The organism is Nocardia ninae NBRC 108245, from assembly GCF_007990755.1.
Lineage (GTDB): Bacteria > Actinomycetota > Actinomycetes > Mycobacteriales > Mycobacteriaceae > Nocardia > Nocardia ninae.
Genome location: NZ_BJXA01000067.1, coordinates 1 through 52,559 on the forward strand (window position 1 = coordinate 1; position 52,559 = coordinate 52,559).

Genomic DNA, 52,559 nt, shown 5'->3' on the forward strand with positions numbered 1-52,559 from the left:
GGCCATGCGCCCGCCGCGGGCCGCGCCGCGCCGGGCCGCCGCGACACCCGAGCCGGAGCCGAAGGGCAAGGCGCGCAAACTGCGCTGGTTCGTTCTCGCGTTCGCGCTGGTGCTGGCCGTCGGTGTCGGACTGCTGGTCGGCTACAAGATGATTCGCAGCAACTACTACGTCGGGGCCGACAACGGCTCCGTGGTGATCCTGCGCGGGTTACCCGGCTCGGTGCTCGGATACTCGATCCACGACGTGAATCTCGTCGGCTGCGTCACCAAGACCGGGGAACTGTCCCTGGTCGACCCCGGCGGCGATCTGCCGTCGTCGTGCAAGCAGCTGAAGGTCACCGATCTCAAGCAGACCGGCCGCGAACAGGTCGGTAAGGGCCTGCCGCCCGGCTCGCTGGACCGGGCCAAGGACCAGATGCGCTCCATCGCGCAGGGCGAGCTGCTGCCGCCGTGCCCGGCGAAGACGTCGGTGCCCCAGCCCGGCGTGCTGCCGACCACCGAGCCACCGCCGCCCGGACCGGCCGCTCCGAGTACCGCGGCCGCCCCGACCTCCGAGCCCGCACCGCCGGCTCCGCCCGTCCCCGGCAACGGTGACGCGGGCACCGATCTCAAGACACCGACGAAGTCGGAAGCACCGGTTCCGCCGAACCCCCAGATCGCGGGGGAGAACTGCCGGGTGACGGACTGATGTCCGCGCCGGCACCGCCGTCCGCTGGGGCCTTTCCCAGTCCTCCCGGCGGCTTCGCTCCCGCGCCACCGCCGAGCACCAGACGCAATGCCGAGCTGTTGCTGCTGGCCGGCGCGGCGGTGATCACCACGGCCTCACTGTTTTTGGTGGAGGCCAGCCAAGAGCAGTCGGTCACCTGGGATATCGCCAAGTACGGCCTGGCTTTTCTGGCGTTGTTCGGCGTCGCCCACCTCGCGGTGCGCCGGTTCGCGCCCTTCGCCGACCCGCTGCTGCTGCCGATCGTCGCGCTGCTCAACGGACTCGGACTGGTGCTGATCCACCGGCTCGACCTGGCCGATGAGCAGAACGCGGTCTACAACTCCTGGCCGATGCCGTCTCCCGACGCCAACCAGCAGATCCTGTGGACCACCCTCGGCATGATCGTGTTCATCGGGCTGCTGATCGCGCTGCGCGACTACCGCACGCTGGCCCGCTACGGCTACACCCTCGGCTTGATCGGATTGATCGCGCTGGCGCTGCCCGCCGTGCTGCCCAGCCGCTTCTCCGAGATCAACGGCTCCAAGAACTGGATCAAGATCACCGGATTCAGCATCCAGCCCGCGGAGTTCTCGAAGATCCTGCTGATCATCTTCTTCGCCTCGGTGCTGGTGGCCAAGCGCGATCTGTTCACCGCCGCCGGCAAGCACCTGCTCGGCATGGAGTTTCCGCGCGGGCGCGACCTCGGCCCGATCGTGGTGGTCTGGATCGTCTGCGTCGGCGTGCTCGTCTTCGAGAAGGATCTCGGCACCTCGCTGCTGATCTTCAGCACGGTGCTGGTGATGCTCTACATCGCCACCGAGCGGGTCGGCTGGCTGGTGATCGGCGGCGCGCTGCTCACCCTCGGATTCTTCTTCGCCTACCAGACTTTCGGGCACGTGAAGATCCGCACGCAGACCTGGCTGCATCCGTTCGACGACTACAACAACACCGGCTACCAGATCTCCCAATCGCTGTTCGGGCTGGCCACCGGCGGGCTCGCGGGGACCGGCCTCGGCAGCGGACGCCCGAACCAGGTGCCCTTCGCCAAGACCGACTTCATCATCACCACGATCGGTGAGGAGCTCGGCCTGATCGGGCTCACCGCGGTGCTGGTGCTGTTCCTGGTGTTCATCGTGCGCGGCCTGCGCACCGCCCTGGCCGTGCGCGACAGTTTCGGCAAGCTGCTGGCCGCCGGCCTGGCCTTCACGGTCGCGATCCAGCTGTTCGTCGTGGTCGGCGGTGTCACCAAACTGATTCCGCTGACCGGTCTCACCACACCCTTCATGTCCTACGGCGGCTCGTCGCTGCTGGCCAACTACGCGCTGCTCGCGCTGCTGATCAAGGTCTCGGACGCGGCACGCGCGCCGGCACCGGCCCGCAAGAGCGTGCCCGCGGCCCCGATCGCGGAGGCGACCACCGAGCTGCTGCGCAAGCCCGACGCGGGCCGACCGGAAGCGGGGCCCGCCACGTGAACACACCACTACGCCGGGTCGCCATCGCGGTGATGCTGATGATCGTCGCGTTGCTGGTCAACGCGACCTACGTCCAGGTGATCAAGGCCGACGACTACCGCACCGACCCGCGCAACTCCCGGGTGCTGCTCGACGAGTACTCGCGCCAGCGCGGGCAGATCTCCGCGGGCGGCACGGTGCTCGCCAACTCGGTGGCCACCGAGGACCGCTACAAGTACCTGCGCACCTACCCCAGCTCCCCCGAGGCGTTCGCACCCGTCACCGGCTTCTACTCGATGCAGTACGGCAGCAACGGGCTGGAGCGGGCCGAGGATTCGGTGCTCAACGGTTCCGACAGCCACCTGTTCGGCTCGCGACTGGTCGACATGGTGTCCGGACGCGATCCGCGCGGCGGCAACGTGATCACCACCCTCGACCCGGCCATGCAGCAGGTGGCCTACGACCAGCTGACCAGCAAGGGTTACACCGGTTCGGTGGTGGCGATCGAGCCGAGCACCGGCCGGATCCTCACCATGGTGTCCACCCCGAGCTACGACCCGAACCAGCTGTCCGGCCACGACGGCGCCCGCGGCACCCAGACCTGGGAGGCGCTCAGCGCCGACGAGAAGCAGCCGATGCTGAATCGGGCTGTCTCGCAGACCTATCCGCCCGGCTCCACCTTCAAGGTGGTGGTCACCGCGGCCGCGCTGGCGAACAACGTCGCGACGCCGGAGGATCAGTTCACCGCGGCGCCGAACATCACGCTGCCCGGCACAAGCACCACGCTGGAGAACTACAACGGCTCCAACTGTGGTGGCGGCCAGAGCGCCTCGCTCTACGAAGCGTTCCGGCTCTCCTGCAACACCGCGTTCGCCGAACTCGGCGTCAAGGTGGGCGCCGCGAAACTCAAGGACCAGGCCGCCGCCTTCGGCATCGGCGAGAACCGGGGCATCCCGATCCCGGTCGCCGAGAGCACGGTCGGCACCATGCCGGACAACGCCGCGCTGGCCCAGAGCAGCATCGGACAGCGCGACGTGGCGCTGACCCCGCTGGACAACGCGGTGATCGCGGCGACGGTCGCCAACGGCGGCGTCCGGATGGAGCCGCACCTGGTCGACCAACTGCAGGGGCCCGACCTCAGTGAGTTGTCCAAGACCAAGCCGGTCTCGCTGGGCCAAGCGTTCAATGCCCAGGTAGCGTCATCGCTGACGAATCTGATGATCGCGTCGGAGGAGAACACCGGCGGTAGCAGGTCTTCCCGCTATCAGATCGCGTCCAAGACCGGCACCGCCGAGCACGGCAGCAATCCCCGCAATACCCCACCGCACGCCTGGTACATCGCCTTCGCGCCCGCGCAGAACCCGAAGATCGCCATCGCGGTGATCGTGGAGAACGGCGGCGACCGGGCTCTCGGCGCGACGGGTGGCAAGGTGGCCGCGCCGATCGCACGCGCGGTCTTGGACGCCGGTCTGCGAGGGGGCTGAACGATATGGATGTGCGAGTGAAGGTACGGGGATGCTGAACAACGGTGCGATGATCGCCGACCGGTACCGGCTGCAGCGCCTGATCGCGACCGGCGGCATGGGCCAGGTCTGGGAGGCGTTGGACACCCGGCTGGACCGCCGGGTGGCGGTCAAGGTGCTCAAATCGGAGTTCTCCGCCGACCCGACGTTCCGGCAACGGTTCCGCACCGAGGCAAGGACCACCGCCCAGCTGAACCACCCCGGCATCGCCGGGATCTACGACTACGGCGAGACCACCGACCCGCAGGGCAGTGAAACCGCCTATCTGGTCATGGAATTGGTGCAGGGCGAGCCGCTGAACACGGTGCTGAACCGGCTCGGCAGGCTCTCGGTGGGCCAGGGTCTCGACATGCTCGAGCAGACCGGTCGCGCGCTGGACGTGGCGCACCGGGCCGGCGTCGTGCACCGCGACGTGAAGCCGGGCAACATCCTGGTGACGCCGACCGGTCAGGTGAAGATCACCGACTTCGGCATCGCCAAGGCGGTCGACGCCTCGCCGGTGACCAAGACCGGCATGGTGATGGGCACCGCCCAGTACATCGCGCCGGAGCAGGCGGTCGGCGAGGACGCCACCGCCGCCAGCGATGTGTACTCCCTCGGCGTGGTCGGCTACGAGGCGCTCGCCGGGACCAGGCCGTTCAGCGGCGACGGCGCGATCACCGTAGCGATGAAGCACGTGCGCGAAACGCCGCCGCCGATGCCGGGCGACCTGCCTGCCAACGTGCGTGAGCTCATCGAGATCACCATGGGCAAGGATCCGAAGGGCCGCTACTCGCGCGGCGGCGAATTCGCCGACGCGGTCGCCGCGGTGCGCGCGGGCCGCAGGCCGCCGACCCCGACCGGGGCCAACCCGTCGATGTCGATGACCGGCGCCACCCGGGTGCTGCCGCCCGGGCCCACCGTCGCATTGCCTTCCACGCCATCGGAGTTCGACGGCGCGACCGTGCACTACTCCACGCCCGCAGGCGCGGCCCTCAACAATGCCGGCTACGCCAACGGCACCGGTGCGCCCGCGACGATGCTCAACAGCGGTACCGGAGGCAATCAGCTGCCGCCGGAGCACGGCAAGAAGTACACCACCACGCAGAAGTGGATGGCCGCGCTCGGCGCGGGCGCGGTGCTGCTGCTCGCCATCGTGCTCTACCTGATGTTCGGTGGCGATACGAACCCGGATTCGAAGGTCCCGCCTGCCACCACGACCACGCAGGCGCCGAAGCCACCACCGCCGCCGGTGACCAGCACGACGACGCCCAAACCCGTTCCGCCGCCGGTGGTGACCACGGAGCCGACCACCACAGAACCGACCACCACCACGCCGGAACCGACGACGACCACGCCGTCGCCGACCACCACGCCGCCGAGCAGTACCAAGACGACGACAACAACACCGCCGACGACCCTGCCCCGAATCCCCACTATCGACATACCATTTCCGGGGAACAGTGCTCGAAGCTCCGCCACCCCCAGCGCGCCCAAAACCTCTTCGCAAGGACAACAATGACGACCCCGAAGAATCTCTCCTCCCGCTATGAGCTGGGCGAGATCATCGGGTTCGGCGGCATGTCCGAGGTGCACAAGGCGCGCGATCTGCGGCTCAGCCGGGACGTGGCGATCAAGGTGCTGCGGGCAGATCTGGCCCGCGACCCCACCTTCTATCTGCGGTTCAAGCGCGAAGCCCAGAACGCCGCCGCGCTGAATCATCCGGCCATCGTCGCGGTGTACGACACCGGCGAGGCCAAGGTCGACGACGGCCCGCTGCCCTACATCGTGATGGAGTACGTCGACGGCGACACGCTGCGCGACATCGTGCGCGGCCAGGGGCCGCTGCCGCCGCGCCGCGCCATGGAAGTCGTCGCGGACGTGTGTGCCGCATTGGATTTCAGCCACAAGGCCGGCATCGTGCACCGCGACATGAAGCCGGCCAACATCATGATCAACCGGGCCGGCGCGGTGAAGGTGATGGACTTCGGCATCGCCAGGGCGCTCGCCGACAGCTCCAACCCGATGACCCAGACGGCCGCGGTGATCGGTACCGCACAGTATCTTTCGCCCGAGCAGGCGCGCGGCGAGACGGTGGACGCCCGTTCGGACGTCTACTCCGTCGGTTGCGTGCTGTTCGAAATCCTCACCGGTGAGCCGCCTTTCACCGGTGACTCGCCGGTCGCGGTCGCCTACCAGCACGTCCGGGAGGACCCGCGGCTGCCGTCGCACGTGCATCCCGGGGTGCCGCGCGAGCTGGACTCGGTGATCCTCAAGGCGATGAGCAAGAACCCGGCCAACCGCTACCAGAGCGCGGCCGAGATGCGGGCCGACCTGATCCGAGTGCTCGGCGGGCAGAAGCCCATCGCGCCGATGGTGATGACCGACGAGGACCGCACCACCGTCTTCGGCTCGAACGAGCCCGCGCCGCGCAGCTACCGCACCGTCGAGCGCAACGACGACACCGCCGAGCAGGGGCCGCCCGAATCCGGCGGACCGCGTCGCTCCATCTATGTCGCCGTCGCCGCGGCCGCCGGTGTCGCCGTGCTGCTCGCCTTGTTCTGGGTGTGGGTCGGACCGGGCAGCAAGCCGGAACAGGTTGCGGTGCCGGACCTTTCGGGCAAGTCCGCGCAACAGGCGGCCGACACGCTCCAGCAGGCCGGTTTCGCCGTCTCCATCCAGCAGAAACCGGACAGCACGGTGGACACCGGCAACGTCATCTCCACCGCACCGCTCGGCGGTGCGCGGGCGGACAAGGGCAGTAACGTCACCATTCAGGTGTCCACCGGCCCGGCCCAGGTGCAGGTGCCGAAGCTCGACGGGATGAGCCAGCAGGAGGCCGAGGTCGCATTGCGCAACGGCAATCTGCAAATGGATCGGAATGTGGTGCGTAAGCCGTCCAGCACGCAGGACACCGACAAGGTCATCGGGCAGGATCCGTCGGCGGGTTCGCGGGTGGATGTGGACCGGGCCATCGTCGTCACCATCGGCTCCGGCCCGGAATCCGTCCGGGTGCCGAACGTGATCGGTCAGGACATCGACGTTGCCCGGCCGAACCTGGTGGACAGCGCCGGATTCAAGATCTCGATCCAGGAGGTGCCGTCGTCGCGGCCCAAGGGCGAGGTGCTCTCGACCAGTCCCGCGGGCGGCACGACGGCGGAGAAGGGCTCAACGGTCACCGTGCAGGTGTCCAGTGATCAGATCAAGATGCCGTCGCTGGTGGGTCTCACGGTCGCGCAGGCGGTGGACAAGCTGCGCGCGGAAGGCTGGACCGGCACGCAGAGCCAGATCAGTCAGTCCCCGCAGGGCACCTTCGACACCAGCAGCGTGGGCCGGATCCTCAGCCAGCAGCCGTCCGCCAGTGGTTCCATCCCGAAGAACGGGACCGTGTCGGTCGGCGTGGGCGTCCTCGGCCCGCCGTGAGATAGCGGTATCGGCGAAACACCGACCGGTCGGTGTGATCAGCGGCAGAATTGGGTGTGCTCCATCCGGATCAGCAGTGCTGAGCAACGAGGAGGACGCCTTATGACTACCGCCAGGGACATCATGAAACCCGGTGCGCAGTGGATCTCCAAGGAGGAGACCGTCGGGAAGGCCGCTCGGGTGATGGCCGAACTCGGCGTCGGATCACTGGTCATCGCCGACGACAACGATCGCATGTGCGGCATCATCACCGACCGCGACATAGTCGTGAAATGCGTTGCGCAGGGCCGTTCGCCGGCCACCACACGGGCCGAGGAACTCTGCGAGTCCACGCCACGCTGGGTCGCCGCCGACGCCGACGTCGAGGAGGTGCTCGACCAGATGGAGAGTCATCGGGTCAAGCGGATGCCGGTGATCGACAACAAGCGGCTGGTCGGCATGATCAGCGAGGCCGACCTGGCCAGGCACCTCGACGACAACCAGCTCGGTGAGTTCGTGACGGCGGTCTACGGGCGGCCCTAGGCCCCGGACCGCAACTTCGCCACCGGGCCTGGGCTCCACCTGCACTCGGGTGGGTGTGCTGAGCACGAGGCCTCCGGTGTGCGAATTCTGCTCGGCCGCAAAACTCGATGCCGGAGGCCGCGCCCGCGGCGGCGTATCGGCGCGGCAGCGTGGCCGCAATCGGCGCGGCAGCGTGGCCGCACTCGCACCGTCGCGATGTTTCGGTATCAAAGAGCCGCAGATGTCAGGTGATTTAGGTTCCACCTAACGCATTGCGGCGCCGGTTGTTTCACCGAAACAGCTGAATGCTGCTCAGTAGTGCTGGTAATCGGACCCGGGACCGGCCATGCAGGTTACTTCCCCGATCGGCACCCAGCCTGTTACGTGCGCAAGGTGCACGATGTAGTAGAAGGTGTTTCCATCCTTTTTGTACAACTGGTACCCGTAGGGATAGCCATCTTCTTTGATTTCGGTGAACTGCCCGTCCTGCCCGCAGTGCAAAGGGGGCTTGAGCAGGCTTTGCGCCGAAGCAGTGCCGGCAGCCATGCTGCTCAACATCATTGCGGCGACGGACGCGCCGGCGACACTCGCGGCGAGCCTCCGAAGGTTTATCATGGAAGTGTTCCAATCTGTGTTGTGAACTGTGAATTGCTGCATGCGTGCAGCTCCGGGTGTTGGGGAGTGGCAGCTCCCCAACACCAGGTTCTATAAGATCTTGTGTTCTATAGGATCTGACGCGTCGAGCCCGAAATCGGTTCCATCGAACTCGGAAGTTTTCTCGGCAGCCCAGAGTTGGCAGTCATCGACGTTCGATCACGAATCTCCAGCCGCCGCAACGACGTAGGACAGTGCGTGCTGAACCTTGGTTCGTCTCAGGACAGCTCGAGGTGACCGTTCATCGACATCGCCTCCGCCGCGAGCTCGGTCAACTCGATCACCTCGACGCCCTGCTCGCGCAGCTTCTCCACGCCAACGCAGTTCGTCACGAAGGTCGCGGGTTCCCGCCAGGCCAGCACGACCCGGGGAATTCCCGCCCGCAGGATCCGGTCGGTACACGGCGGCCGGGTCGCGGTGGCCCGCTGCGAACACGGTTCCAGCGTGGTGTAGATCGTCGCCCTGGCCAGCCGCGGATCGTCCGCGTCGAGCTTGTCCAGCGCCGACTCCTCGGCATGCACCTTCGCGTCGGTCTCGCGCGAGTAGCCGGTGGCGATCTCCACATCGTCGGCCACGATCACCGCGCCGACGGAGAACGCCGTCTCGCTCGGCGGGCAGCGCCACGCGAGTTCGATGGCGCGCCGCATGTACCGAGTGTCGCGCTCCGCCATGGGCTCGGACTTCGGGCGGTAGCGCAAGACCGCGACGTCGCCGAACAAGGCGATGTCGACCAGCCGCATGCGGCGGTGCGGGGCGCCCGGATAGCTTGCGGCATCGAGGAATCGCGGGGCTGCGGGGTCACCCACCAACAGAGGTGCGACCGCCAGATGCAGTTCGTCGGCGAGGTCGGCGGCAAGAAAGGTGGTGTGGATGCGGGTGCCGCCCTCCACCATGAGGCGGCCGATGCCGCGGCGACCGAGGTCGTCCAGGAGAGCACCGAAGTCGAGTTCGGCGCCGAGCGAGACGATTTCGGCGAGGCCGAACAGGCGATCGGCGAGCCGCGCTGCGCCCGCCTCGGTGGTGTACACGAGCTTGTCGCCGCCGTGATGCCAGAACCTCAGGTCCGGATCCAGGTCACCGCTCGCCGTGACGGTGATCTTCAGCGGGTACGCCGGTTTGCCCGCCTCGACCCGTGCGGTCCTGCGCTCGGCGCTGTCGACAAGCAGTCGAGGGTTGTCGCGGCGCAGTGTTTCGGCACCGATCAGGATCGCGTCGGAGTCCGCGCGCACCTGATCTACCCGGTCGAAATCCGCCGGGTCCGACAGCCGAAGACGCTCAGGGCTCGCATCGTCGATGTATCCGTCGACGCTCACCGCGACCGACAGCAGCACATAGGGACGGGTCACTGCCGCACCTCCGGTCGCTGACTGCGTCCCTGATGTCCCGGTCGCTCACTGCGTCCGTTCACTGCACGCCTCCCGGTCGCTGACCACGTCCCCGCACCGCCTCCCGGTCGCACACACTGCGTCCGATTTACTGCAGCACCAGCGCGGCGACCTCTGCCTCGAGCATCTCCACCAGGCCCTCGGCCGGGCGCTCGCCACAGACGCCGAGCCAGTTGGCCAGCATCCGGTGCCCGCCCTGGGTCAGCACCGATTCGGGGTGGAACTGCACACCGTGGATCGGCAGGGTGCGATGCCGCATGGCCATCACGATGCCGGATTCGGTGCGCCCGAGTACCTCGAGCTCGTCGGGCAGCGTGTCTTCGGGGACGGTCAGCGAGTGGTAGCGCGTCGCGGTGAACGGGTCGGGCAGGCCGGCCAGCACACCGGCGCCGATGTGGAAGACCGAGCTGGTCTTGCCGTGCAGCAACTCGGGCGCGCGGGTCACCGTCGCGCCGAAGGCTTCGCCGATGGCCTGATGGCCCAGGCACACGCCGAGCAGCGGCACGGTATGCCGGGCGCAGGCCCGCACCAGGTCGATGCTGGCGCCCGCGCGATCGGGGGAACCGGGCCCGGGGCTGATCAAAATGCCGTCGAATTCGGCTACGACGGCGTCGACATCGGCCAGGTTCGGGTCGTCGTTGCGCCACACCACGGCCTCGGCCCCCAGCTGCCCGAGGTACTGGACCAGGTTGAAGACGAAGCTGTCGTAATTGTCGACGACCAGAACACGCATGATCCGAGATTACGTCCCCGCACGGCACCGCGTCGCATCCAATACCAGTTGGGATAGCCTAGAGGCACACCGGAGGGCGCCAGAGCCTCGTCCACCGTGGCGAGCGAGCTCCGCACCACCACCCGCGCCTGCCCCGCCGGTACCGACCTGCACGCCGAATACGAGGACGTCATGCCCAAGTCGAAGGTCCGGAAGAAGACCGATTACACGATCAACCCTGCCAGCCGGACGCCGGTGAAGGTGAAAGCCGGACCGTCGCCGGTCTGGTACGTCACCATCATGCTCGGTTTCATGCTCGCCGGGCTGGTGTGGCTGCTCGTCTATTACCTCGCCGCCGATCACATCAGCTGGATGAGTGATCTGAACGCCTGGAACTTCCTGATCGGATTCGGCCTCATGGTGGTCGGTCTGATCATGACCATGCGGTGGCGCTGACACCACATCTGGGCTGTTCCAGGTAACGCAGGCACCACATCTAGATTACAGACGTGTCATTCATGCACACCTGTGGATGAACCTGTGGACAACTCGAGGAGTGCTTGGGGAAAGTGACCCGTGACACCTGATTCTCCCGATCCACAGCCCCGCGAAGCCACGCCTCGGCTCGCCTGGACCACGCCGACACCGGCCCTCGTCGCGGTGACCGGTGGCGGTATCGTGCTGGCCGTTGCCGCGATCCTGTCCAACGAGGCCGCGAGCCGCCTGCTCATCGGGCTGGCGGCGGCGGGGCTCCTGGTGATGGCCGGCCTCGGCTTCCGCCAGCGACCACGGCTCACCGCCGTCGCGGGCGCCGACCCGCGGATGGTCGTGCGCACTCTGCTCGGTGCCGACGAATACACCCGCGACCAGATCATCCGTGCCAGGGTGGTGGACTACCGCCGCCTCGGCCGTAAGATGCCGATGCTGGAAATCGACGTCGACCACGACGGCACCGAGCGGCTGCTGATCTTCGGCCGCTGGGATCTGGGTGCCCGGCCCGACGACGTCTACGACACCTTGGTACGCACCCTCCGGTTGTCCGGCGAGACCACCCGCTGAAAACCCCGTCCGCCCGCGAGTAGCAGCAACGCGGTCGTTGTGCTTCGCCGCGCTATCCGGCTATCCCGTGTTTCACGTGAAGCCACACGCCACGAATGCCGGGTCACGCCAACGACATAGCGGTGGCGCCGATCACCCCGAACGACACCAGCGCCAGGGCCGCGACGGCGATCCAGCCGACGAGCCGTGCGGTCTCCTGCGATTTCACACGCAACCAGCCCGGCAGGAAGAGAATGCCCAGTGTCGCGAGCGTGCCTGCGGCCAGCCCGCCGAGATGTCCCCACAGGGAGATGCCCGGCAACGAGAAGCTGATGAAGACGTTGATGCCGATCAGGATCAGCATCTGATTCGGGTTCTGCCGCAGCCGGATCAGGATGACGGTGATCGCTCCGAACAGGCCGTATACCGCGCCCGACGCACCCGCGGTGAAGCTGTCCTGCGCGAACACCATGACCGCGGCGGAACCGCCTAGCAGCGATACGAGATAGACCGCGAGGTAGCGCAGCCGCCCGAGCACCAGCTCGCCGTCCCGGCCGATCACATACAGCGCGAACATGTTGAGCAGTAGATGGATCGGACCGTAGTGCAGGAAGCCGGAGCCGATCACCCGCCACCACTCGCCGCCGGCCACCGCCGGTGGATAGAGCATCCAGTCGATGAACAGCGCCGAGGCCCGGTTCGCCATCAGGCTTTGGGCCTGCACCGCGGTGATCGCGTAGATCGCCACGTTGATCGCGATCAACGCGTAGGTCACATACGGCAGCGACGCCCTGGCCACCGGTGCGCCTGCGACGGTGCGCACCGGCGCCACGTCACGCTGCCCTTGCCGCAGGCAGTCGACACAGTGCTGGCCGACCGCCGCGGGGCGCAGGCATTCCGGGCAGGAGGGCCGTCCGCAGCGCGTGCACGCCAGGCCGGTCGGACGATTGGGATGGCGAACGCACGTCGGCGCAGGCGGCTGGGCGGTCATAAGCTCATTCGATCGTGATCTTGGTGATTTCGACGGGTTCCAGGGGGCGGTCATTGCGATCGGTCGCCGTCTTGGCGATGGCATCGACGACCTTGCGCGACTCCGGATCTACGACCTCACCGAAGATGCTGTGCTTGCGGTTGAGGTGCGGCTGCGGGCCGACGGTGATGAAGAACTGCGACCCGTTGGTCGCCGGTCCGGCGTTGGCCATGGCCAGCAGATAACCGCGGTCGAAGCGCAGTTCCGGGTGGAACTCGTCGCCGAACTCGTAGCCGGGTCCGCCGCGTCCGGTGCCGGTGGGGTCGCCGCCCTGAATCATGAACCCGTCCATCACCCGGTGGAACACGGCGCCGTCGTAGAACGGGCCGGTGCTGCCGCCGCTCGCATTCGGGGTGGTGTACGGCGCCGAACCGTCGGCGAGCCCGATGAAGTTGCGGACCGTCTTGGGGGCGTGGTTACCGAAGAGCGAGATCTTGATGTCGCCGCGATTCGTGTGGAGCGTCGCCACAGCGGTCTGATTCGGTGAGGTCACGCCGCAATGCTACGGTCCCGCCGCCTGGGAACCGCAGCGCACCGGCCGGTACCACCCGTGTCGGGTTGCGCCGGTAGGCGAGTTCCGGTGCGCCAGGCGAAGTTACCCGCGATGCAACGGCGGTCGTCCGCGCCGGCCTTCAGGCCTGCCACCTGAGCCGATGGGTAGGCGTCACGGCGCACCCGGGCGAGCCGCTGAGCTGGAGCTACTGCATGAACGGCGCGGTTGTGCCAGCATGGGCCAATGACCATGGGGCCCCTACATGTATCCGCACGTACTCGTAACCGGCTCATCGTCGCGGCGGCCGTCGCGCTGGCGGGTGGCGTGGCCTGGCTGGTACGCAGCAAGCGGCCGCAGCCGCCGGCCCCGGCCCCGGCGCCGCCGCGCATCGGGTACTCCCGCAACGGCTCCGCGCCCACACCGGTAGCCGGAGCGGGCGCGGAGAACGGCCGCTAAAGGTTCAGCGACTGACGGTCTTCTTGTACTGCCGGACTGCCAGCGGTACGAAGATCGCCATGATCACCACCACCCAGATCAGCGTGGTCACCTCCGGATTGCGCAGCGACCACGCGGTGGGCGTGGGTGCCACCGCACTGGTGTTGCCGAAGAGGTCGCGCGTCGCCTGGGTGAGCGCGGAGACGGGATTCCACTCGGCGATCACCCGCAGCACCGTCGGCAGCTTGTCGCTCGGCACGAAGGTGTTGCCGATGAAGGTCAGCGGGAACACCACGATGAAACTGGCGTTGTTGAAGACCTCCGGCGCCCGCACCAGCAGCCCGACGTAGGCCATGATCCAGGACACCGCGTAGGCGAACAGCAACAGCAGCAGGAACGCCAGCACCGCGTCCAGGAACGAGCCACGGATCCGCCAGCCGATCGCCAGACCGGTCAGCGACATCACCGTCAGGCTGACCACGTTGATCACCACGTCGCTGAGCGTGCGCCCGATCAGCACGGCCGACGGCGCCATCGGCAGCGAACGGAATCGGTCGATGATGCCCTTCTGCATGTCCTCGGCCAGCGCCGCGCCGGTGAACGACGCGCCGAACACCACGGTCTGCGCGAAGATGCCGCCGATCATGAACTCCCGGTAGCTCACCCCGGGGATCTCGATCGCCGAGCCGAAGATGTAGGCGAACAACAGCACGAACATGATCGGCGAGAGCGTCGAGAAGATCAGCACGTCGGGCACGCGCCTGATCTTGATGACCCCGCGCTTGGCGATGGTCAGGCTGTCGCTCACCACCATCGACAGTTTGTCGCCGAGCGAGAGCCGCTCGTGCACCGGAGCCATGGTGGTCATCGGGTCGTTCCTTCCACTGCGGCCTGCCGCTCTGCCGCGGCGCGGCCGTTGTCGTTGGTCAGTTCCTCGGCCTCGTGCCCGGTGAGGGTCAGGAAGACATCGTCGAGCGAGGGCCTGCGCAGGCCGACGTCGTTGATCCGCACGTCGTGTTCGGCGAGCTTGCCGATCGCCGCGACCAGCGCCTGTGATCCGTCGGCCACCGGGACGGTGAGGCGGCGCAGCCCGGGCTCGACGTGAATCTCGCCGTCGGCCAGGCCTTTCAGCGCCTGCATCGCGGTACCGAGGTTGTCGGCGTGGTCCACGGTGAGCTCGATCCGGTCACCGCCCACCAGGGTCTTGAGCTCGTCGGCGGTGCCACGGGCGATGACCCTGCCGTGGTCGATCACCGCGATGGCGTCGGCCAGCCGGTCGGCCTCGTCCATGTACTGGGTGGTGAGCAGCAGCGTGGTGCCGCCCGCCACCAACTCCTCGATGACGTCCCACAGCGCGAGCCTGGCCCGCGGATCCAGGCCGGTGGTCGGCTCGTCGAGGAACAGCACCGGCGGGTTCGCGACCAGCGCACCCGCCAGATCGAGTCGCCTGCGCATACCGCCGGAGTACGTTTTCACCGGCCGGTCCGCGGCGTCGCTGAGCCGGAACCGCTCGAGCAGTTCGCGTGCGCGCTCCTTACTGCGCTGGACCCCCATGTGATACAGCCGTCCCACCATTTCCAAATTCTCGAAGCCGGTGAGATATTCGTCCACCGCGGCGTATTGGCCGGACGCGCCGATGCGGGAGCGCAGGGTTCGTGGCTCGCGCAGCACATCGATGCCCGCGACGGTCGCCCGCCCGGCGTCCGGCACGAGCAGGGTGGTGAGCACCCGGACCGTGGTGGTCTTACCTGCGCCGTTGGGTCCGAGCAGCGCGGTGACGGTCCCCGCCGGGACCGAGAGGTCGAGTCCATCGAGGGCGACCAGATCGCCATATCGTTTGACCAGACCCTCGGCGACTATTGCGTCGGGCATGATTCTCCTGAGTTCGTGAGTTTTTCGTGGGATGTATTTGCACGACGCCAGTGATCTGGTGCCGACCGAATTCGCTGGGCCAAGGAAAAGGCCGATACCCGAGTCAGTATTGCGCCACCCACCGACAATTTCATCCGATTTGCGCCGGTTTGCGATCTTGAGAATGCGCGAGCCCGCCACCATCGGGCATCCGCCGGTGCCGCGGTTGCCCGATGTTGCCCTCGGGGTGCGCCGAGGGCGCGGACACGGTGTGCGAGGTGGTGCGCAATCGCTCGATCCTTCTGTTGGGCAACGTGGCGAGTCTTTCTCTCTACAAAGTACAGAGTTTATGGCGGGTTGCCCACCCCCGACTCCGCCTGGACGCGCCTCCCACAAACGAAGGCCGCACCTCGATCCAGGCGGTGCTCGGGGGTGCCGGATCGAAGTGCGACCGGTTCGATACTCCCGCGTGCGGCCCACCGAGTCGTGCGTAGCGGACTACCCGAATCGTCGCCGCGCGGTACTCGTGCACCGGGCTGCGCCCACGCGAAAGCGCCCGAGCCCCTTGCTCGCTCGGACCGTTCGATCGACCGGGACCCGCTGAACACGAACGCATGTTCGCATCGGGGTACGACAGATTCCGCCGACGAATACCGACGCACATCGCGTCGGTCGCCCATCGCAGTCGAATCGTCCTCGCGGGACAGCGATTCTCCCCACACAGCGACCGGTCGGCTTGTTTTATCCTGCCGTAGCCGACCCGAATCACAGCGCGTATCGAGCGGGTATCGACCTGCGCAACAGTGGTTTTGGCAAACACCAGGCCACCGCCGAACAGTGGTCCCAGGGAGGGGCCCACCTACCCGAAACGGTCACGAACTAGCAGAAAGTAAGCGGACCCAAAAAATCTTCAAAAAGTGGCACTCCCCACGCGCACACAATCGGGAATCATCGCGTAGGATCATTCAAGTCGGCCCCTCCCCCCCGGGCCGACCTTACGCGGGCCTCGGCTAACTCCCCCCCTTCGCCGAGGCCCGCTCCCCATTTCCGGACCAGGTCAGACGGCCTGATTCTCCCCGGGTAACACCGATCGCCAGGCCGTAGCCAGACGCTGATCGCGCACCCGTCCGGCGATCCCGAGCAGCGGACGATCCCGCTCCCATCGCTGTCCGGTCACCGAATCCACGGACGCCCACAGCGAATCCAGCTCCGCCAGCAACCGCTCGACGGACTCGAAGATGCCACCCAGCGCGATGTGCACGCCCGGCGAACTCGGCGCATCGAGATCGAGTCCACGCACCGCCGCCACCACGGTGAGCAGTCGCTCCAGCACGGACTGCGACCAGCCCGCCTCGCGCGCCACCCGCACCAGCCAGCCGAGCGCCGCGGCCAGCACATGGATGTCCTCGATCGTGCGGAACGGCTTGAGGTAATCCAGGTAGCCGTCACCCGGTAACACCTCTGCCGCAACATCTGTCAGTGTGACCATGGCATGCGGGATCTCCGGGGCAAACGGAGTCTCGGGCAGATTCGTCACGTGCACCCCGGTCGCACGGGCGTCGACCAGGGTGGCGCGCAACCGATTCCGGCCGTCCTCGGCCGCTCCCACGCTGGCCAGCACCACCAGCCGCTGCGCCAGCTTGCCCAGCGTGGCAAAGGTTTTGGTCCCGTTGAGCCGGAACTCGCCGCCGTCCTCGGTCAGCGTGGTCCGGATCGCCGCCGGATGCCCGCCACCCGCTTCGGTCGCACACAACGCGACCAGTTCGTCAGCGGGCAGATCCGGGATCAGCGTGCGTACCGCCTCCTGATACCCGGACAGGAACGCGTAACCGAGCCGGTCGGCGCCGAAGCCGCCCGCGATGGCGACATCGACCGGTTTGCCGAATCGGTTCGCGGCCACCCGATGTCGTGTCCAGGCCGCGCCGGCATCATCGAGCGGCGTGGAGGCGAGCGGTTCGGTCAGCAGGAAATCGAGCACGGAGTCCACCCGTGCACGGTAACCGGCGGTGCGATGGAGAGCGGCTCGATCACCCGGCGGCGCGTGCCGACTCGGGCCGGGCCTGCCAGATCCGGCTGCGCAGATCCCGGCCTCGAATCACCTGGATCCGCCACGGGTCCAGCCGCAGGATCTGCAGCTTCGGGTCCTGCGGTGAGTGCCAGAACTGGCCGAGGTCGTATCCGGCGCCCGGCGGGCTGGTCTGCCGATACAGCTGCCACACCCGCTCTCTGATCTCGGGCGCGTCGGCCCACTCGGCCGTCGCGTCTACCGCAACCGAATTGTTGCCCGGTGCCCAGTAGGAGAAGTTCACATGTGGATTGGCGGCGATGTGTGCCGCTTTGACCGGGGTCTTGTAGGTGGCCAGCCAGCCGAGTGGAGTGCCGTCCGCGTGCTCCCAGACCGGGATCAGCACCCGGGTCCGCGGCCGATGCTGCTTGTCCACGGTCACCATGGTGGCGTAGCCGATCTGCCCGACGTAGGTGTCGAACTCCGTCTCGATGTCGGCGAAAGCCGTCACCTTGCTCGTCATGCTGCCATTCCTTTCGTGCGACCGATCACAACGGACCGGCTACCTGTAGACGTGCGCACATTCCGTTCGCTGCTGTCCCGAGCCGGTTCGATCGGTTACTTCTAGTAACTGACAGCATCATGCGTCACCGATACTGAACAGGGAAGACGGCACATTGAAGTCACTCGGTTACTCCGCAGATACCGACAACTCGATCGACCCGACCATCGGACGAACACCCGAATCGACGCTGGTGACCATCCGGCAACCTACGGCGCTGCACATGCGCGTTCCGCCGACGAGCGGTAACACTGAGGAGGACCATCCGCCCCGAAAGGAGCCCGACCTGTGCCGAAACCGGACGAAGCTCGCAAGAGGGCACTTTTCGACAACGAGGCGCGACTGTCCTGGGTGCTGGCCGCACTGGCCGGCTTGATCGGCGCGGCGGCGTTCATGCACACCGCTGGCTACTTCGTCACGTTCATGACCGGCAATACCGAACGGGCCATCCTCGGCCACTTCAACGATCAGAAGGACACGGCGGCCGCGGCGGCGGGACTGCTCGCGTCGTTCGTCGGTGGCGTCGTGGTCGCCTCCTGGTGCCGCAGACACTATTGGTCCGGGCATCCGCACGGACCGACCCTGCTTACTACGTTCAGTTTGGCCACCGCGTCGATCATCGACATCGTCCGGTTCCAGAATCCGGAGACCGCCGACATCGACTTCGTGCCGATCCTGTTCGTCGCGTTCGGCGTCGGCGCGCTGAACACCTCGTTCGTGAAGGACGGCGAGGTGTCGGTGCCGCTGAGCTATGTCACCGGGACCTTGGTCAAGCTGGCCCAGGGCATCGAACGCCACATCAGCGGCGGCGACTACGCCGACTGGCTCGGCTACTTCCTGCTCTATCTGAGCTTCGCGCTCGGCGCCCTGCTCGGTGGCCTGTTGAGCATGCTGGTCGCCGGCTGGGCGATGCTGATCACCGCGACCGTGGTCTGCCTGATCGTCACCGGCTACACCTACCTGCATCTCGACCGGCACGGACCGCTGTCGGGCCGCTGACTCCTGTGCACTCGTCGGTTGCGCCGGTTACGGTTGCCGCGTGGAGGAGAAATTCGGGGTCGACGCCGATCAGTTCGCGGCGCTCGTCCTGCAGCAACTGACCGAGGCCGGCGAGCACGACGCGAAGTACGATCCGGACGAGTTCACGATCACCGTCGGCGACCTGGAGCTGTACCTGGGCAATGTCTTTCGGGAGGCCGCCCATCTCCCCGCCGACGATCGGGATGCCCGGATCGCCCGCTACATCGCAGGCGTCAAGGACGCCGACGGACCGGACACCTGGCTCGAGTGCCGTGCCCTGCTGCGACCGATCCTGCGCCCCAACGGCTTCGGACTCAACACCCCGACCAAGGAGACGCTGCCGATCTCCCGCCCCGCGTTCCCGTTCCTCGACGAACTGGTCGCGATCGACAAGCCGAATTCCCGCTCGATCGTCTCCGGAGCAACGCTGGAACGTTGGGGTATCGCGGCCGACGAGGTCTTCGCCGCGGCGCGCGAAAACCTCACCGCCCTGGTCGGTTCCCACGGCATCGAGGAAGCAGGCCTGCTGCATTTCGCCGACAACGGCGACGGCTACTGCACCTCCTGGCCGCTGATCCCCGGCTGGCTCGCCGGCTCCGGTGACGGCACCCACCGCCCCATCGCCTTCATGCCCGACGTCGACACCTTGCTCATCGTTCCTGACGACGGCGACCTCACGCCCCTGTTCGAGCACGTCGAGCAGCAGTACCGCGCCGCCGTCCGCCCCATCTCCCCGCAGGGATACACGGTCGACGACAACGGCACCGTCATCCCCCTCGACCAGGTACCCGACCACCGCCACCACGCCCTAGCCCTGCGCGCCCGCTGCGGTTTGGCCATCACCGAGTACGACACCCAAACCGAGGCCCTGAAAACCGCGATGGAACGCGACTTCGTCTACCCCCACCACGACGACCTCGACCCCGCCTTCGTCGCCTCGGTCCTCTACGTAGCCGCCGAAGAAGGCCCCCACACCGTGACCGTCTGGGGCCAAGGCGTCGAATACCTACTCCCCGAAGCCGACCGCATCCTCTTCTGCACCGAGGAGAACGGCGAAATGCAAACCCTCTTCGAAGTCCCTTTCGCCGCCGCAGCCGAAATCACCGGCCTGACACCGATTCCCGGCATGTCCCCCCGCCGCTACGAAATCCGCCACTGGCCGAACCCCGAAACCCTCACCCGCCTAGAGGCCGCCGCAGTACCGCACTGAGCTTCGCCCCCCGGCGGCACGTAACCGCGTGCCGCCCTAGGGGTTCGGCGACAGGTAGAAGCTCAGCGAAACAAGTCGCCGAATAACAAGTCGCCCGGCCAATCGTTCGAAACTGCCGCTAGCTCGCTTACTTGCCGGCGCTGTATTCAGCGACCTAAGCGTTAGCGAGGCAGGAAGTTACCTCAGGTACGCGACCAGAAGCGGGGGTACGGGGCGAAGCCCCGCCGGGCGGGGTGTGGGGGCTACGCCCCCACAAGACACGACGAAACGAGCCCCGCACGCGCTTTCCGCGTGCAGGGCTCGCCTACGAGTGGAGTGGAGCCTAGGGGAATCGAACCCCTAACCCCTGCCTTGCAAAGGCAGTGCTCTGCCAATTGAGCTAAGGCCCCGAGTCAGCGGGTGGTGACTTCGTGCCACAGGTCGGCGTCGGTGCGCTGGCGCAGCTTGGAGATGCCGATGAGAACCGCGACCACGGCGCCTACCGTGACAAGAAACTTCATGGTTCCCACCCTACTGTGATGTTCGGGAGTGGGCCTAGGAGGACTTGAACCTCCGACCTCTTCGTTATCAGCGAAGCGCTCTAACCGCCTGAGCTATAGGCCCGTATCGACTCTTGTTTTCTTCCACCTGAGCCGAGGCTAGAGATTACCCGACTTGCCCGTGAACGACCAAAACGGCTGGTAGCGGAGGTGCCGATCAACGAAAACGGCCGGTGTCGTCCCCTGTGAAGGGACGACGCCGGCCGCTGGGTGTTCGTGGCGCTAGTCGGGATCGGCGAGCGTCACCTGGATGCCGCCGACCAGATCACAGCACTGGTTGTAGATGAACGTGCCGACGGTGCCGAGCGCGGTGAACAGCACCACGTTGATCAGCCCGATGACGCCCGCGTAGCCGAAGACCGTGCCCGCGTCGATGAGCCCGACCGATCCGCTGTCCTGGGACACCATGTCGGTGAAGGTGTTGTTCAACCGTTCCCAGACACCCATGCCCTCGAGCACGATGTACAGCAGGCCGACCGCGAGCATCCACACGAAGAACATGGCCACGCTGATCACCAGCGAGATCTTCAGGGTCGACCAGGGGTCGATCCGGCGGATCTGCACGGTGGCCCGCAGCGGCTCGCCGGTGGCGACGGCCGCGGCGACCGCGACCGGCACCGCGGGCGAGATGGGCGGCTGCTGGCCGGTGTGGTGTTCGGCCGACGGCGGCAGCGGGTGCCTGATCTCGGACAGGTCGGGCATGTCCTTGATCAGCTCGGGGCGCGCAATGCTGCGGGTCGGTCCGTCGATGCCGACGGACTTCACCATCGCCGCTTCCTTGCGGGCCGCTTTGGCGGCGAGGTCGGCGGTGGTGCGCGCGTTGGTCACGCCACCGCCCAGGCCGCCGCCGCCCGAACCGCCTTGGCCCCCTGAGCCGCTCGGCCGTCCGGTGACCGGCGCCTGGCCGGGCCGGTACAGGTTGGACTGTGGTTCCCGCTGCGGCAGCTGCGCCCAGCCGTCCTGGAACGGCGATTGGCCACCGCCGTTGCCACCGGACTGATCCCCCGACTCGGGCGCACCGGGCTCTGAGTTGTTCATGCGGACAGTCTGATCGAACGGATCTTGGCCGCCGTGACCGGGAGCCTGCTCCGGCCCCGATTGCTTGCCCGCGAAATCGCCTTGCTGGTCTTGCATTTCGCGTTGCTGCCCGCCCTGCTGGCCGCCGGATCGGTCGCCACCTTGCTGTCCACCGCCCTGCGAGCCACCGTGCTGCTGCTGGCTGCCGTGTTGCTGCCCGCCCTGCTGGCCAGCGGCGGACTGCCCACCACCCGGTTGGCCGCCGTTCGGCTGGCCGCCTGCTGGCTGCCCGCCACCCGGTTGGCCGTTCTCGGCCGACGAGTTCGGCCGGGGGATCGGCCGCGGCGGAATCGGTGACGGTGCGATCCGCTCGGTCACACCGTTCGTCGGGTGCCGCTCGTCATTCGGCTGATTCGGAGTGGTCAATGGGAATCCTTAGATCCGTTCGTTGCCGCCGCTGTTGGGTTACTACTCAGAGGAACCGGTGTCGCTGTTTTCGCCGGCGAGCAGATCGGGATCGGGCTCATCGGCATTGCGCGCGATAGCAAGCAACGTATCGCCCTCACCGAGGTTCATCAATCGCACGCCCTTGGTCTGTCGTCCAGCCTTGCGAACCTGCTTGGCCACCGTCCGGATGACACCACCACCGGACGTGATCGCATACAACTCATCCTCGTCCTCGACGATGAGTGCACCGACCAGGGTGCCACGCTTGGGGTCGTACTGAATGGTCAATACGCCTTTACCACCCCGGCCCTGCGCCGTGTACTCCTCGATCGCAGTCCGCTTAGCGTAACCGCCGGCGGTGGCCACCAGCAGATATGTATCCGGCCGCACAACGTTCAACGACAAGAGTTCATCGGAGGCGTTGAACCGCATGCCCTGCACACCGGAGGTGGCGCGGCCCATCGGACGCAGCGCCTCGTCGGTGGCGGAGAAGCGGATCGACTGGCCGAGGGCCGAGACCAGCAGCAGGTCGTCGTCGGACGAGCACAGCACGGCGCCGACCAGTTCGTCTTCGTCGCGCAGGTTCACCGCGACGATGCCGCCGGTGCGGTTGGAGTCGAAATCGGTCAGCTTCGACTTCTTCACCAGGCCGTTCTTGGTGGCGAGCACCAGGTACGGCGAGTCCTCGTAGGACTTGAGCTGGATGATCTGGGCGATCTTCTCGTCCGGCTGGAAGGCGAGCAGGTTCGCCACGTGCTGGCCGCGCGCGGTGCGGCTGGCCTCGGGCAGCTCGTAGGCCTTGGCGCGGTACACCCGGCCCTTGTTCGTGAAGAACAGCAGCCAGTCGTGGGTCGAGGAGATGAAGAAGTGCTTGACCAGGTCGTCCTGCTTGAGCCCGGCACCCTGCACGCCCTTGCCGCCGCGCTTCTGGCTGCGGTAGAGGTCGGTCTTGGTGCGCTTGGCGTAGCCGGTCTCGGTGATCGTGACGACCACGTCCTCGCGGGCGATCAGGTCTTCGTCGGCCACGTCACCGTCGGCGGCGATGATCCTGGTGCGCCGGTCGTCGCCGTACTTCTCGACGATCTCGGCCAGCTCGTCCCGCACGATGGCGCGCTGGCGCTCCGGCTTGGCGAGGATGTCCTTCAAATCGGCGATCTCGAGTTCGATCTTGGCCAACTCGTCGACGATCTTCTGCCGCTCCAACGCCGAGAGGCGACGCAGCTGCATGTCGAGGATCGCGGTGGCCTGGATCTCGTCGATATCCAGCATCTGCATCAGGCCGGTGCGCGCGGTGTCGGTGTTGGCCGAACGCCGGATCAACGCGATGACCTCATCGAGCGCGTCGAGCGCCTTGACCAGGCCGCGCAGGATGTGGGCCCGCTCCTCGGCCTTGCGCAGCAAGTACTTGGTGCGCCGGACGATGACGTCCAACTGGTGCTTGACGTAGTACCGGATCATCTGGTCCAGCCGCAGCGTGCGCGGCACACCGTCGACGATGGACAGCATGTTGCAACCGAAGCTGGTCTGCAGCTGGGTGTGCTTGTACAGGTTGTTCAGCACGACCTTGGCGACGGCGTCCCGCTTGACAGTGACGACGATCCGCATGCCCGCGCGGTCCGAGGACTCGTCGTGGATGTCGGAGATGCCCGCGATCTTGCCGTCGCGTACCTGCTCGGCGATCGAGTTGATGAAGTTGTCGGTGTTGACCTGGTACGGCAGCTCGGTAATGACCAGGGTGGTACGACCCTTGTTGTCTTCCTCGATCTCGACCACACCGCGCATCCGGACCGAGCCGCGGCCGGTGGTGTAGGCATCGTGGATGCCCTGGCCACCGACGATGAGACCGTAGGTCGGGAAGTCCGGGCCCTTGACCCGCTCCATACAGGCGGCCAGGGTGGACTCTTCGTCGGCGTCGAAATTGTCCAGCGCCCAGTAGATCGCCTCGGCCAGCTCACGCAGGTTGTGCGGCGGAATGTTGGTCGCCATGCCGACCGCGATGCCGTTGCTGCCGTTCATCAGCAGCGCGGGCACCCGGCTCGGCAGCACGGTCGGCTCCTGCGAGCGGCCGTCATAGTTGGGGATGAAATCGACCGTCTCGTGGTCGATCTCGCGCAGCATCTCCATCGCGAGCGGGGTCAGCCTGCACTCGGTGTATCGCATGGCGGCCGCGCCGTCGTTGCCGCGGGAACCGAAGTTGCCCTGGCCGTCGACCAGCGGGTAGCGCAGCGACCACGGCTGCGCCATGCGCACGAGGGTGTCGTAGATCGAGCTGTCACCGTGCGGGTGGTAATTACCCATGGTCTCGGCGACCGGGCGCGCGGACTTCACGTAGCCGCGGTCGGGCCGATACCCGTTGTCGTACATGGCATACAGCACACGCCGGTGCACCGGCTTGAGGCCGTCGCGCACCTCGGGCAGCGCGCGGCCGACGATCACGCTCATCGCGTAATCGATGTAGCTGTTCTGCATTTCCTGCTGGATGTCGACCGGATCGATCCGGTCGCCGCCGGTGCCTCCGTACGGAGGCAGCGTCGTGTCGGTCATGAAGTCTCCTTAGCGGGCCTGGTGCGGTTGCGGTGACGGGGCACGCGCACCGGCTTATACGTCGAGGAAGCGAACGTCCTTGGCATTACGGGTGATGAAGCTGCGGCGGGCCTCTACGTCCTCACCCATCAGCACGCTGAACAGCTCGTCGGCCGCGGCGGCGTCGTCCAGGGTGACCAGCTTGAGCACGCGCACCGACGGATCCATAGTGGTCTCCCAGAGTTCCTTGGCGTTCATCTCGCCGAGACCCTTGTAGCGCTGGACGCCGTCTTCCTTGTTGATCTTCTTGCCCGCCGCGAGGCCGGCTTCGAGCAGACCGTCGCGTTCGCGGTCGGAGTAGGCGAACTCCGGATCGCTGCGCTGCCACTTGAGCTTGTACAGCGGCGGCTGCGCCAGATACACATGCCCCTGCTCGACCAGCGGACGCATGAACCGGAACAGCAACGTCAACAGCAGCGTCGCGATGTGCTGGCCGTCGACGTCGGCGTCGGCCATCAGCACGATCTTGTGATAACGCAGCTTGGCGATATCGAACTCGTCATGGATACCGGTGCCGAACGCGGTGATGATCGACTGGACTTCGTTGTTCTTCAACACCCGATCGATACGGGCCTTCTCGACGTTGATGATCTTTCCGCGCAGCGGCAGGATCGCCTGATACATCGAGTCACGCCCGGACTTGGCCGAACCACCGGCGGAGTCACCCTCGACGATGTAAATCTCGGACCTACTCGGATCCTTGGACCGGCAATCAGCCAACTTGCCCGGCAAACCACCCAGGTCGGTGGCGCTCTTGCGGCGCACCAACTCCCGGGCCTTGCGGGCGGCGACCCGCGCCTGCGCCGAGGAGACCGCCTTGTTCACGATGGTCTTCGCGTCGGCCGGGTTGGCTTCGAACCAGTGCGAGAGGTGCTCGTTGCACGCCTTCTGCACGAACGACTTGACCTCGGTGTTGCCGAGCTTGGTCTTGGTCTGGCCTTCGAACTGCGGCTCGGAGACCTTCACGCTCACGATGGCGGCCAGGCCCTCGCGGATGTCGTCACCGGTGAGGTTGCCGTCTTTCTCCTTGAGCAGCTTCTTGTCTTTCGCGTACTTGTTGACCACCGTGGTCAACGCCGCACGGAAGCCCTCCTCGTGCGTGCCGCCCTCGTGGGTGTTGATGGTGTTGGCGAAGGTGTGCACCGACTCGGAGTAGCCCGAGTTCCACTGCATGGCGACCTCGAGCTCGTGGCCGGTGCCCTTGCCGGTGAACCCGACGACCGAGTTGTGGATCGGCTGCTTGGTCCGGTTGATGTGGCGGACGAAGTCCTCCAGGCCACCCGGGTAGTGGTAGGTGCGCTTCTTCACCTTGTGCTCGACCGGCGCGGCGGCGTCTTCGGCCTCCGCGTGCTTCGGCGCGTCGGCCGTCTCGCTGACCACCTCGTCGGTGACCTCGGCGTCGGTGACGCGCTCGTCGGTGAGGGTGATGGTCAATCCCTTGTTGAGGAACGCCATCTCCTGCAGCCTGCGGGCCACGGTCTCGAAGTTGTAGGTGGTCGTCTCGAAGATGTTCGGATCGGCCCAGAAGCGGATCGTGGTGCCGGTCTGCTTGGACGGATCGCCCTGGAGCAGCTTGCCGGGGACCGAATCCTTGTACGTCTGGGTCCAGTGGTACCCGTCGCGGTGGATCTCCGCTTCCAGCTGAGAGGACAGCGCGTTCACCACGGAGATACCGACACCGTGCAGACCACCGGACACCGCGTAGGAGTCGGAGTCGAACTTGCCGCCCGCGTGCAGCTGCGTCATGACCACCTCGATGGTCGGGACACCCTGCGCGTGCATGGCCACCGGAATGCCTCGGCCGTCGTCGACCACCTCGACGCCGCCGTCGGCGAGCAGCGTGACATCGACCCGGGTGGCGTACCCGGCCATCGCCTCGTCGACGGAGTTGTCGACGACCTCCCAGATCAGGTGGTGCAGGCCACGCTCACCGGTGGAACCGATGTACATGCCGGGACGCTTGCGGACCGCCTCGAGTCCCTCGAGGACCGTGATGGACGAGGCGCCGTAATCCGCCTTGCCCGAGGAAGCGTTGGTCGAGCCCGATGCGTTGGAGTCGTTGGCAGCCACTGGTCGGTAGCTCTCCTTACTTGCTGATCCTCCTGGCGGGGCACTGCACAGCACGCGTTGGTCCCTGGCCATGACTGCTCGAGAAATACAGGGCCACGCGGGCTGTGCGGAACGCGCCGAAGGTGATCGCCGCTAGTTACGTCACCATCCTACTGGTACACCCAACCTACAGCGCACCTACGACACCCCTGACAGCTCCGTGAATGCGAGAAATCGGATTGCGGCGAGTCTGTTCCGCCCTCCGGGGCTTTCACTCGCCTCTGGGAGGATTCGGGCGGTGCGTGTTGCGGGGCCACCGGCGCCGCACATGACGACGGGGCGGAATGCCCGTATTTCAGGGCTCGCGGGCGTAGCCGAGGGGTTACTCACGAGGCTCGTCGAGTGCTGTGCGGTGCCGGCTCCCGACCGCGGAACAGGCTGCGAGCAGGGCGGGAGATCAACTATTCGGGGTGGGACCCGGCTGCGTGGAGTCCGAGGGTGGTCGGATGCGGGGCGCCGGGCTGCTGTCGGCACAATCCAGCTACTTACCGCTCGGGGCGAAATCCGTTGGCGCATCGAGCGATACCGAGACGCGGTTTCACGTGGAACGCCGGGTCTATCCGTAGGTATCGCGGGGTCCGCGGCCTCTGACGTGACGTTCCCCCTTGCGCCAGCTGGGCGCGGCGGGGCCGGTGATCTTGAGCGACGTCACGACACCCGGGCCGACCGCGGCGTTGATCTTCGCCAGGATCTGACTCTGCAGCATGCGCAATTGGGTTGCCCACGCGGTGGATTCGGCGGCGATGCTCAGCACGTTGTCCTTCAAGGTCAACGGCGTGGCGTGTGAGGCGATGTCCTCGCCGACGACGCCGGCCCAGCGGCCGAACACCATCCCCTCGGCGACCTTGGTGGACCAGCCGCGATTCTTGGCCAGCGAGCCGGTCAGCTTGCCGAACAGCTGGGGATCGCGGGCATCCGGTCCGGCCCCCGACCAGCCGCTGCGCCTGCGCGCCCCGGTCCGCAGCTTCCGCTGTGGTGAGGATCGCCCTTGCCCGACCGACTTGCCGCTCGCCTTCGCCGCCGCGCGGGCCTCTTCCAGCGCCCGCCTGGCCAGATCGATACCGCGCAACTCCGGCTCTTTACCTGCCGGTTGGGCGCCCTGTTGATCGGTCACCAGGCTCCTCTCGAATCGCGCGGCCAGAGGGTCACTCTACGACAAGGCACCGACAAAACGGCCGCTCCGGGCACGGCACCGGAGGCACTAGTTATCAACAGGACCTGTTGATAACCATGCTTTTCTGTGCATACGTCATAGTGCGAACGCGATCGTCACGGTGACGGTGTGGCGGGCTCGGCGATCCTGGAGGTTCGGCCGTCCGGTCCACCGCTGGTTTCCACGCGCAGGGGCACGGCGGCGAGTTCGGCAGGCACGTCCTCGGGCACCGCCGCGGTGATCAGGACCTGTTCCGCGCCCGCCGCCACGGCCGCGAGCGCGGTGCGGCGGCGGCGGTCGAGTTCGGCGAAGACGTCATCGAGCAGCAGCACGGGTTCGGAGCCGGTGGCGCGCAGCAGCTCGAACGCACCGAGGCGCAGTGCGAGGGCGAACGACCAGGATTCGCCGTGGCTCGCGAAACCCTTGGCCGGTGCGTCACCGAGGTTCAGGTCGAGCTCGTCGCGGTGCGGCCCGACCAGGCACACACCACGTTCCAGCTCTTTCGGCCGGGCGGCGGCGAGCTCGCGCAGCATGATCGCCTCCAGTGCCTCGGTGTCGTCCGGCTGGGGTTCCCTTGCGGGGTCCAGGAATTCGGGCGGCAGCGTCGCGCTGCGGTAAGCGATTGCGGCAGGCCGGGATTCGGGGGCGATGGCGGCGTAGGACTGCGCGAGGTACGGGTACAGATCGTGCACCAGGCGCAGCCGGTAGGTCAGCAGCACCGAGGCGTGCGTGGCCAGGTGGCCGTCCCACACGTCGAGGGTGCCCAGCTCGGTCTTCGATCTGGCTTGCCGCCCAGCGGATTTCAGCAGCGCCGAGCGCTGCCGCAGCACTCGGTCGTAGTCGCTGCGGACGGCGGCGAGCCTGGGCAGGCGGGCTGTGCACAACTCGTCCATGAACCGGCGGCGCTCCCCCGGATCGCCGCGCACCAACGCGAGATCCTCCGGAGCGAACAGCACCGTCTGCAGGATGCCGAGGATCTCTCGTGGTCTGCGGGCCGGCGAGCGATTGATCTGTGCGCGGTTGGCGGCGCCCTGGTTCAGCTCGATGTCGATGCGCAGTTCGCGGCCGCTGTTGACCACGGACGCGCCGATTCGGGCCTTGTCGGCACCCAGCCTGATCAGCGGTGCGTCGGCCGCGACCCGATGCGAGCCGAGGGTGGCCAGGTAGCCGATCGCCTCGAGCAGGTTGGTCTTGCCGTTGCCGTTCGAGCCGAGGAAAACCGTTCGGCCTGGGGATAATTCGAGTTCGGCGTGTTCCCAGGAGCGGAAGTCACGCAGTGACAGTGTTCGGATGAACATCCGTTATCCGGCCCCTACCTGCATGAATTCGGTCCCACGATGTTGTGCACAACCCCTTGGTGTTGGCGCCGACGTTGCCGACGCCCACCCACAGAGTGTGGAAGACCTGTGCATGAACGGCGTCCACCTCGACCGCCGTGTTGCCGAATCCCACAGCGGCGCTACTGATTTCGCAGCGGCCGAGGCAGCAAACGAGCTCGGATCGCGGTCGTGCACAGGGGTTCAGCCCGGCAGCCGGACCGGCATCAACAGGTAGGTGTAGGGACTGTCCAGTGCGGCGAACGCACCCGACTCGAGTACCTTCGGCTCCTCGTCGACCGCGGGCAGCAGCACCGCGGGTCGGCTCGGCGTGGTGAACCCGAAGGTGACCCGCTCGGCATGCAGCGCGGACAGGCCGTCGATCAGGTAGCCCGGGTTGAACGCGATAGTCAGCGATTCGCCGCGGAAGTCGGCTTCGAGCCATTCCTCGGCGCGACCGGCGTCGTCCCCACCCGCGGACAGTTGCAGTCCCTCGGTGGAGAACTCCAGACGCACCTGGGCACCACGCTCGGCGACCAGGGCGACGCGCTTGATGGCCTCGGTCAGCACCGACACCTGCAGGGTGGCGATGGAGGTGTGTTCCTTCGGCAGCAGCTGACGGAACTTCGGGAACTCGGCATCGAGCAGCCGGGTGGTGGTCCGGCGGCCCGCGTTCACGATGCCGAGCAGGCCGTCCGAGCCGGCACCGGTGCCGAGCGAAAGCTGCACGGGGGCATCGGAGGTGCCCAGTGTCTTGCCTGCCTCCGACAGCGTCCTGGCCGGGATGAGCACTGCGGTCTCGATATTCGCGTCGGCGGGCGACCATTCGATGTGCCGGACCGCGAGGCGGAATCGGTCGGTGGCCGCGAGCACCACCTTCGAGCCCTCGATCTCGACGCGGATACCGGTGAGCATCGGCAGCGTGTCGTCCCGGCCCGCCGCGACGGCGACCTGGCCGACCGCGTTGGCGAACACCTCGACGCTCAGTTCGCCGGACTGCTGCGGTACCTCGGGAAGCTGGGGATAGTCCTCGACCGGCATGGTCGGCAGGGAGAACTTCGCACTGCCACAACTGATCAGCACGCGGGTGCCGTCGACGGAGACGTCGACCGGCTTGTTCGACAGTGCCTTGGTGATGTCGGCGAGCAGCCTGCCGGAGACGAGCACCTCGCCGGGACCGGCGACCTCGGCGGCGACGCGCATCTGCGCGGAGACCTCGTAGTCGAAGCCGGAGACCGTCAGCCCGCTGTCGTCGGCCACGAGCAGCACACCGCCGAGCACGGGCACAGGAGGCCGGGACGGGAGGCTACGTGCCACCCAGGCAACGGATTCCGCGAAGTCCTCTCGGGCGACCCGAAACTTCATGCTTGCAAGCTCCATCGCCCGATCTGTCCTCTCCCAGTTCCGTGAGCTGTTATGCGGTGGCCGGACATTCGTCCTCCAAGCCTGTCGGCTCGTTCAACGTTGGTTGTTCGCGAAGGGTGCTGGATCGGCCGCCATCAAAAGTGTGGCACAGGCGACCGACAACAAACCGTACCCGCGACTGGAGCTATGGCCTAGTCCGACCCGCTAGATGGCGGGTGGCGAGTCGCGAGCCGAGCAAGGAGAGCCGGAGGTCCCGAGTCGTGTCAGCAGCGAGGCGGGTTGTCAGCGATCCGGTGAGTTGCCTCGGGCCGACGAGACCATCCGCTGAGTCAGGGATCGAGTCCCGTGCGATCGATGGGTGTGTGGGATTGACGCATCCAGGATCCACTCCGGCTCTTCTCCTTGCCTTGGGACAGGAGTCCCTCGAGACGTGACCCTCTTCGACCGACTTTCCACACACCTGTTTTCAAGAGAGTTCTTCTAGGAGAAGAACTGAAGTAGTAGTAGGCACTGTGGAATCTGTGCACTGACGCCGTATCCGCTGGTCAACGGGCGTGGTGCCGTGGGGATGAGCAGAGAGTGTCTCGAGGATGAACGAGGGGCGTCTGTGGAGTTCCGAAGTTGTCCCACATTCATCCTCGAGCGCTCCTCGAGTTGTTCCACCGAATTCACCCGGTTGTTCACACGTGTGTACCGATACGTGGACAACTCGAGGAATCCTCGAGGACTCCACATGGACTCCTCGAGGATTCCCCAACCCGGTGACCGAACGCCGCGCTGGTCACCGCCTGTGCGCAAGTCGGGCTGGGGATGCTGGGGATGAAGCCCTGTTAGCGGAGACCGCGCAGTCCATCCCCACACCTGTTAGCCAATCGGTGCACAAACCGGTGGATTCCTCGAGGACTCCACAAGGATTCCTCGAGGAATCCACAGGGCAAAAAAAGCACCGCCCCAGGTCAGGGCGGTGCTCGGTTGTTAGTAAAGCTCAGCGCGAGCGCTGTTTGATTCGGGCTGTTAGTTCTTGGACCTGGTCGTACACCCGACGCCGCTCGGTCATCTCCTTGCGGATTTTCTTCTCCGCGTACATCACCGTGGTGTGGTCGCGGCCGAACGCCTGACCGATCTTCGGCAGGGACAGATCGGTCAGCTCGCGGCACAGGTACATGGCGATCTGGCGGGCCTGCGCGAGTGGCCGCGCCTTGCCCGGCCCGGTCAGCTCCTCGAGCGTGGTGTTGAAGTACTCGGCGGTGACCGCCATGATCGTCGCCGCGTTGATCTCCAGCGCCGCCGTATCGGGCATCAGGTCGCGCAGCACGACCTCGGCCAGCGGCAGATCCAGCGGTTGCCCGTTCAGCGAGGCGAACGCGGTCACCCGGATCAGCGCGCCCTCCAGCTCGCGGATATTGCGCTCGACCCTGGTGGCGATCAGTTCCATCACGTCGTGCGGCACGTCCAGGCGGTCCATCCGAGCCTTCTTGCGCAGGATGGCGATCCGGGTCTCCAGCTCGGGCGGCTGCACGTCGGTGATCAGACCCCACTCGAACCGGGTCCGCAGCCGTTCTTCCAGCGTGGCCAGCTGCTTGGGCGGGCGGTCCGAGGAGACGACGATCTGCTTGTTGGCGTTGTGCAGGGTGTTGAAGGTGTGGAAGAACTCTTCCTGGATACCTTCCTTGCCCTCGATGAACTGGATGTCGTCGACCAGCAGGATGTCGGTCTCGCGGTAGCGGCGCTTGAACGCCACCTTCCGGTCGTCCCGCAGGCTGTTGATGAAGTCGTTGGTGAACTCTTCGGTCGAGACGTACTTCACCCGCATGCCGGGAAACAGCCGCTGAGCGTAGTGGCCGGCCGCGTGTAGTAGGTGCGTCTTGCCCAAACCCGAAGCGCCCCAGACGAACAGCGGGTTGTAGGCGCGTGCGGGCGCCTCCGCGATGGCGACCGCGGCGGCGTGCGCGAAGCGGTTGGACGCGCCGATGACGAACGTCTCGAAGGTGTACTTCGCATTCAGGCTGGCCGAGGAACTCGACGGGGCCGAGCTCTCCTGCGACTTGGTGAAGTAGGTCGGCCAGGAGTTACGGGCGTTGACCACGGGCTCGTCGTCGCGGTCGGACCGCGGGTTCTCCGACTCACGGACCGACTCGTGCGCGGCCGCCAGGCCGGGATCGTCGGACTGCGCCTCGCGCACCGGCGCCCGGACCGGACCGCGCACGGCGGCGGGGCCTGGGTCGGGTGTGAACAACGACTCCTGGCCGGGCGGGATCGATTCGCGGCGCGGGGGCAGGCCCTGCTCGCGGCGCTGCGCCGGGGTGGGTTCGTGGCGCGGCGCGGACTGCAGGTCGGCTTGGGGGGCGTATTCGTCGCGGACCGGGTATTCGTCGTGGCCGTAGTCCTGCCGGTCGTACTCGCCCGCGGACGCGTACTCCGGCGCGTACTCGGCGTCGGTGTAGTCGGATCCGCTGTTGTAGCTGGGGGTTTGTGCGTACTCGTTGGTCTGGGCGTAGCGCGGCTGCTGGTAATCGTCGCGGCCTTGGTATTCGCCGCCTGGGTAACCGGCTTGGCCGCGGTTGTTGTCGCCACGTCCGTTGTCGCGAGGTCCACTGTCGCGGGGCCCGTTGTCCCGATGACCGTTGTCCCTGGGACCGTTGTCGCGATGACCGGTATCGCGGGGACCGTTGTCGCGGTGCCCGTTGTCCCTGGAACGTTCGGGCGTGCTCGTCATCCTGGCGTGCCGGGGGTTGTTGCCTGGCCGCTCGGTGCTCTGGGCGGCCGGCGCGGCGATGCGCACGCCGAGCCCTTCCACCTGGGGGCCGAGGCGCCGGGCCAGTGACCGCAGGATCGGCTCGCGCAGATCGCGTTCGATGGCCTCTTGAGCCAGCGAGGAAGGCACCGAGAGCAGGGCGAACCCCTGCGCCACCGTCAGCGGCTTGACCAGTTTCAACCAGGCCTGCTGCGCTCGGGTCACCGGCGGAATGGCACCGTCGGATGAGCCGGTGGTCAGCTCGGCAACTACCTCGGGCCACACCGTGGCCAACACGTCCTGCTCGTCGTCCATGCAGTTTCCTCCCCGGAAGTAGGTCGATAGGAGCAGACGGTCGGGGCACGCGGGGAGGTGGTGGTGACGACCATGCTCGATCGGTACCGTGATCCCGCATACGTCCGTAACCGGTCCGGACGCTGCCCGGATCCCCATTCCGGGCCGCGGCGTGGCACCGTCGGCCCTACGAATATGCCACTCCAGGGGTCTTTCCACACAATTATCCACAGATGTGGAGAACCCTGGGGAGTTGTGAAATGCGGCTGCTCGGCCCGCGGATAACGCTCTGACCTGCGATTGTGCAGCAACCCTTCGGCAAAGCAGGTTGCCGATGCGGTCGGGCGTGGCTAGGGGTGTGGACGAACTCACGGTAATACTCACAGGGCCGGACAGTGATATGCACAGCCTTGGAGTGTGGGCGCCGCGGTTCCTGCTGGTCGGGCGATCGGGGCAGCCCGGGTGGGGCGAGTTTGACCCGCTCCTAGGCGATCAGTACCCTCGTACAGTCACCCTTTGGTGCGGTGGCGGTCTTGTGCTGACCGCGTGTGGGTCGTGATCGACCGACTGTGCGCCAAGACCGACGCGCCGATGATGACCAGACCTGCGATTCATCGCGAATACCTGTTTCACCGAAAAAGCTTCGGGCATCAACTGATGCCCACTGACTCGAGGAGTGTTGACCGTGGCCAAGGGCAAGCGGACGTTCCAGCCGAACAACCGTCGTCGGGCGCGCGTCCACGGCTTCCGTCTCCGGATGCGTACCCGTGCGGGTCGCGCCATCGTTTCGGCGCGCCGCCGCAAGGGCCGCGCCGAACTCACTGCCTGATCCTCGCTCGCGGACGCTCGGGTGTTGCCTGAGTCGTATCGGTTGCATCATCGTGCCGACTTCTCCCGGACGGTGCGCCGCGGCCAGCGAGTCGGGAGGCGCGATGTAGTCGTGCACGTGCTCACGCACGGGTATGACGGAGTCGTGGACGTAGATGGACGACATGGTGATCCAGCCGGTGCGCTGGTCCGCGTAGGCGGGCCGCGCTTCGGGCTGATCGTCAGCAAGGCGGTGGGCAACGCGGTGATTAGACACCGTGTGGCCCGCCGCCTGCGTCATATGTGCGGCCAGATGATTCCCGAGCTGCCCGCCGACACCGATATCGTGATCCGTGCGCTGCCCGGTGCGGCCGACGCCTCCGCCGAGGAGCTGCTGCGCCAGCTGCGTGGCGCGGTGCGCAAGCTCGGTGTCGGCTCAGCAGGAGCCGGTTCGGCATGAGCCTGCCCGCGAAGATCGGCCGGTTACCGGCGAACGCACTGATCTTTCTGATCGAGTTGTATCGGACCTACGTCTCCCCCACCCGCATGCCGGTGTGCCGATTCACCCCGACCTGCAGCGAGTACGCGGTCACCGCATTGCGGACGCGCGGCCTGTTCGTCGGCCTCGGATTGGCAGCCGTGCGACTGGCCAAATGTGCGCCCTGGCACCCTGGTGGGTGGGACCCCGTTCCGGAGCGGAAGCGAAGCACCGTTCGCACCGCACCAGGGACCGTGGCAGCCACCGAGCCGGCGCCGCAGGAAACCAGCCTGCAGGCCGATCCGGTGTCGGAGCCGAACGCTTGGAAAGGATCACCGCGCGCGGTGATCGGCGATACGAACGACGGGAGTGCATAGAGCCGTGCTCGACTTCATTTATTATCCGGTGTCCTGGATTTTGTGGTTCTGGCACCGGGTTTTTGCCGCAGTGCCCGGCCTCGGTAAAGACAGTGGCCTTGCCTGGGCGCTGGCCGTCGTGTTCCTGGTGTTCACCCTCCGAGTGCTGCTCTATAAGCCGTTCGTGAAGCAGGTGCGCACCACCAAGCAGATGCAGGAGCTGCAGCCCCAGATCAAGGAGCTGCAGAAGAAGTACAAGAACGACCGCCAGAAGATGGCGGTCGAGATGCAGAAGCTGCAGAAGGATCACGGCTTCAACCCGCTGATGGGTTGCCTGCCGATCCTGGCGCAGGTGCCGGTGTTCCTCGGCCTGTTCCACGTGCTGCGCTCGTTCAACCGCACCGGCCACGGCTTCGGCCAGCTGGGGCTGTCGATTACCGAGAACGCGAACACGCCGAACTACGTCTTCAACGCGGCCGACGTCCAGTCCTTCCTGAGCGCCCGCATCTTCGGCGCGCCGATCTCGGCCTTCATCACCATCCCCAACTCCGAGCTGCAGGCCTTCGCCATCGACGGCGGCGTCCCGAGCAAGGTGGCCATCGCTGCCGTGGCGATCCCGCTGATGATCATCGCCGGTCTGGCCACCCACTTCAACGCGCGCGCCTCGGTCGCCCGGCAGACGCCGGAAGCGGCGGCCAACCCGCAGGCCGCGATGATGAACAAGCTTGCGCTGTGGGTCTTCCCGCTCGGCGTGATGGTCGGTGGTCCGTTCCTGCCGATCGCCATCCTCCTGTACTGGGTCTCCAACAACATCTGGACCTACGGCCAGCAGCACCTCGTCTTCGGCAAGATGGAGAAGGAAGAAGAGGCCAAGAAGCAGGCCAAGATCGAGCAGCGGGCGCAGAACGCGCCGAAGCCAGGCGCCAAGCCGGTCAACACCCGGAAGAAGACGGCTACCGATGCCGTCGAGGACGCCACAGACGCTGTGGACGCGGTCGACGCTTCCCCCTCCACCAACGGGACCGGCAAGACCACCGGCAAGGCCGCGGGGCAGCGCAGGCCGGGTGGCCAGAAGCGGCCGGGCAACCGGGGCCGAGCGAACCAAAAACGCCGACGCTGATCGCATTTCGGTGGCCGGCGGGCCACCACGCTGAGCAACCCCTTGATCGCGCACCGTCCGGCGGCGAGCGCACGGCGAGCGTGATGAGCAGATGAAGGAAATCAAATGACAGTTGAGACCGACGGAGGGGACGCCACAGTGGCGACGACGATGGTGAACGCGGAAACGGACGCCGACGATGTCGTGAACGATGCCGAGGAAGCCCTGATCGAAGAGGGCGAAATCGCGGGCGACTACCTGGAGCAGTTGCTCGACGTGCTCGACTTCGACGGCGACATCGACCTCGACGTGGAGGGCGACCGCGCCATCGTGAGCATCGACGGTGGCCGGGATCTGTCAAAGCTGGTGGGCCGCAACGGCGAAACGCTGGACGCGCTACAGGAGTTGACCCGGCTGGCGGTGCAGCAGGCCACCGGTGTGCGCAGCAGGCTGATGCTGGACGTGGCCGGTTGGCGCGCCAAGCGCCGCGAAGACCTGAGTGCGCTCGGCACCGCCGCCGCGCAGCGGGTGCTGGAGTCGGGTGCGCCGGAGTCGCTGGCGCCGATGACTCCGTTCGAGCGCAAGATCGTGCACGACGCGGTGGCGGTGATCGATGGCGTCAACAGCGAGAGCGAAGGCGTCGAGCCGAACCGGCATGTGGTGGTCGTTCCCGCCTGAGCGTCGGACACGTTAGGGCACGGCGCATTTCGTCACCCTGACGGGTAGTGGTTGGATAGGGCCTCTGGTCTTCGGATCGGGGGCCTTGTTCGTGTCCTGCAGCTGATTGTCCGTATGTCGCCGCTGATCGATTCGAGTTCGGAAGGATGTTTCACGTGGAACGAGATCTCGGTGGAGCCACCGCGTTGCCTGCCGAGCTGGAACCCCCAGCCTCGGCCGCCGCGGTGTTCGGCGACCGACTCGATCTCGCGCGCCAGTACTGCGCGGCCCTCGCGACCGCAGGCGTCGAGCGCGGACTCATCGGCCCCCGCGAGGTACCCCGCCTCTGGGATCGCCACATTCTCAACTGTGCGGTGATCGGCGAACTGATCGCCGAAGGTTCCTCCGTGGTCGACATCGGCAGCGGCGCCGGCCTCCCCGGCATCCCGTTGGCCATCGCTCGTCCAGACCTCCGCATCACTCTGGTCGAACCGCTGCTGCGCCGCACCATCTTCCTGAGTGAGTTCATCGAGGCGGCCGGCCTCGACGTCACCGTGGTGCGTGGCCGAGCCGAGCAGTCCGGCGTGATGAAAGAAGCAGGCGGCGCCGACGTCGTCACCTCCCGTGCCGTCGCCCCCCTCGGCAAGCTCGCCCAGTGGTCCCTACCCCTGCTCCGCGACCACGGCCGGATGCTCGCCCTCAAAGGTGTCAGCGCCGCCGAGGAACTCGAGCGCGACGGTGAGGCGCTTGCCCGTGCCGGTGCCGGCAACGCGATGGTCGTCGAATGCGGCGCCGGTCTCGTCGCCACGCCCACCCTCATCATCAGCGCCGAACGCCTCCCCCGGGCCGAGCGTGCGCATCGACCACGGAGCGAGAAGGCGACCGCGCGCCGAGAGGCGAGGGCAGCGAAGCGCGCTGACAAGCCTGCGGCAGGTCGGATCCGGAAGGCGAAGTAGGAGTAGTCGGGCGTTGCGATTCGTGTGTGCGGGTCGCCTGACTCGACCGGTTTCACGTGAAGCATGGGGAGTTGCTGTTCCCCGCAACGGGATTGCTGCCGCGTTTAGTTGTCGCAGTCCTGTCGGCGTATGACCGAGTCGGTATCTACGACGCGTGCCGGGTGAGCCCGTGCGTTTCGCTAGTCCGCAGCCGCGTCGGATCCGCGAGTGCATGCCCCGCCCCTCCCCTGAGCGGAGCTGACTTAGTCGCCAGTCAGAGGAGCGGCGGCGGCAAGACGGCCATCGTGGTGATTCTCCTCGCCTCCGCTCGATGAGTAGCGGGGCAGCTGTCGTCCTTTCGGGCACGCAAGTTCGCGGTGCGAGACTGCACGAATCCGTGGGGCCGGACCCGCCACTACGAGGAGTCGGTAGCGCGTCCCGTTCGATCTGAACGGGCAGCCCGCAGTTGAGTTCACTCGGTCAATCCACTGACGAACCGCGCACCGCCCCATCCCGCCGCTCGCGGACTCCCGTCCGCAATAGGGAGGTCGATCGTGGGCGGACCTATGTCTGCGGACCGGCGCACCTACCGGCAACACATCGGTCACCCGCTGGAGCGCATCGGCAGCTTCGTCCTCCACCGCATCCTTGAACACAGTCGGGTCATCCATTGGGGTCAGACATGCGGCGGGACCGCTAGACCCGATGAGTGCGGCAGACAGCATCACTGGCACTCGCAGAGCGGTACCCGCAAAGCTCCTCGAGATAGCGACAGCCCGCACGGATCCTCTACGGTCTAAGTCCTCCGAACCAGTGGACAGAAGCGCCGGCTGGTGCCCGGACCTGGTGTGCCAGCGCGAGAGTGAATCGGCTGCGCGGATCTGCCGGACTGCCTCTCTGGGAGTTGGCTTGGGTGCGTGAACGTTGTACTGCGTCGGCTACGGCTCGTCGGTTTACTGGATCGGAGGTGAGCGTTTTTCTCTCGTGTGCGGTTGGTGCCCGTGCGTTCATAGGTCTGCAGGTGCGTGGGCGACCCGTGCCTGAGGAGGATCGGGGTCCGCACGAGTGAGCTGTCTCGGGTCGGCGGGTTGCGGTGTGACGGTTGGCCTGAGGGGCCGCTGGGTGAGGCGTCCAGAGATCTGCGGATGAACTCGACGACGGGTCTGCCGGTGTCGCCGTTGGTCGACGACCGACGGGTGTGTGAAAGAGCAGACAGGTGTGTCCGCTGCACCTCCGTCGCGCCAATGTCGGCACGCGGTTTCACGTGAAACGGATTGCACGTCAGGGGTGAGTCGACTGCGGGGACCAACTCGGAGGTGTTCTCCCCCGCGCTCGTCGTCTGGCGCGCGGCTGATTCGCTCGCTTGCAGTAACCGCCGGTCCGTCCGATCGGTGGAAGGTTCGGTGGTGGTGGTCGGGAAGCGGTGCACCGATCCGGGTAAGCCCTCTCCTTGTTTCACATGAAACAAGGACCCAGGTTCCGGGTTTCGATGGGCGGTGGAGTCCTGGGCGCCTCGAGGGCGCGGAGTCACGTGACGGATCGCTGGGTGGGATGTTGTGCTGCTTCGGCGTGCCGCCGAAGATTGTCTGCGGACCCCCCCTCAGTCCATTTGGGGACTGGCCCCGTCCCGGCAGTCGGCGCGAACGTCGACAGCAAATCCGTCGATGTTTCACGGGAAACGAAACTGCCTTTGGTCCTCTGTCCGGCAAAGGCGCCTCACGGTTCGAGGGGTGGTTTCACATGAAACGACGAGCTGATCCTGAGTCGCTTCCACAACCAAGATCGGCCACGGGACAAGTTGTCCGGTGGGTGCGGAAGTCGCTCGTCGTGCCGGACTTCCACCGCGACGGGACCGGCAACCCCCTTGGCGGATCCCGGGTTTCATGTGAAACATCGGGGATCGGTGGCCGAATCGGGTGAGATTGGCGTGTCCTGGATACATTGCCGCGATTCAGCTTTCCTATCCCGCTCGCGGCTGGCAAGCTAGTGGGCGTCGGGCGTGAGCGTAGGTGCCACGGAGGAATTGGTGTCGCGACGAGAGCTCCGCTCGGTCGATCGGGCGCCGCGAACCCGGTTGAGCATCATGTTCGAACCGACACCAGCTGTTTGATGACACGGCGCCGACGCTCGTCGGAAGCGTGATCTGAAGTTCTCGGGTTAGGAGCTGTCTATGTCGAGCGGTCCGGCGAATGTTTCACGGGAAACTACGTCGCGCGTGCCGGGAATGCTGGACTCCAGCAATTTCGACACGGAGACATTCGGAAGCACACCGTTTGGGAACATCTCCCCTAGCGAGACCCCGATCGCGGCCGAAGCACAACGCGCCAGCCAGATTCTCCATCCAGGAAAGGTGACAGTGCAGAAACCGCACGAGCAACGCATCATCACCATCGCCAATCAGAAGGGCGGCGTCGGTAAGACGACCACCGCGGTGAATCTCGCGGCCGCCCTGGCGCATCAGGGGATGACCGTCCTCGTGATCGATCTGGACCCGCAGGGCAACGCCAGCACCGCCCTCGGCATCGAGCACCATTCGGGTGTGCCGTCCAGCTACGAACTTCTGATCGGCGAGGTGTCGGTCAGGGACGCGATCCAGCAGAGCCCGCACAACGAGCGGTTGCTGTGCATCCCGGCGACCATCGATCTGGCCGGCGCGGAGATCGAACTGGTGTCGATGGTGGCCAGGGAGGGCCGGCTCAAGGCCGCCATTCAGGAGGCCAACATCGCGGGCTACGACATCGACTACGTGATGATCGACTGCCCGCCGTCGCTCGGCCTGCTGACCGTCAACGCGATGGTCGCCGCCAAGGAGGTGCTGATCCCGATCCAGTGCGAGTACTACGCGCTGGAGGGTGTCGGGCAGTTGCTCCGCAATATCGGCCTGGTGCAGGCGCACCTGAATCCCGACTTACACGTGTCGACCGTGATCCTCACGATGTACGACGGCCGGACGAAGCTGGCCGACCAGGTCGCCGAGGAGGTGCGCGGGCACTTCGGTGACGTGGTGCTGCGGTCGGTGATTCCGCGCAGCGTGAAGGTGTCCGAGGCACCGGGCTACGGAATGACGGTGCTCGATTATGATCCAGGCTCCCGAGGCGCGATGAGCTACCTCGATGCCGGACGCGAAATGGCGGCCAGGGCAACGGCGATGGCGCATGCCGCGGCCGAAGCCGCGGAGTGAGCTGGCTGGATGAGAGCCGGGTCGGCAAGACCCGGTTTGGTGGCGGAACGAGGAAGGGGTCAGTGGACCGATGAGTCAGGCGAAGAAGGGTGGGCTAGGGCGCGGTCTTGCCGCGTTGATCCCGACGGGACCGGCGGCGGCGCCGGGGCTCAGCAGTCAAGCGGCCAGCGTCATCGGTCTGGACCCGATCGGGCCGCAGCCCGCTTCGGCCTATCTGCATCGGGTCCCGGACCCGGCGGAGGACGACCTCTCCCCCGGCGGCGCGACCTATCGCGAGATTCCGCCGGAACAGATCGAGCCCAATCCGAAGCAGCCGCGTCAAGTGTTCGAGGCGGAGGCGCTGGACGAGCTGGTGCACTCGATCAAGGAATTCGGCCTGATGCAGCCGATCGTGGTGCGTCGGGTCGAACCGGGTGTCGACAAGTATCAGCTCGTCATGGGCGAACGGCGGTGGCGCGCTTCGCAGGTTGCGGGGCTCGCCGCGATCCCGGCGATCGTCCGGGATACCGCCGACGAGTCGATGCTGCGCGATGCCTTGCTGGAGAACATCCACCGGGTGCAACTCAACCCGCTGGAAGAGGCGGCGGCCTATCAGCAGCTGCTCGAAGAGTTCGGCGTCACCCACGAGGTGCTCGCCGATCGCATCGGCCGTTCCCGCTCAGCCGTGACCAACATGATCCGCCTGTTGAAGCTGCCGATCTCGGTGCAGCGGCGGGTGGCGGCGGGCGTGCTGTCGGCCGGACACGCGCGTGCCCTACTCGGGCTGACCGCGGGAGCGGACGCGCAAGAGGAACTAGCCAAGCGCGTTGTCGCCGAGGGGCTCTCCGTGCGGAGCACCGAGGAGGCGGTCATTCTCGCGAACCAGGAGACGACGCCCGCTCCGGATCCGGCGGCCCCGCCGACCCCGCAGCGCAAGCCGATTCACATGCCGGGTTTGCAGGATGTCGCCGACCGCTTGTCGGGATCGTTCGACACCCGGGTCATCGTGAGCATGGGCAAGCGAAAAGGCCGGATCGTCGTCGAGTTCGGCTCGGTCGACGACCTCGAGCGGATCGTCAGCTTAATGGAACAGAGCAAGCGCGATTTGTGACAGAAGTGACCGAAATAGACTTGTGAAGGCGACAGGTAAGAGCCCCGGGCCGAAACGTCACTGTGACGCAGCAGCTTTCGTGAGTTAGCGGAGCACACGACCCGCCCCGGACGGACCAGCACAAGTTCTTGACCAACAGCACAGCGACGTGGAATGAGGCGGGTTCTCTTGATCGCTTATTCTTGCTGGCAAGAAAATAGTGGTGCGGTGTGAGTGAACGAACCGCGTGTCAGTGTGCCTCGCGCACACTGGGGCCGAGCGCAAGCGAGGCGGCGACATGAGTGTGGACGAATCGGACAGCTGGAGGCTGAGCAGAGCAGTGTCGACCAGCGTCACGGCCCTAACCCTCGGCGGGCTCGACAAGCTCCCCGCGCACTCCCGGCGCTGCGTGTTCTGGGAGATGGATCCCGCCGTCGCCGAGGACTCCCGCGGCTTCAGCGATCCGGTCTTCGAGAAGGAGGCCTGGCTCTCCACCGTGCTACTGGAGTGGGGCTCCTGCGGGCAGGTGGCGAACGTCAACGGCAACGTCGCGGGGTGTGCGCTGTATTCGCCACCTAGCGCCGTGCCGCGGGCCACCCTCTTCCCCACCTCGCCGGTAAGCCCGGACGCGGTCCTGCTGACCACGCTGCAGGCCGAATTTCCGTATCAGGAGGCGGAGGTTGCCCACCAGCTGATGCAGGCTGTGGTGGCCGATCTGGTGCGCCGCGGCGTGCGCGCGCTGGAGTCCTTCGGGATTCGTTCCGATCCGCCGTCGCAGGCGCTGTCGGAGCGCTTCGGCTCGATGACGCTGATGGAGCGAATCATCTCGCCGATCAAGGGATCCGGGGCGAACGCACCGGGTTCGAAGACCGAGTGCTCGCCGGAGACCTGCATGATCGAGGCGGACTTTCTCGAGGAGGTCGGCTTCAAAGTGGTCGCGCCGCACCACCGTTTCCCCCGGCTGCGCCTGGAACTCGACTCCGATCACTACTGGAAGGAAGATGTCGAGCGCGCGCTCGACCAGCTGCTCGCCGCCGCGGCGATGACGCCCCCCGCCCGGGCCGGAGTTCGCTGACACCTGCCGGACGAAGACAAAGAAGAGCCCCTGCCGATCGAATCGGCAGGGGCTCTTTGCTCGAGCCGACTACATACGGTCGGCGGCGGCGAGTTCCTCCGCCAGCAGTTCCGCGAAAGTGTATGTGCCCGTTGGCTGGTCGTCCTGCCCGAGCAGATACAGCCGCTTGACCGAGATCAGGATGGCCTCGGCGATCACGTCGCGCATGCGCGGATTGGTGAGCACGGTGGCGTCGTATTCGTTTGTCAGATAACCGATATCGACCTGCACGGTCGGCATCTTGGTGAGCCGCAACAGATCCCAGGTCCTGGCGTGCGTCCGGCAGTCCTGCAGCGAGGTGCGCGCGACGACCTCACGCTGGATGAAGCCGGCCAGCACCTGGCCGATCATCGACACCGAGCCGTGTGAGTTGCCGAAGTAGAAGCCCGCGACACCGTTGGCCAGCGGGCTCGGGTTGGTCGCGCAGCGCAGCGAGATCATCAGGTCGGCATCGAAGGTGTTCGAGATTTCGGCGCGTTCCGCGTCGGTCGGGTTCTTGCCCCAGGATCGCGACAGGAAGGTTTCCATGCCGGTGGCCGCCATCCGGCCTTCGAGCCGACTTGCCAAGTCCCACAGGATTTCCGACTCGTACACGTCGCCGAATTCGGTCGGTACCGGATGCCCCTTGTCGGGTCCGCCGAGACCGGGATCGATGATGATCCGCTTGCCGGTGAGCTGCGGCCCGGCCCGGTGCACCACTTCTTCCTCGGCGATCCGATGCGGGTTACCGCCGGTGACGCGAGCGCCGAGCAGGTCGAGCGAGCGCAACGTGTCCGGCCCGCAGATGCCGTCGGCGGCAAGCCCGATCTCCCGCTGGAAGGAGGACAGCCCCTCGTGCGTGTGCGGGCCGAAGTAGCCGTCCACCCGGTGCACGTAGAAACCCAGGTCCTGCAGCTTGCGCTGCAGGGTCGCGACATCGTCGCCGTACAGCGGTGCGGAGAGCTGATAGATCAGCGTGCGGGCACCGAGCCGGTAGGACGCCTCTTTGAGCGCCCGATAGGTGGCCGGGCCGACCACACCGTCGACGAGCAGTCCGCGATGCTGCTGGAATGCGCGGACCGCCGAGTCGAGACGGTGGTCGAAGGAGGCCTCGGTGTCTTTCCAGTACTCGCGGGCGTCGGCGTGTTCGGTATCGACGTGCGCGTGTAAGAACCCGAGACTTGCCAGGGTGCTCCGAACCTCTGCTACGGCTGGACCGCTATCGCCGTGACGAAGTCGGTGCATGCGTGAGAGCCCTTTCCTTCCGTCAATCCGGGTACCCACTCATGCGATGGGATACACCTTCGCACGACCGGCGTCGGTCGATTGTCTCAGACCCGGACGGGAATTCGGCATTCCCGGGTCCAGGCATCCTACGGCGCGTCGATCGATCTCGACGTCCTTTGGCGCCTATGGCATTTCCGCGACAGGTGTCAGATTTCGCCGTCGAGTTCGCGCAGAAGGGCGGCTTTGCCCTTCGCTCCGACGATCTGCTTCACCGGCTTACCGCCGCGGAACAGCATCATAGTGGGCAGCGAGAGGATCTTGTAATCGCGGGCGGTGCCGGGGTTCGCGTCGACGTCCAATTTCGCGATGGTGAGTTTGTCCGCGTGCGTGCCCGCGATCTCCTCCAGCACGGGGGCGATCATCTTGCACGGCCCGCACCAGGTGGCCCAGAAATCGACGAGAACGGGCTTCTCGCTGAGCAGCACGTCGTCGGCGAACGAGGCGTCGGTGACGGTGATCGTCTTCTTGTCACCAACGGTGGTCTTGGCACTATCGGACATGGGGTTTCTCCTTGCTGAATCGCGGTGCACCCGTGGGGGTTCGTGGCCACGGGAGCCACCGCTCTAGAGCCCCATCGCTCAGGTGCCGGGCGACGGGGCTGTCAGAGGGTCAGTTGGCGGGTACGGCGACGTTCTGGCCGGCGTGGTCCAGGGTGTTGGAGCTGATGTCGCCCTGCTCGGCGAGCCAGCGCTCGGCGTCGATGGCCGCGCGACAGCCGGTGCCCGCCGCGGTGATCGCCTGACGGTAGGTGTGGTCGACCAGGTCGCCCGCGGCGAACACGCCGGGCACCTTCGTCGCGGTCGACGGATGCACCACCTGGACGTAGCCTTCGTCGTCCAGTTCCACCTGGTCGCGGACCAGTTCGCTGCGCGGATCGTGGCCGATCGCGACGAACAGGCCGGTCGCGGCCAGCTCCGAGGTCTCCCCCGTGCGGGTATCGCGCAGCACCAGGCTCGTCACGCTGGTGTCGCCCTTGACCTCGGCGACCTCGGCGTTGAGCACGAACTTGATCTTCTCGTTGGCCTTGGCCCGCTCCAGCATGATGCGCGAGGCCCGGAACTCCTCGCGGCGGTGCACGATGGTGACGCTGCTGGCGAACTTGGTCAGGAAGGTGGCCTCCTCCATCGCGGAGTCGCCGCCGCCGACCACGACGATGTCCTGGTTCTTGAAGAAGAAGCCGTCGCAGGTGGCGCAGGCGCTCACGCCGCGGCCGAGCAGCCGCTGCTCACCGGGCACGTTGAGGTAGCGGGCGGCCGAACCCATGGCGAGGATCACCGCGTAGGCCTGGTAGGTCTCGTCGCCGACGGTGACGGTCTTGATCGGGCCGCTGAGGTCGAGCGCGTCCACGTCCTCGGTGCGGATGTCGGCGCCGAAGCGCTTGGCCTGCTCGCGCATCTCCTCCATCAGGTCCGGGCCCATGATGCCCGCGCGGAAGCCGGGGAAGTTCTCTACTTCGGTGGTCGTCATCAGCGCACCACCGAATTGGGTGCCTTCGAAGACCAGCGGCTGGAGCTCGGCCCGGGCCGCGTACACGGCGGCCGTGTAGCCGGCCGGTCCGGAGCCGACGATGATCAGGTCGCGAACTGGCGCACTCATGAGGCCCTTCCGGGGGAGAAATCAATGGACGTCTCGGTCAACAACAGGGTAATGGCTATTGTTCCTGGACCGGTCGGCTACCACGTGAGGTTCGGCTCAGTGCCGTTCGGGGAGCGCTGAGCCACCCGCGGCATCGATTGTCGGGTGCGTCACTCAACCGATGTCTTGCACGGTGAACTGCTGAGGATCGCCTGTAGTGCAACCGGTTCCGACGACCAGCGCGGTGATTTTGGGGGTCCGCGGACCGGTGAGCAGGATGAGCACCGCGTCTTTGCCGTGAAAGCGCATGTTGTTCGAGCCGAGAATGGTGCGGTCCAGCCCGTTGGCGCGCATGCAGCGCTCCCTGGCGGCCGCGCTGCCGAGCAGGCCGGTGGCGTCGTTGCGGCCGAGCGCGCTGAGCATCGCGGGCGCGCTGAGATCCTCGCCGAGGTGGGCGACGTCGGAGGTCGGCTGGGCGATGGGCGGGGCGTCGTTGCCGCGCACCGCGGTGAGCGCGATCGAGGCGCAGGCGACGACCGCTACCGCGGCGGCCGCGGCGGTGAGCCAGCGCAGCCTGCTCCGACGGCGGTCGTCGAGCGAGATCGGCGCGACGGGTGGGGTGGAAAGCGCAGGGGCTGCGGTGTTTTCGTGCGGTGCCGCGTTTTCCGGTGGTGCTGCGTTTTCCGGCGGTGCCGAGACCGGCAGCCGATAGATGGTCGCGCCCTTTTCGGTGGGCTCCTCGTGCAGATCGAAACCGTCTACGAATTGTTCCAGCTCGGCGGCGAGATCGTCGGGCATGCGGTGGATGATGCGGTCGCTGCGCCCGAGGGCGCGCAACTCGGCGCTGACCTCGTCGAGCGCGTGCACGAAACGCAACGCCGCCCCGTCCTGCCGGACGGCGGGCCACAGCTGCTCGCGCAACTCGGGTGTCACATTGTCGGCGTGCAGGTCGGCGAGCAGCTCGGCCGAGAACGGAGGCTGCGGCACGGACCGGGTTGCCATCGCACCTCCAGTATTCTCATCTGACATCGCGGGGGTCCCCTCGAGGGTGGGGAACTACATGGACATCGTCTACGGGTTCGTCACTATTAATGACGCAGCTCAACTACTTCCGGTTCCCCGGATCGCGCAGAAATTCCAGTCGTTCTTGGAGACGTTGCCGACCGCGGGCGCAGCGACTCTTGATCGTCCCTTCCGGAACACCGAGCATAGCGGCGGCTTCGGCCACGCTATACCCCTCGAGATCGATGGCAACGAGAGCGGTGCGCTGGTCCGGCGGCAGCGAGAACAGCGCTTGGTCGACCACCAGTGACATCTCCATCTCGGCCACCGCGTCCCGGTCGTCGCGGGGTTCGGGCATCGTCTCCGGGTCGAGGGAGACGGCCTTGCGGATCTTGTTGCGCCGGATCCGGTCCAGACAGGCGTTCACCACGATCGCGTGCAGCCAGCTGCGCACCTCGGCCTCGGCGCGGAACGAGGCGGCGGTGCGGTGGGCCGAGAGCAGCGCGTCCTGCAGCGAATCCGCCGCGTCCTCGCGTGTATAGGAGGTGCGCAGCGCGGTCTGCCACAGATGATCGTTGTGCCTGCGTAGCAGCTCGGCGAAGGCGTGCCGCTGGCCGCCCACATGCGCCTGCAGCAGCTCGACATCGGTGTAGTCGGCGCCCACGAACGAGCGTTCGCGGTACGCGACTGACCGCGATGTCCCCCCGCGGTAGTCCTCGTTCAGTTCCGACGACAAAATGCCAACCCCTTGGACAGCGCTCACGGTGGCGACGGACATGGCTGACCATCGCCGAAATTTCGCAGCATCCAGGATCGAAACACCAGAACCCGGGAAGCTCCCCTGCTGAGAGCGCCAGGAGATCATATCGTCCGTCGCGATTCGTCAGCAACTAAACGGGGGATGCGGTGGCAGACCTCCTGCGGAGAGGGCAGGGCGCCAACTTATTTCGCGAGCACACGGTTACTCGCCGGGTATCGGCCGACCGGGTCGATTCACCAGCCGTCAGCCGTCGGCGTCAGGACAACTCAAGCGGCAGCGTCGAAACGTATATCAGCGATCGAAGTTTGGAACTGACCACCGGAGTTTCCCAGTCCGGTGATCCAGACGAGCACATAGCGAGCGGCTTGATCGGTGCGTACCGGTATGTCGGTGATCCCGTCGCCCAGCTTGGCCGTGCCGATCAGCTGGGTCTGATCCAGCGTCGGCTGCGCGGTCGGCGAGGTGCGGATCTCGACTGTGGTGCCCGGGCTCGGCGAGTTGATCGAGACGTTCGTCAACTTCGCCGGGCTCGGCAGCGTCGATAGCAGTCCGACCCCCCGCTTCAGCGCGGGGAACTGCTGGTAGTACTGATCCGTGCGCCACATCGTGGCCGGATTCTGATCGAGCACCGCGTTGACGTTGCCCACCCCGTCCGGGGTGCCCTCCGGGGAGAACACCGTCTCCGCGGTGATCGGCACCGGCACCCCGCCCGAGGCTGAGGTCGGTCCGGCGGCCGCCGGGGTCGTGGGTGGCGCGCTGTTGGTGGTGAGGCCGATATTGCGCTGCTCGTTGAGCGGTGCGTCGGAGGCGCCGGGCGCGAACACGCTGACCATCCACCAGATCACGATCCCGACCACCAGTGCGGCCAGGATGCCGAGGCCGACCATGATCCACATCATCCGCTGGGATCTCTCGCGTTCGGCCGCGAGCAGGTCCGGGTCGGCGAGCGACTCGTCGGGCGCGGCAGGCGTCGCCCGCTGGCCGAGCCGGAGCACCGGGATGAAATCGGTCTTCTGATCCACCACCGACGCCTGCTCGAGCACGTGCTGCACGGTCGCGGCGGTGCGTACGCCCTTGTTCGACTCCAGCGACCGCACCGCGACCGCCGAGATCTCGAAGGGCACCTCGGGTCTTATCTGGCGCGGTTCCACCGGCGTGCCGTCCGGGCCGAAGTCGGCGAGCCGCAACCCTCCGACGGTTGCGGCGGTGCCGGTGACGCCGCCGGAGCGGATCGGCCAGCGGGCGGTGATCAGCGCGTAGAGCATGGCGCCGAGACCGCGCACATCGGACTGCGCGTCCGAGTCGGCCAGGGTGCCGGGGAAGGCGAGTACCGCGTCGCCGGTCGCGCTGATCCGCACCCGGTCCGGGTGGTCGATGGACAGCGAGCCACCGCCGCGATGGGCCAGCTCGGCGGCCGACGCCAGCGCGCGGATCGCGCGGGCGGCACCGATCGGCGAGGGCACCGTCTCGGCCATCTCGCGCAGCGAGCGACCCGGGGTCCACTCGGCCACCACGATGCCGCCGGAACTACCGCGCACCACATCGAGCACCCGGGCCAGGCCGGGTGAGTTGATCCGCCCGAGCCGCAGCGTGCGGGACAGAATGGCCTGCGGGCCGTCGTGGCCGGAGTTCTCACTGGCCTTCTGGTCGGCGTCGACGAAGGTCAGCGCGACCTCGCGGTCGAGCTTGATGTCGAGCGCCTGCCAGAACTTGAGGCCGCGTGCCCCGCCGTGCCCGGCGAGCAGGCGGTACCGGCCGCCGGCCACCGACGCGCCGGGAATCAGCTTCGGTCCGCGCGGCGTACGCCGGGCACCGCCACCGAGCGGCGGCATCTCCGGCGAGCCGATCGGGATCATCCCGGTGTCGTACATCGGATCGCGTGCCGGGATCTGACCCTGGCGATCGCGTGGTTCCGCGTCGCGTCCCTGCGGGGCCGCGTCGGGCCCTTGCTGACCGTCGTACTCCGGTGCAGTCCCGTCGTGATCCCGCGCGTCGTAATCGGGCGGGCCGGTGCCGATCTCGCGGTTCGCGTACGCGGGATCCGACGGCTCTCCCCCGGGTGGCGGAGCGTCCGTCGAAAGCCCGCCTGCCGTGGTCGCAGAAGAATCAGCGGCTGGGACGCCGCCCACCGCGTCGTCGCTCACCCTCGGTCCTCCTTCGCCCTGGTATGTCGAGGTTCCGGCGATTTCGCCACTTGTGCTTCTCTGCCGAACAGGGTACGGGAACTCGCCCATGCCGGTGATGTCAACGGCATCGGCTCGGATCACGGGCAAGACCATGGTCTGAGCATCCATGTACGGGTCGTACCCAGGGTAGGCCAAATATGGATCTGGCCTGCGCAATACCTGAGTTGCGTACTGATCGTCGACCGGGCCGTCGAGATCGAGATCCGGCGCGGGCGGCGTCCAGCCGAGGCGGCGCGAGATCGCGACGGTGATCGCGACGATCTCCGGCACCCCGGCCAGGCGCATCAGGCCGAAGGCGACCGCGAACATGACGACCGCCGTGATGGCCACCCGAACGAGCGAACCCGGTCCGCCGAAGGACGCGGTCAGGCGGTCCAGGCCGAGCACCCGGTCCACGATCCACATGACGGCCCCACCGGCCACCGAGGCGAACAGCACCCGAGTGATGGTCCGGCTGACGTTCGACATGCGCAGGTCGCCGAGACTGCGGTGCAGTAGATAACCACCAACCACGGCGCCGACCGCGAATCCGAGGCCGTTCGCGACGCCGAGCGCGATCACCACATGCTCGGCATCGGTGACCATCGGGGCGATCGCCGAGAAGACGATCTTGGCGGCGGTGATGCCGAGGATGATCCAGGTCGGGATCCACGCCTGCTCCCTGGCGTAGAACACCCGCAGATGAATCAGCACCAGCGCGTAGGGGATCAGCGAGAACGCCGACCAGCTGACCGCGAGGCCGAGGCGCGAGGCGTCGTCGCTGCCGAAGTTGCCGTATCCGTAGAGCGCCTGCCCGACCTGTGGGCCGGCCAGCGTCAGGAAGGTGACCACCGGCAGCAGGGCGATCATGGTCAACCGGGTCGCGGCGGACAGGTCGTCCACCACCGCGGGGGTGTCGTCGGCGGCGGCGTTGCGGCTCAACCGCGGCATGATCGCGGTGAGCACCGTGACGCCGAGGACGCCGTAGGGCAATTGCAGCAGCAGCCACGCGTTGTTGTAGATCGCCGGGCCCGCCGCGTCGGCGTGCGAGGAGATACGGGTCGCGAAAACGAAGCCGGCCTGACTGATCAGGACGTAGAGGATGATGGCCGCGCCCATGCCGCCGAACTGCTTGAGCCGGTCGTCGACACCCCAGAGCGGCCGCAGATCGATGTGTTCCCGGCGGATCGCGGGCACCAGGCTGATCGCCTGCACCACCACGCCCAACGTGACGCCGACGCCGAGGACCAGCAGTTTCGGCTCACCCATCCGCACCGGGTTCAGGCTGATCTCGCCCGGCATCAGCACATAGAGCCCGAGCACCGTGAGCACGACCAGGTTGTTGAGCACCGGCGCCCACGCACCGGGTTTGAACTGCTGGCGGGTATTCAGGATGGCCGTCAGCAAGGCGGACATGCCGTAGAACAGGATCGCGGGCAACAGCAGGAACGCCAGTGCCGTGGTGAGTCCGGTGTTGACCTTGCCGTCGTCGGACAAGAACACGTATGTGGTCAGCAGCGGTGCGGCCGCGGTGGCCAGCAGCGCCGCGGTGGCGAGCACCACGAATGCGGCCGTGACGAGTCGCCGGACGAAGGCCGCCCCGTTGTCGGGGTCCTCCTGTTCCGCGCGCACCAGCGTCGGCACCACGATCGCGGTGAGCACCGCGCCGAGCACGAGTTCGGCGATCATGTTCGGGATCTGGCTGGCCACGGTGAACGCGCTGGCGATGGCCGGACCAAGCACGGTGAGCAGCAGCAGCTGCTTACCGAAACCGGTCACTCGGCTGATCAGAGTCGCGAACGCGATCGACCCGGAGTCACTGAGCAGTCGGGCACTCGAACTCGGCTTCTGCTCCGCAGCCTTGGTGGCAGCGGGCCACTCCTTGGTCCGTGGCCGGTTGCCCACCTCGGCAGGCTCGGCGACCGCGGGCGCAGGCGGCCTGCGGCGCGGCGGCGGGTACGGCTCGGGCCGTGCTTGCGGCGGGGCGTAGCGCGGCGGTGGCATCCGGCTGGACTGCGGCGGACCGGCAGACTGCGGGCCGGGCGGTTTGGGTCGGGGCGAGCCGGTCGGAATCGGTCCGGATTGGCCGGGTGCAGGTCGCGCCGCGCGTAGGTCGCCGACTGGGGTCGCGTTGGGCTGACCGGATGCGGGTCGCGCCGGGCGTGCGTCGTTGCCGGGACTCGCACCAGGTTGACCCGGTGCGGGCCGTGCGGGACGTGCGTCGTTGCCGGAACCCCCGCCGGGCTGACCGGGTGCCGGTCGTGCGGGACGTGGATCGTTGCCGGAACTTCCGCCGGGCTGACCGGGTGCCGGTCGTGCCGGGCGTGGATCGCTGGCGGGAATTGCGCCGGATTGACCGGGTGCCGGTCGTGCGGCTGGGCGCGGAGGGCTGGCCGGGATCGCGCCGGATTGGCCGGGCCGCGGGGGACTCGCGGGTATCGCGCCGGACTGGCCGGGCGGCGGTCCAGGACGCTGACCGGGCGGAGTCGGACGAGGTTGCTGGGGCGGCACCGGGTATTGCCGCTGTCCGGGGTGCGGTGCGGGGGCGGGCCGTTGGGCC

At 66.8% G+C, this 52,559-nt stretch carries 43 protein-coding genes, 2 tRNA genes and 1 pseudogene; 21 read left to right on the forward strand and 25 right to left on the reverse strand.

Annotation, left to right across the window (positions count from 1 at the left end; translation table 11 throughout):
* The 6 genes and pseudogenes from NN4_RS33720 to NN4_RS33745 all read left to right on the forward strand — a co-directional run.
* Nucleotides 1-688 (forward strand): annotated as a pseudogene (locus tag NN4_RS33720) (serine/threonine protein phosphatase); the annotation flags it as partial.
* Nucleotides 688-2,178, forward strand: a complete 1,491-nt coding sequence (locus NN4_RS33725; RefSeq protein ID WP_147139822.1) for an FtsW/RodA/SpoVE family cell cycle protein — start codon at nucleotides 688-690, stop codon at nucleotides 2,176-2,178. The pseudogene NN4_RS33720 and the gene NN4_RS33725, both read left to right, overlap by 1 nt.
* Entirely contained in the window at nucleotides 2,175-3,641 is a 1,467-nt protein-coding gene (locus NN4_RS33730; protein ID WP_147139824.1) for a peptidoglycan D,D-transpeptidase FtsI family protein, read from the forward strand. Before NN4_RS33725 ends, NN4_RS33730 begins: the two co-directional genes overlap by 4 nt.
* Nucleotides 3,642-3,672: 31 nt before the next feature.
* Nucleotides 3,673-5,181, forward strand: coding sequence for a protein kinase domain-containing protein (locus NN4_RS33735; RefSeq protein ID WP_147139826.1), 1,509 nt, complete (start codon nucleotides 3,673-3,675; stop codon nucleotides 5,179-5,181).
* The gene (gene pknB / locus NN4_RS33740; protein WP_147139828.1) at nucleotides 5,178-7,082 is read left to right on the forward strand and encodes a Stk1 family PASTA domain-containing Ser/Thr kinase; all 1,905 of its coding nucleotides are present in this window, start codon (nucleotides 5,178-5,180) and stop codon (nucleotides 7,080-7,082) included. Before NN4_RS33735 ends, pknB begins: the two co-directional genes overlap by 4 nt.
* 102 nt (nucleotides 7,083-7,184) lie before the next feature.
* On the forward strand, nucleotides 7,185-7,604 hold the full coding sequence (locus NN4_RS33745) for a CBS domain-containing protein (protein WP_147139830.1): 420 nt from the start codon (nucleotides 7,185-7,187) through the stop codon (nucleotides 7,602-7,604).
* Between the two features lie 291 nt (nucleotides 7,605-7,895).
* Here the strand turns inward: NN4_RS33745 and NN4_RS33750 are convergent, their stop codons facing one another.
* From NN4_RS33750 to NN4_RS33760, 3 genes are all read right to left on the reverse strand, one after another.
* Nucleotides 7,896-8,240 carry a hypothetical protein gene (locus NN4_RS33750; protein ID WP_147139832.1) on the reverse strand — a complete coding sequence of 115 codons (345 nt, stop codon included), beginning with the start codon at nucleotides 8,238-8,240 and terminating at the stop codon, nucleotides 7,896-7,898.
* A gap of 215 nt (nucleotides 8,241-8,455) precedes the next feature.
* Nucleotides 8,456-9,583, reverse strand: coding sequence for a dihydrofolate reductase family protein (locus NN4_RS33755; protein ID WP_147139834.1), 1,128 nt, complete (start codon nucleotides 9,581-9,583; stop codon nucleotides 8,456-8,458).
* A 127-nt stretch (nucleotides 9,584-9,710) separates the two neighbouring features.
* Nucleotides 9,711-10,355, reverse strand: a complete 645-nt coding sequence (locus NN4_RS33760; RefSeq protein ID WP_135234177.1) for an aminodeoxychorismate/anthranilate synthase component II — start codon at nucleotides 10,353-10,355, stop codon at nucleotides 9,711-9,713.
* A 171-nt stretch (nucleotides 10,356-10,526) separates the two neighbouring features.
* Here NN4_RS33760 and crgA point away from each other — a divergent pair, with 171 nt between their 5' ends.
* Nucleotides 10,527-10,790 carry a cell division protein CrgA gene (crgA, locus tag NN4_RS33765; protein ID WP_107659880.1) on the forward strand — a complete coding sequence of 88 codons (264 nt, stop codon included), beginning with the start codon at nucleotides 10,527-10,529 and terminating at the stop codon, nucleotides 10,788-10,790.
* Between the two features lie 120 nt (nucleotides 10,791-10,910).
* Complete coding sequence (locus NN4_RS33770; protein WP_147139836.1) at nucleotides 10,911-11,393, forward strand: PH domain-containing protein; 483 nt, start codon at nucleotides 10,911-10,913, stop codon at nucleotides 11,391-11,393.
* A 103-nt stretch (nucleotides 11,394-11,496) separates the two neighbouring features.
* Here NN4_RS33770 and NN4_RS33775 read toward each other — a convergent pair whose 3' ends face one another.
* Nucleotides 11,497-12,363, reverse strand: coding sequence for a rhomboid family intramembrane serine protease (locus NN4_RS33775; RefSeq protein ID WP_147139839.1), 867 nt, complete (start codon nucleotides 12,361-12,363; stop codon nucleotides 11,497-11,499).
* A gap of 4 nt (nucleotides 12,364-12,367) precedes the next feature.
* A complete protein-coding gene (locus NN4_RS33780) occupies nucleotides 12,368-12,895 on the reverse strand; it encodes a peptidylprolyl isomerase (RefSeq protein WP_147139841.1) in 528 nt (175 codons plus the stop codon).
* A gap of 243 nt (nucleotides 12,896-13,138) precedes the next feature.
* On the opposite strand from NN4_RS33780, the gene NN4_RS33785 reads away from it, so the two are divergent.
* The gene (locus NN4_RS33785; protein ID WP_135234173.1) at nucleotides 13,139-13,351 is read left to right on the forward strand and encodes a hypothetical protein; all 213 of its coding nucleotides are present in this window, start codon (nucleotides 13,139-13,141) and stop codon (nucleotides 13,349-13,351) included.
* Nucleotides 13,352-13,355: 4 nt separating this feature from the next.
* Here NN4_RS33785 and NN4_RS33790 read toward each other — a convergent pair whose 3' ends face one another.
* The 4 genes from NN4_RS33790 to NN4_RS33805 all read right to left on the reverse strand — a co-directional run bounded on the left by NN4_RS33790 (nucleotide 13,356) and on the right by NN4_RS33805 (nucleotide 17,709).
* Nucleotides 13,356-14,198: an ABC transporter permease gene (locus NN4_RS33790; protein WP_135234172.1), complete on the reverse strand. Its 843-nt coding sequence runs from the start codon at nucleotides 14,196-14,198 to the stop codon at nucleotides 13,356-13,358.
* Complete coding sequence (locus NN4_RS33795; protein WP_147139843.1) at nucleotides 14,195-15,202, reverse strand: ATP-binding cassette domain-containing protein; 1,008 nt, start codon at nucleotides 15,200-15,202, stop codon at nucleotides 14,195-14,197. The genes NN4_RS33790 and NN4_RS33795 overlap by 4 nt, the downstream gene beginning before the upstream one ends.
* A gap of 1,036 nt (nucleotides 15,203-16,238) precedes the next feature.
* Nucleotides 16,239-17,168, reverse strand: coding sequence for an acyl-CoA dehydrogenase family protein (locus NN4_RS33800; protein ID WP_147139845.1), 930 nt, complete (start codon nucleotides 17,166-17,168; stop codon nucleotides 16,239-16,241).
* A 40-nt stretch (nucleotides 17,169-17,208) separates the two neighbouring features.
* Nucleotides 17,209-17,709, reverse strand: coding sequence for a pyridoxamine 5'-phosphate oxidase family protein (locus NN4_RS33805; protein WP_147139847.1), 501 nt, complete (start codon nucleotides 17,707-17,709; stop codon nucleotides 17,209-17,211).
* 327 nt (nucleotides 17,710-18,036) lie between these two features.
* Here NN4_RS33805 and NN4_RS33810 point away from each other — a divergent pair, with 327 nt between their 5' ends.
* Nucleotides 18,037-18,747: a YoaK family protein gene (locus NN4_RS33810; protein ID WP_147139849.1), complete on the forward strand. Its 711-nt coding sequence runs from the start codon at nucleotides 18,037-18,039 to the stop codon at nucleotides 18,745-18,747.
* 40 nt (nucleotides 18,748-18,787) lie between these two features.
* Nucleotides 18,788-19,978: a DUF1444 domain-containing protein gene (locus NN4_RS33815; protein WP_147139851.1), complete on the forward strand. Its 1,191-nt coding sequence runs from the start codon at nucleotides 18,788-18,790 to the stop codon at nucleotides 19,976-19,978.
* A gap of 316 nt (nucleotides 19,979-20,294) precedes the next feature.
* On the opposite strand, the gene NN4_RS33820 is transcribed toward NN4_RS33815, so the two are convergent.
* From NN4_RS33820 to NN4_RS33830, 4 genes are all read right to left on the reverse strand, one after another.
* Nucleotides 20,295-20,367 (reverse strand) — tRNA-Ala (locus tag NN4_RS33820).
* A gap of 3 nt (nucleotides 20,368-20,370) precedes the next feature.
* Nucleotides 20,371-20,478 carry a DLW-39 family protein gene (locus NN4_RS45845; protein WP_222595215.1) on the reverse strand — a complete coding sequence of 36 codons (108 nt, stop codon included), beginning with the start codon at nucleotides 20,476-20,478 and terminating at the stop codon, nucleotides 20,371-20,373.
* 29 nt (nucleotides 20,479-20,507) lie between these two features.
* Nucleotides 20,508-20,581: transfer RNA gene (locus NN4_RS33825), tRNA-Ile, on the reverse strand.
* A gap of 158 nt (nucleotides 20,582-20,739) precedes the next feature.
* Complete coding sequence (locus NN4_RS33830) at nucleotides 20,740-21,555, reverse strand: DUF3566 domain-containing protein (RefSeq protein ID WP_371865789.1); 816 nt, start codon at nucleotides 21,553-21,555, stop codon at nucleotides 20,740-20,742.
* Nucleotides 21,556-21,588: 33 nt separating this feature from the next.
* Here NN4_RS33830 and NN4_RS47020 point away from each other — a divergent pair, with 33 nt between their 5' ends.
* Nucleotides 21,589-21,891, forward strand: a complete 303-nt coding sequence (locus tag NN4_RS47020; protein ID WP_186818763.1) for a hypothetical protein — start codon at nucleotides 21,589-21,591, stop codon at nucleotides 21,889-21,891.
* Nucleotides 21,892-22,002: 111 nt separating this feature from the next.
* Here the strand turns inward: NN4_RS47020 and gyrA are convergent, their stop codons facing one another.
* The 6 genes from gyrA to dnaA all read right to left on the reverse strand — a co-directional run bounded on the left by gyrA (nucleotide 22,003) and on the right by dnaA (nucleotide 33,556).
* Nucleotides 22,003-24,525, reverse strand: coding sequence for a DNA gyrase subunit A (gyrA, locus tag NN4_RS33835; RefSeq protein WP_147139853.1), 2,523 nt, complete (start codon nucleotides 24,523-24,525; stop codon nucleotides 22,003-22,005).
* 54 nt (nucleotides 24,526-24,579) lie between these two features.
* On the reverse strand, nucleotides 24,580-26,634 hold the full coding sequence (gene gyrB, locus NN4_RS33840; protein WP_147139855.1) for a DNA topoisomerase (ATP-hydrolyzing) subunit B: 2,055 nt from the start codon (nucleotides 26,632-26,634) through the stop codon (nucleotides 24,580-24,582).
* Between the two features lie 595 nt (nucleotides 26,635-27,229).
* Nucleotides 27,230-27,790: a DUF721 family protein gene (locus tag NN4_RS33845; protein WP_147139858.1), complete on the reverse strand. Its 561-nt coding sequence runs from the start codon at nucleotides 27,788-27,790 to the stop codon at nucleotides 27,230-27,232.
* Between the two features lie 152 nt (nucleotides 27,791-27,942).
* On the reverse strand, nucleotides 27,943-29,124 hold the full coding sequence (gene recF / locus NN4_RS33850; protein ID WP_135234164.1) for a DNA replication/repair protein RecF: 1,182 nt from the start codon (nucleotides 29,122-29,124) through the stop codon (nucleotides 27,943-27,945).
* A 222-nt stretch (nucleotides 29,125-29,346) separates the two neighbouring features.
* Nucleotides 29,347-30,522 (reverse strand): DNA polymerase III subunit beta, encoded by a 1,176-nt coding sequence (dnaN, locus tag NN4_RS33855; RefSeq protein ID WP_147139861.1) that lies wholly within the window; start codon nucleotides 30,520-30,522, stop codon nucleotides 29,347-29,349.
* A 970-nt stretch (nucleotides 30,523-31,492) separates the two neighbouring features.
* Nucleotides 31,493-33,556, reverse strand: coding sequence for a chromosomal replication initiator protein DnaA (dnaA, locus tag NN4_RS33860; RefSeq protein WP_147139863.1), 2,064 nt, complete (start codon nucleotides 33,554-33,556; stop codon nucleotides 31,493-31,495).
* A 664-nt stretch (nucleotides 33,557-34,220) separates the two neighbouring features.
* On the opposite strand from dnaA, the gene rpmH reads away from it, so the two are divergent.
* The 9 genes from rpmH (at nucleotide 34,221) to NN4_RS33905 (ending at nucleotide 43,192) form a co-directional block, all read left to right on the forward strand.
* Nucleotides 34,221-34,364: a 50S ribosomal protein L34 gene (gene rpmH / locus NN4_RS33865; RefSeq protein WP_005516618.1), complete on the forward strand. Its 144-nt coding sequence runs from the start codon at nucleotides 34,221-34,223 to the stop codon at nucleotides 34,362-34,364.
* Nucleotides 34,365-34,385: 21 nt separating this feature from the next.
* Nucleotides 34,386-34,802: a ribonuclease P protein component gene (gene rnpA / locus NN4_RS33870; protein WP_147139865.1), complete on the forward strand. Its 417-nt coding sequence runs from the start codon at nucleotides 34,386-34,388 to the stop codon at nucleotides 34,800-34,802.
* On the forward strand, nucleotides 34,799-35,197 hold the full coding sequence (gene yidD / locus NN4_RS33875) for a membrane protein insertion efficiency factor YidD (protein ID WP_135234161.1): 399 nt from the start codon (nucleotides 34,799-34,801) through the stop codon (nucleotides 35,195-35,197). The genes rnpA and yidD overlap by 4 nt, the downstream gene beginning before the upstream one ends.
* A 4-nt stretch (nucleotides 35,198-35,201) precedes the next feature.
* Nucleotides 35,202-36,296 carry a membrane protein insertase YidC gene (yidC, locus tag NN4_RS33880; RefSeq protein WP_147139867.1) on the forward strand — a complete coding sequence of 365 codons (1,095 nt, stop codon included), beginning with the start codon at nucleotides 35,202-35,204 and terminating at the stop codon, nucleotides 36,294-36,296.
* A 150-nt stretch (nucleotides 36,297-36,446) separates the two neighbouring features.
* Entirely contained in the window at nucleotides 36,447-36,953 is a 507-nt protein-coding gene (locus tag NN4_RS33885; RefSeq protein ID WP_370465417.1) for a Jag family protein, read from the forward strand.
* Nucleotides 36,954-37,099: 146 nt separating this feature from the next.
* The gene (rsmG, locus tag NN4_RS33890) at nucleotides 37,100-37,888 is read left to right on the forward strand and encodes a 16S rRNA (guanine(527)-N(7))-methyltransferase RsmG (protein WP_147139869.1); all 789 of its coding nucleotides are present in this window, start codon (nucleotides 37,100-37,102) and stop codon (nucleotides 37,886-37,888) included.
* Between the two features lie 2,203 nt (nucleotides 37,889-40,091).
* Nucleotides 40,092-41,048, forward strand: coding sequence for a ParA family protein (locus tag NN4_RS33895; protein WP_228540497.1), 957 nt, complete (start codon nucleotides 40,092-40,094; stop codon nucleotides 41,046-41,048).
* A 70-nt stretch (nucleotides 41,049-41,118) separates the two neighbouring features.
* The gene (locus NN4_RS33900) at nucleotides 41,119-42,138 is read left to right on the forward strand and encodes a ParB/RepB/Spo0J family partition protein (protein ID WP_107653492.1); all 1,020 of its coding nucleotides are present in this window, start codon (nucleotides 41,119-41,121) and stop codon (nucleotides 42,136-42,138) included.
* Nucleotides 42,139-42,457: 319 nt separating this feature from the next.
* Nucleotides 42,458-43,192: a GNAT family N-acetyltransferase gene (locus tag NN4_RS33905; RefSeq protein WP_147139880.1), complete on the forward strand. Its 735-nt coding sequence runs from the start codon at nucleotides 42,458-42,460 to the stop codon at nucleotides 43,190-43,192.
* Between the two features lie 69 nt (nucleotides 43,193-43,261).
* Here NN4_RS33905 and NN4_RS33910 read toward each other — a convergent pair whose 3' ends face one another.
* From NN4_RS33910 to NN4_RS33935, 6 genes are all read right to left on the reverse strand, one after another.
* Nucleotides 43,262-44,455, reverse strand: coding sequence for an N-acetylmuramoyl-L-alanine amidase (locus NN4_RS33910; RefSeq protein ID WP_107653490.1), 1,194 nt, complete (start codon nucleotides 44,453-44,455; stop codon nucleotides 43,262-43,264).
* Nucleotides 44,456-44,643: 188 nt separating this feature from the next.
* A complete protein-coding gene (trxA, locus tag NN4_RS33915; protein ID WP_147139870.1) occupies nucleotides 44,644-44,997 on the reverse strand; it encodes a thioredoxin in 354 nt (117 codons plus the stop codon).
* A gap of 109 nt (nucleotides 44,998-45,106) precedes the next feature.
* Complete coding sequence (gene trxB, locus NN4_RS33920) at nucleotides 45,107-46,093, reverse strand: thioredoxin-disulfide reductase (RefSeq protein ID WP_147139872.1); 987 nt, start codon at nucleotides 46,091-46,093, stop codon at nucleotides 45,107-45,109.
* Between the two features lie 153 nt (nucleotides 46,094-46,246).
* Nucleotides 46,247-47,074 (reverse strand): RsmA family anti-sigma factor, encoded by an 828-nt coding sequence (locus NN4_RS33925; protein ID WP_147139874.1) that lies wholly within the window; start codon nucleotides 47,072-47,074, stop codon nucleotides 46,247-46,249.
* Between the two features lie 103 nt (nucleotides 47,075-47,177).
* Complete coding sequence (gene sigM, locus NN4_RS33930; RefSeq protein WP_425574263.1) at nucleotides 47,178-47,810, reverse strand: RNA polymerase sigma factor SigM; 633 nt, start codon at nucleotides 47,808-47,810, stop codon at nucleotides 47,178-47,180.
* A gap of 290 nt (nucleotides 47,811-48,100) precedes the next feature.
* Nucleotides 48,101-52,003 (reverse strand): murein biosynthesis integral membrane protein MurJ, encoded by a 3,903-nt coding sequence (locus NN4_RS33935; RefSeq protein ID WP_147139877.1) that lies wholly within the window; start codon nucleotides 52,001-52,003, stop codon nucleotides 48,101-48,103.
* Nucleotides 52,004-52,559 lie beyond the last annotated feature (556 nt).

What these genes read in the sequence shown, in the direction of transcription:
- NN4_RS33775 (WP_147139839.1), bottom strand. Translation starts at nt 12,363, where the DNA reads ATGACCGCCCAGCCGCCTGCGCCGACGTGCGTTCGCCATCCCAATCGT.
- trxB (WP_147139872.1), bottom strand. Translation starts at nt 46,093, where the DNA reads ATGAGTGCGCCAGTTCGCGACCTGATCATCGTCGGCTCCGGACCGGCC.
- NN4_RS33910 (WP_107653490.1), bottom strand. Translation starts at nt 44,455, where the DNA reads ATGCACCGACTTCGTCACGGCGATAGCGGTCCAGCCGTAGCAGAGGTT.
- NN4_RS33885 (WP_370465417.1), top strand. Translation starts at nt 36,447, where the DNA reads ATGGTGAACGCGGAAACGGACGCCGACGATGTCGTGAACGATGCCGAG.
- NN4_RS33735 (WP_147139826.1), top strand. Translation starts at nt 3,673, where the DNA reads ATGCTGAACAACGGTGCGATGATCGCCGACCGGTACCGGCTGCAGCGC.
- NN4_RS33745 (WP_147139830.1), top strand. Translation starts at nt 7,185, where the DNA reads ATGACTACCGCCAGGGACATCATGAAACCCGGTGCGCAGTGGATCTCC.
- gyrA (WP_147139853.1), bottom strand. Translation starts at nt 24,525, where the DNA reads ATGACCGACACGACGCTGCCTCCGTACGGAGGCACCGGCGGCGACCGG.
- NN4_RS33725 (WP_147139822.1), top strand. Translation starts at nt 688, where the DNA reads ATGTCCGCGCCGGCACCGCCGTCCGCTGGGGCCTTTCCCAGTCCTCCC.
- recF (WP_135234164.1), bottom strand. Translation starts at nt 29,124, where the DNA reads ATGTTCATCCGAACACTGTCACTGCGTGACTTCCGCTCCTGGGAACAC.
- dnaN (WP_147139861.1), bottom strand. Translation starts at nt 30,522, where the DNA reads ATGGAGCTTGCAAGCATGAAGTTTCGGGTCGCCCGAGAGGACTTCGCG.
- NN4_RS33785 (WP_135234173.1), top strand. Translation starts at nt 13,139, where the DNA reads ATGACCATGGGGCCCCTACATGTATCCGCACGTACTCGTAACCGGCTC.
- NN4_RS45845 (WP_222595215.1), bottom strand. Translation starts at nt 20,478, where the DNA reads ATGAAGTTTCTTGTCACGGTAGGCGCCGTGGTCGCGGTTCTCATCGGC.
- yidD (WP_135234161.1), top strand. Translation starts at nt 34,799, where the DNA reads ATGAGCCTGCCCGCGAAGATCGGCCGGTTACCGGCGAACGCACTGATC.
- NN4_RS33925 (WP_147139874.1), bottom strand. Translation starts at nt 47,074, where the DNA reads ATGGCAACCCGGTCCGTGCCGCAGCCTCCGTTCTCGGCCGAGCTGCTC.
- NN4_RS33790 (WP_135234172.1), bottom strand. Translation starts at nt 14,198, where the DNA reads ATGACCACCATGGCTCCGGTGCACGAGCGGCTCTCGCTCGGCGACAAA.
- NN4_RS33900 (WP_107653492.1), top strand. Translation starts at nt 41,119, where the DNA reads ATGAGTCAGGCGAAGAAGGGTGGGCTAGGGCGCGGTCTTGCCGCGTTG.
- NN4_RS33935 (WP_147139877.1), bottom strand. Translation starts at nt 52,003, where the DNA reads ATGCCACCGCCGCGCTACGCCCCGCCGCAAGCACGGCCCGAGCCGTAC.
- pknB (WP_147139828.1), top strand. Translation starts at nt 5,178, where the DNA reads ATGACGACCCCGAAGAATCTCTCCTCCCGCTATGAGCTGGGCGAGATC.
- NN4_RS33805 (WP_147139847.1), bottom strand. Translation starts at nt 17,709, where the DNA reads ATGACGAGCAAGGTGACGGCTTTCGCCGACATCGAGACGGAGTTCGAC.
- crgA (WP_107659880.1), top strand. Translation starts at nt 10,527, where the DNA reads ATGCCCAAGTCGAAGGTCCGGAAGAAGACCGATTACACGATCAACCCT.
- NN4_RS33795 (WP_147139843.1), bottom strand. Translation starts at nt 15,202, where the DNA reads ATGCCCGACGCAATAGTCGCCGAGGGTCTGGTCAAACGATATGGCGAT.
- dnaA (WP_147139863.1), bottom strand. Translation starts at nt 33,556, where the DNA reads ATGGACGACGAGCAGGACGTGTTGGCCACGGTGTGGCCCGAGGTAGTT.
- NN4_RS33895 (WP_228540497.1), top strand. Translation starts at nt 40,092, where the DNA reads ATGCTGGACTCCAGCAATTTCGACACGGAGACATTCGGAAGCACACCG.
- NN4_RS33830 (WP_371865789.1), bottom strand. Translation starts at nt 21,555, where the DNA reads ATGAACAACTCAGAGCCCGGTGCGCCCGAGTCGGGGGATCAGTCCGGT.
- rsmG (WP_147139869.1), top strand. Translation starts at nt 37,100, where the DNA reads ATGTTTCACGTGGAACGAGATCTCGGTGGAGCCACCGCGTTGCCTGCC.
- NN4_RS33760 (WP_135234177.1), bottom strand. Translation starts at nt 10,355, where the DNA reads ATGCGTGTTCTGGTCGTCGACAATTACGACAGCTTCGTCTTCAACCTG.
- trxA (WP_147139870.1), bottom strand. Translation starts at nt 44,997, where the DNA reads ATGTCCGATAGTGCCAAGACCACCGTTGGTGACAAGAAGACGATCACC.
- NN4_RS33750 (WP_147139832.1), bottom strand. Translation starts at nt 8,240, where the DNA reads ATGCAGCAATTCACAGTTCACAACACAGATTGGAACACTTCCATGATA.